The organism is Bradyrhizobium yuanmingense (assembly GCF_029167105.1).
Taxonomy (GTDB): Bacteria; Pseudomonadota; Alphaproteobacteria; order Rhizobiales; family Xanthobacteraceae; genus Bradyrhizobium; species Bradyrhizobium yuanmingense_A.
On record NZ_JARFML010000019.1, the window covers coordinates 56,791 to 109,552 of the forward strand.

Annotated in this window: 64 protein-coding genes and 1 pseudogene (2 of these 65 running past the window's edge); 31 read left to right on the top strand and 34 right to left on the bottom strand. The window is 63.9% G+C overall.

Translation table 11 applies throughout. The features are described from left to right. Positions 1-148: the 5' portion of a TetR family transcriptional regulator gene (locus P0R31_RS23915; RefSeq protein WP_275516661.1), read on the bottom strand. It extends 485 nt beyond the left edge of the window; only the first 148 of its 633 coding nucleotides appear in the window; the start codon lies at positions 146-148; its stop codon lies beyond the left edge, outside the window. A 99-nt stretch (positions 149-247) separates the two neighbouring features. On the opposite strand from P0R31_RS23915, the pseudogene P0R31_RS23920 reads away from it, so the two are divergent. Both P0R31_RS23920 and P0R31_RS23925 read left to right on the top strand, forming a co-directional pair. After that, positions 248-903 (top strand): annotated as a pseudogene (locus P0R31_RS23920) (O-methyltransferase). Between the two features lie 169 nt (positions 904-1,072). Continuing rightward, on the top strand, positions 1,073-1,417 hold the full coding sequence (locus P0R31_RS23925) for a DMT family transporter (RefSeq protein WP_025035970.1): 345 nt from the start codon (positions 1,073-1,075) through the stop codon (positions 1,415-1,417). 42 nt (positions 1,418-1,459) lie between these two features. Here P0R31_RS23925 and P0R31_RS23930 read toward each other — a convergent pair whose 3' ends face one another. The 3 genes from P0R31_RS23930 to P0R31_RS23940 all read right to left on the bottom strand — a co-directional run bounded on the left by P0R31_RS23930 (position 1,460) and on the right by P0R31_RS23940 (position 4,224). Further along, positions 1,460-1,666 carry a hypothetical protein gene (locus P0R31_RS23930; RefSeq protein ID WP_036000235.1) on the bottom strand — a complete coding sequence of 69 codons (207 nt, stop codon included), beginning with the start codon at positions 1,664-1,666 and terminating at the stop codon, positions 1,460-1,462. Positions 1,667-1,795: 129 nt separating this feature from the next. Then, positions 1,796-2,077, bottom strand: coding sequence for a hypothetical protein (locus P0R31_RS23935; RefSeq protein WP_343299335.1), 282 nt, complete (start codon positions 2,075-2,077; stop codon positions 1,796-1,798). A gap of 224 nt (positions 2,078-2,301) precedes the next feature. Then, a complete protein-coding gene (locus tag P0R31_RS23940; protein ID WP_275516665.1) occupies positions 2,302-4,224 on the bottom strand; it encodes an FAD-binding monooxygenase in 1,923 nt (640 codons plus the stop codon). Positions 4,225-4,325: 101 nt separating this feature from the next. On the opposite strand from P0R31_RS23940, the gene P0R31_RS23945 reads away from it, so the two are divergent. Together P0R31_RS23945 and P0R31_RS23950 are read left to right on the top strand one after the other, a co-directional pair. Further along, positions 4,326-4,790, top strand: a complete 465-nt coding sequence (locus tag P0R31_RS23945; protein ID WP_275516666.1) for a MarR family winged helix-turn-helix transcriptional regulator — start codon at positions 4,326-4,328, stop codon at positions 4,788-4,790. A gap of 118 nt (positions 4,791-4,908) precedes the next feature. Then, on the top strand, positions 4,909-5,340 hold the full coding sequence (locus tag P0R31_RS23950) for a COG4315 family predicted lipoprotein (RefSeq protein WP_275516667.1): 432 nt from the start codon (positions 4,909-4,911) through the stop codon (positions 5,338-5,340). A gap of 42 nt (positions 5,341-5,382) precedes the next feature. Here P0R31_RS23950 and P0R31_RS23955 read toward each other — a convergent pair whose 3' ends face one another. Beyond that, on the bottom strand, positions 5,383-5,979 hold the full coding sequence (locus tag P0R31_RS23955) for a L,D-transpeptidase (RefSeq protein ID WP_275516668.1): 597 nt from the start codon (positions 5,977-5,979) through the stop codon (positions 5,383-5,385). 343 nt (positions 5,980-6,322) lie between these two features. Between P0R31_RS23955 and P0R31_RS23960 the strand changes: the two genes are divergently transcribed. Both P0R31_RS23960 and P0R31_RS23965 read left to right on the top strand, forming a co-directional pair. Continuing rightward, positions 6,323-7,396, top strand: a complete 1,074-nt coding sequence (locus P0R31_RS23960) for a hypothetical protein (RefSeq protein ID WP_275516669.1) — start codon at positions 6,323-6,325, stop codon at positions 7,394-7,396. Positions 7,397-7,885: 489 nt separating this feature from the next. Further along, entirely contained in the window at positions 7,886-8,116 is a 231-nt protein-coding gene (locus tag P0R31_RS23965) for a DUF6894 family protein (RefSeq protein ID WP_025035960.1), read from the top strand. On the opposite strand, the gene P0R31_RS23970 is transcribed toward P0R31_RS23965, so the two are convergent. Then, positions 8,113-8,895, bottom strand: a complete 783-nt coding sequence (locus P0R31_RS23970) for an SDR family NAD(P)-dependent oxidoreductase (protein WP_275516671.1) — start codon at positions 8,893-8,895, stop codon at positions 8,113-8,115. The genes P0R31_RS23965 and P0R31_RS23970 overlap by 4 nt on opposite strands. Before the next feature lie 127 nt (positions 8,896-9,022). Between P0R31_RS23970 and P0R31_RS23975 the strand changes: the two genes are divergently transcribed. Next, a complete protein-coding gene (locus P0R31_RS23975) occupies positions 9,023-9,415 on the top strand; it encodes a hypothetical protein (protein WP_275516672.1) in 393 nt (130 codons plus the stop codon). Positions 9,416-9,523: 108 nt separating this feature from the next. After that, positions 9,524-9,772 (top strand): hypothetical protein, encoded by a 249-nt coding sequence (locus tag P0R31_RS23980; RefSeq protein WP_275516673.1) that lies wholly within the window; start codon positions 9,524-9,526, stop codon positions 9,770-9,772. 21 nt (positions 9,773-9,793) lie between these two features. Here P0R31_RS23980 and P0R31_RS23985 read toward each other — a convergent pair whose 3' ends face one another. From P0R31_RS23985 to P0R31_RS24015, 7 genes are all read right to left on the bottom strand, one after another. Continuing rightward, entirely contained in the window at positions 9,794-9,979 is a 186-nt protein-coding gene (locus P0R31_RS23985) for a hypothetical protein (RefSeq protein ID WP_025035956.1), read from the bottom strand. 176 nt (positions 9,980-10,155) lie between these two features. Next, positions 10,156-10,437 (bottom strand): cell division topological specificity factor MinE, encoded by a 282-nt coding sequence (gene minE, locus P0R31_RS23990; protein WP_035703963.1) that lies wholly within the window; start codon positions 10,435-10,437, stop codon positions 10,156-10,158. Further along, on the bottom strand, positions 10,434-11,249 hold the full coding sequence (minD, locus tag P0R31_RS23995) for a septum site-determining protein MinD (RefSeq protein ID WP_275516676.1): 816 nt from the start codon (positions 11,247-11,249) through the stop codon (positions 10,434-10,436). The genes minE and minD overlap by 4 nt, the downstream gene beginning before the upstream one ends. Positions 11,250-11,268: 19 nt before the next feature. Beyond that, entirely contained in the window at positions 11,269-11,967 is a 699-nt protein-coding gene (gene minC, locus P0R31_RS24000) for a septum site-determining protein MinC (protein WP_275516677.1), read from the bottom strand. Between the two features lie 284 nt (positions 11,968-12,251). Continuing rightward, complete coding sequence (locus P0R31_RS24005; protein WP_275516679.1) at positions 12,252-13,343, bottom strand: TRAP transporter substrate-binding protein; 1,092 nt, start codon at positions 13,341-13,343, stop codon at positions 12,252-12,254. Positions 13,344-13,461: 118 nt separating this feature from the next. Beyond that, positions 13,462-13,719 carry a hypothetical protein gene (locus P0R31_RS24010; RefSeq protein WP_024338019.1) on the bottom strand — a complete coding sequence of 86 codons (258 nt, stop codon included), beginning with the start codon at positions 13,717-13,719 and terminating at the stop codon, positions 13,462-13,464. A 66-nt stretch (positions 13,720-13,785) separates the two neighbouring features. Further along, complete coding sequence (locus tag P0R31_RS24015) at positions 13,786-14,736, bottom strand: DUF2778 domain-containing protein (RefSeq protein WP_275516790.1); 951 nt, start codon at positions 14,734-14,736, stop codon at positions 13,786-13,788. A 206-nt stretch (positions 14,737-14,942) separates the two neighbouring features. On the opposite strand from P0R31_RS24015, the gene P0R31_RS24020 reads away from it, so the two are divergent. Then, positions 14,943-15,383, top strand: coding sequence for a DUF1810 domain-containing protein (locus P0R31_RS24020; protein ID WP_275516681.1), 441 nt, complete (start codon positions 14,943-14,945; stop codon positions 15,381-15,383). A 10-nt stretch (positions 15,384-15,393) separates the two neighbouring features. On the opposite strand, the gene P0R31_RS24025 is transcribed toward P0R31_RS24020, so the two are convergent. Beyond that, positions 15,394-16,170, bottom strand: a complete 777-nt coding sequence (locus P0R31_RS24025) for a crotonase/enoyl-CoA hydratase family protein (protein WP_275516683.1) — start codon at positions 16,168-16,170, stop codon at positions 15,394-15,396. A gap of 35 nt (positions 16,171-16,205) precedes the next feature. Next, entirely contained in the window at positions 16,206-16,688 is a 483-nt protein-coding gene (locus tag P0R31_RS24030; RefSeq protein WP_275516684.1) for a tautomerase family protein, read from the bottom strand. Between the two features lie 126 nt (positions 16,689-16,814). Here P0R31_RS24030 and P0R31_RS24035 point away from each other — a divergent pair, with 126 nt between their 5' ends. The 3 genes from P0R31_RS24035 (at position 16,815) to P0R31_RS24045 (ending at position 20,369) form a co-directional block, all read left to right on the top strand. After that, on the top strand, positions 16,815-17,402 hold the full coding sequence (locus P0R31_RS24035; RefSeq protein WP_275516685.1) for a TetR/AcrR family transcriptional regulator: 588 nt from the start codon (positions 16,815-16,817) through the stop codon (positions 17,400-17,402). A gap of 14 nt (positions 17,403-17,416) precedes the next feature. After that, the gene (locus tag P0R31_RS24040; protein WP_275516687.1) at positions 17,417-18,202 is read left to right on the top strand and encodes a 2-keto-4-pentenoate hydratase; all 786 of its coding nucleotides are present in this window, start codon (positions 17,417-17,419) and stop codon (positions 18,200-18,202) included. An 85-nt stretch (positions 18,203-18,287) separates the two neighbouring features. Further along, the gene (locus tag P0R31_RS24045; protein ID WP_275516688.1) at positions 18,288-20,369 is read left to right on the top strand and encodes a methyl-accepting chemotaxis protein; all 2,082 of its coding nucleotides are present in this window, start codon (positions 18,288-18,290) and stop codon (positions 20,367-20,369) included. A gap of 7 nt (positions 20,370-20,376) precedes the next feature. Here P0R31_RS24045 and P0R31_RS24050 read toward each other — a convergent pair whose 3' ends face one another. Both P0R31_RS24050 and P0R31_RS24055 read right to left on the bottom strand, forming a co-directional pair. Beyond that, on the bottom strand, positions 20,377-20,967 hold the full coding sequence (locus P0R31_RS24050; RefSeq protein WP_271546851.1) for an NADPH-dependent FMN reductase: 591 nt from the start codon (positions 20,965-20,967) through the stop codon (positions 20,377-20,379). A 50-nt stretch (positions 20,968-21,017) separates the two neighbouring features. Continuing rightward, positions 21,018-21,965: an AraC family transcriptional regulator gene (locus P0R31_RS24055; protein WP_275516689.1), complete on the bottom strand. Its 948-nt coding sequence runs from the start codon at positions 21,963-21,965 to the stop codon at positions 21,018-21,020. A 295-nt stretch (positions 21,966-22,260) separates the two neighbouring features. Between P0R31_RS24055 and P0R31_RS24060 the strand changes: the two genes are divergently transcribed. Genes P0R31_RS24060 through P0R31_RS24070 form a run of 3 tightly spaced genes read left to right on the top strand, consistent with a single transcriptional unit; the run spans position 22,261 to position 24,871 of the window. Next, positions 22,261-23,373, top strand: a complete 1,113-nt coding sequence (locus P0R31_RS24060; RefSeq protein ID WP_275516691.1) for a DUF2336 domain-containing protein — start codon at positions 22,261-22,263, stop codon at positions 23,371-23,373. Then, positions 23,370-23,702: a PilZ domain-containing protein gene (locus P0R31_RS24065; protein WP_275516692.1), complete on the top strand. Its 333-nt coding sequence runs from the start codon at positions 23,370-23,372 to the stop codon at positions 23,700-23,702. The genes P0R31_RS24060 and P0R31_RS24065 overlap by 4 nt, the downstream gene beginning before the upstream one ends. A gap of 50 nt (positions 23,703-23,752) precedes the next feature. Continuing rightward, complete coding sequence (locus P0R31_RS24070; protein ID WP_275516792.1) at positions 23,753-24,871, top strand: HD-GYP domain-containing protein; 1,119 nt, start codon at positions 23,753-23,755, stop codon at positions 24,869-24,871. Positions 24,872-25,234: 363 nt separating this feature from the next. Here the strand turns inward: P0R31_RS24070 and P0R31_RS24075 are convergent, their stop codons facing one another. Beyond that, positions 25,235-25,912, bottom strand: a complete 678-nt coding sequence (locus P0R31_RS24075) for a nitroreductase (RefSeq protein ID WP_275516694.1) — start codon at positions 25,910-25,912, stop codon at positions 25,235-25,237. 116 nt (positions 25,913-26,028) lie between these two features. On the opposite strand from P0R31_RS24075, the gene P0R31_RS24080 reads away from it, so the two are divergent. Continuing rightward, positions 26,029-26,991, top strand: a complete 963-nt coding sequence (locus P0R31_RS24080; RefSeq protein WP_275516695.1) for an alpha/beta hydrolase — start codon at positions 26,029-26,031, stop codon at positions 26,989-26,991. Positions 26,992-26,997: 6 nt separating this feature from the next. On the opposite strand, the gene P0R31_RS24085 is transcribed toward P0R31_RS24080, so the two are convergent. Then, the gene (locus P0R31_RS24085) at positions 26,998-27,459 is read right to left on the bottom strand and encodes a cupin domain-containing protein (protein ID WP_275516696.1); all 462 of its coding nucleotides are present in this window, start codon (positions 27,457-27,459) and stop codon (positions 26,998-27,000) included. Between the two features lie 203 nt (positions 27,460-27,662). Between P0R31_RS24085 and P0R31_RS24090 the strand changes: the two genes are divergently transcribed. Both P0R31_RS24090 and P0R31_RS24095 read left to right on the top strand, forming a co-directional pair. After that, positions 27,663-27,911: a hypothetical protein gene (locus tag P0R31_RS24090; RefSeq protein WP_271546860.1), complete on the top strand. Its 249-nt coding sequence runs from the start codon at positions 27,663-27,665 to the stop codon at positions 27,909-27,911. 255 nt (positions 27,912-28,166) lie between these two features. After that, entirely contained in the window at positions 28,167-29,258 is a 1,092-nt protein-coding gene (locus tag P0R31_RS24095) for a type II asparaginase (protein WP_275516699.1), read from the top strand. A gap of 2 nt (positions 29,259-29,260) precedes the next feature. Here the strand turns inward: P0R31_RS24095 and P0R31_RS24100 are convergent, their stop codons facing one another. Further along, entirely contained in the window at positions 29,261-30,136 is an 876-nt protein-coding gene (locus P0R31_RS24100) for an MBL fold metallo-hydrolase (RefSeq protein ID WP_275516701.1), read from the bottom strand. Positions 30,137-30,279: 143 nt separating this feature from the next. Here P0R31_RS24100 and P0R31_RS24105 point away from each other — a divergent pair, with 143 nt between their 5' ends. After that, entirely contained in the window at positions 30,280-31,263 is a 984-nt protein-coding gene (locus P0R31_RS24105; RefSeq protein ID WP_275516702.1) for a glycerophosphodiester phosphodiesterase family protein, read from the top strand. Here the strand turns inward: P0R31_RS24105 and P0R31_RS24110 are convergent. Together P0R31_RS24110 and P0R31_RS24115 are read right to left on the bottom strand one after the other, a co-directional pair. Further along, positions 31,260-32,882 carry an ABC-F family ATP-binding cassette domain-containing protein gene (locus tag P0R31_RS24110; RefSeq protein ID WP_275516703.1) on the bottom strand — a complete coding sequence of 541 codons (1,623 nt, stop codon included), beginning with the start codon at positions 32,880-32,882 and terminating at the stop codon, positions 31,260-31,262. The genes P0R31_RS24105 and P0R31_RS24110 overlap by 4 nt on opposite strands. Positions 32,883-33,069: 187 nt before the next feature. After that, positions 33,070-34,050 carry a Bug family tripartite tricarboxylate transporter substrate binding protein gene (locus P0R31_RS24115; RefSeq protein ID WP_275516705.1) on the bottom strand — a complete coding sequence of 327 codons (981 nt, stop codon included), beginning with the start codon at positions 34,048-34,050 and terminating at the stop codon, positions 33,070-33,072. Positions 34,051-34,204: 154 nt separating this feature from the next. Here P0R31_RS24115 and P0R31_RS24120 point away from each other — a divergent pair, with 154 nt between their 5' ends. The 6 genes from P0R31_RS24120 (at position 34,205) to P0R31_RS24145 (ending at position 40,274) form a co-directional block, all read left to right on the top strand. After that, the gene (locus tag P0R31_RS24120) at positions 34,205-35,155 is read left to right on the top strand and encodes a LysR family transcriptional regulator (protein ID WP_275516706.1); all 951 of its coding nucleotides are present in this window, start codon (positions 34,205-34,207) and stop codon (positions 35,153-35,155) included. A 327-nt stretch (positions 35,156-35,482) separates the two neighbouring features. Beyond that, the gene (locus P0R31_RS24125; RefSeq protein WP_275516707.1) at positions 35,483-36,610 is read left to right on the top strand and encodes a TRAP transporter substrate-binding protein; all 1,128 of its coding nucleotides are present in this window, start codon (positions 35,483-35,485) and stop codon (positions 36,608-36,610) included. Positions 36,611-36,726: 116 nt separating this feature from the next. After that, positions 36,727-37,329 carry a TRAP transporter small permease subunit gene (locus P0R31_RS24130; RefSeq protein ID WP_025035930.1) on the top strand — a complete coding sequence of 201 codons (603 nt, stop codon included), beginning with the start codon at positions 36,727-36,729 and terminating at the stop codon, positions 37,327-37,329. Continuing rightward, entirely contained in the window at positions 37,326-38,675 is a 1,350-nt protein-coding gene (locus P0R31_RS24135; RefSeq protein WP_275516708.1) for a TRAP transporter large permease, read from the top strand. The genes P0R31_RS24130 and P0R31_RS24135 overlap by 4 nt, the downstream gene beginning before the upstream one ends. Before the next feature lie 31 nt (positions 38,676-38,706). Beyond that, positions 38,707-40,107 carry an amidase gene (locus P0R31_RS24140; protein ID WP_275516710.1) on the top strand — a complete coding sequence of 467 codons (1,401 nt, stop codon included), beginning with the start codon at positions 38,707-38,709 and terminating at the stop codon, positions 40,105-40,107. Next, positions 40,104-40,274 (top strand): hypothetical protein, encoded by a 171-nt coding sequence (locus P0R31_RS24145; RefSeq protein WP_157284651.1) that lies wholly within the window; start codon positions 40,104-40,106, stop codon positions 40,272-40,274. Before P0R31_RS24140 ends, P0R31_RS24145 begins: the two co-directional genes overlap by 4 nt. A 74-nt stretch (positions 40,275-40,348) precedes the next feature. On the opposite strand, the gene P0R31_RS24150 is transcribed toward P0R31_RS24145, so the two are convergent. Next, positions 40,349-40,807: an Rrf2 family transcriptional regulator gene (locus tag P0R31_RS24150; protein ID WP_036000430.1), complete on the bottom strand. Its 459-nt coding sequence runs from the start codon at positions 40,805-40,807 to the stop codon at positions 40,349-40,351. Positions 40,808-40,894: 87 nt separating this feature from the next. Between P0R31_RS24150 and P0R31_RS24155 the strand changes: the two genes are divergently transcribed. After that, entirely contained in the window at positions 40,895-41,674 is a 780-nt protein-coding gene (locus P0R31_RS24155) for a class I SAM-dependent methyltransferase (protein WP_275516713.1), read from the top strand. A gap of 47 nt (positions 41,675-41,721) precedes the next feature. Here P0R31_RS24155 and P0R31_RS24160 read toward each other — a convergent pair whose 3' ends face one another. Next, on the bottom strand, positions 41,722-42,075 hold the full coding sequence (locus P0R31_RS24160) for a hypothetical protein (protein ID WP_275516714.1): 354 nt from the start codon (positions 42,073-42,075) through the stop codon (positions 41,722-41,724). A 55-nt stretch (positions 42,076-42,130) separates the two neighbouring features. After that, positions 42,131-42,385 (bottom strand): hypothetical protein, encoded by a 255-nt coding sequence (locus tag P0R31_RS24165; protein WP_157284648.1) that lies wholly within the window; start codon positions 42,383-42,385, stop codon positions 42,131-42,133. Positions 42,386-42,549: 164 nt separating this feature from the next. On the opposite strand from P0R31_RS24165, the gene P0R31_RS24170 reads away from it, so the two are divergent. Beyond that, the gene (locus P0R31_RS24170; RefSeq protein ID WP_275516794.1) at positions 42,550-43,281 is read left to right on the top strand and encodes a DUF3750 domain-containing protein; all 732 of its coding nucleotides are present in this window, start codon (positions 42,550-42,552) and stop codon (positions 43,279-43,281) included. Between the two features lie 325 nt (positions 43,282-43,606). On the opposite strand, the gene P0R31_RS24175 is transcribed toward P0R31_RS24170, so the two are convergent. From P0R31_RS24175 to P0R31_RS24185, 3 genes are all read right to left on the bottom strand, one after another. Next, a complete protein-coding gene (locus P0R31_RS24175) occupies positions 43,607-43,789 on the bottom strand; it encodes a hypothetical protein (RefSeq protein ID WP_275516716.1) in 183 nt (60 codons plus the stop codon). Between the two features lie 153 nt (positions 43,790-43,942). After that, positions 43,943-44,257 carry a hypothetical protein gene (locus P0R31_RS24180; protein ID WP_275516717.1) on the bottom strand — a complete coding sequence of 105 codons (315 nt, stop codon included), beginning with the start codon at positions 44,255-44,257 and terminating at the stop codon, positions 43,943-43,945. A gap of 67 nt (positions 44,258-44,324) precedes the next feature. Further along, on the bottom strand, positions 44,325-44,540 hold the full coding sequence (locus P0R31_RS24185; RefSeq protein ID WP_275516718.1) for a dodecin family protein: 216 nt from the start codon (positions 44,538-44,540) through the stop codon (positions 44,325-44,327). 259 nt (positions 44,541-44,799) lie between these two features. On the opposite strand from P0R31_RS24185, the gene P0R31_RS24190 reads away from it, so the two are divergent. Then, entirely contained in the window at positions 44,800-45,462 is a 663-nt protein-coding gene (locus P0R31_RS24190) for a phytochelatin synthase family protein (RefSeq protein WP_275516719.1), read from the top strand. 627 nt (positions 45,463-46,089) lie between these two features. Next, complete coding sequence (locus P0R31_RS24195; protein WP_275516720.1) at positions 46,090-46,839, top strand: metallophosphoesterase family protein; 750 nt, start codon at positions 46,090-46,092, stop codon at positions 46,837-46,839. Positions 46,840-47,190: 351 nt separating this feature from the next. On the opposite strand, the gene P0R31_RS24200 is transcribed toward P0R31_RS24195, so the two are convergent. Together P0R31_RS24200 and P0R31_RS24205 are read right to left on the bottom strand one after the other, a co-directional pair. Beyond that, positions 47,191-47,577 (bottom strand): nuclear transport factor 2 family protein, encoded by a 387-nt coding sequence (locus P0R31_RS24200; RefSeq protein ID WP_275516722.1) that lies wholly within the window; start codon positions 47,575-47,577, stop codon positions 47,191-47,193. 178 nt (positions 47,578-47,755) lie between these two features. After that, positions 47,756-48,460, bottom strand: a complete 705-nt coding sequence (locus P0R31_RS24205; RefSeq protein ID WP_275516723.1) for a GrlR family regulatory protein — start codon at positions 48,458-48,460, stop codon at positions 47,756-47,758. Between the two features lie 305 nt (positions 48,461-48,765). Here P0R31_RS24205 and P0R31_RS24210 point away from each other — a divergent pair, with 305 nt between their 5' ends. Further along, complete coding sequence (locus tag P0R31_RS24210) at positions 48,766-49,218, top strand: hypothetical protein (protein WP_275516724.1); 453 nt, start codon at positions 48,766-48,768, stop codon at positions 49,216-49,218. Position 49,219: 1 nt separating this feature from the next. On the opposite strand, the gene P0R31_RS24215 is transcribed toward P0R31_RS24210, so the two are convergent. The 4 genes from P0R31_RS24215 to P0R31_RS24230 form a co-directional block, all read right to left on the bottom strand. Further along, positions 49,220-50,041, bottom strand: a complete 822-nt coding sequence (locus P0R31_RS24215; protein ID WP_275516726.1) for a tetratricopeptide repeat protein — start codon at positions 50,039-50,041, stop codon at positions 49,220-49,222. A gap of 69 nt (positions 50,042-50,110) precedes the next feature. After that, positions 50,111-50,812 carry a GrlR family regulatory protein gene (locus P0R31_RS24220; protein ID WP_275516795.1) on the bottom strand — a complete coding sequence of 234 codons (702 nt, stop codon included), beginning with the start codon at positions 50,810-50,812 and terminating at the stop codon, positions 50,111-50,113. Positions 50,813-51,006: 194 nt separating this feature from the next. Continuing rightward, positions 51,007-52,041 (bottom strand): glutamine synthetase beta-grasp domain-containing protein, encoded by a 1,035-nt coding sequence (locus tag P0R31_RS24225; protein WP_275516727.1) that lies wholly within the window; start codon positions 52,039-52,041, stop codon positions 51,007-51,009. A 242-nt stretch (positions 52,042-52,283) separates the two neighbouring features. Further along, the gene (locus P0R31_RS24230; protein ID WP_275516728.1) at positions 52,284-52,592 is read right to left on the bottom strand and encodes a hypothetical protein; all 309 of its coding nucleotides are present in this window, start codon (positions 52,590-52,592) and stop codon (positions 52,284-52,286) included. Here P0R31_RS24230 and P0R31_RS24235 point away from each other — a divergent pair. Beyond that, positions 52,582-52,762 carry the 5' portion of a DUF2735 domain-containing protein gene (locus P0R31_RS24235; protein ID WP_036022780.1) on the top strand. Its footprint extends 23 nt past the window's final position, so the window shows 181 of its 204 coding nt (coding positions 1-181); it begins with the start codon at positions 52,582-52,584; the stop codon falls past the right edge of the window. The genes P0R31_RS24230 and P0R31_RS24235 overlap by 11 nt on opposite strands.

Below are 52,762 nucleotides of genomic sequence, written 5' to 3' on the forward strand. Positions count from 1 at the left end.
CAGCCACCCGCGCCGTGGTGAAACGCTGCGCGCCCTCCTTCGCCAGAACCTGAACAGCAGCATCCAGAATGGCCGCCACCAGCTCCGTCGAGCGGGCTTGTTGCGGCTGTTTTCGTGAGGAAATTGAACGGCTTCGACGGTCGGCCATGGCTCGCTTCGGCAATGCGAATAGGAAATGCGACGAATTAGTCGTATTTCAATCGGCGCGCAAGGACGCGCTTCTTTCGCCAACTCTGGAGACCTTCGAATGACCACCCCGACCATCACGTCGCTTGCGCCGCTACTGGACCGCCTGTTCGGCGAAGCCGAGGCAGCAAGCGAGGCAACGGAAGCCGCAGTCGCAGATCTGTCCGACGCAGAGCGGGAGCGGATGATGCGGAGCAAGACCGAGTACCGCGATCTCTATGGACGCCTGAAGGACGCACCGCTTCCGGTCTCCCGCGAGACCGGAGCGCTGCTCTACATGCTGGCGCGCAGCTCCCGCGCCCGGTCCATTGTCGAGTTCGGCGCCTCGTTCGGTATCTCGACACTGCACCTCGCCGCGGGCCTGCGCGACAACGGCGGCGGGCGCCTCATCACCAGCGAGTTCGAGCCGTCCAAGGCGGCGCGCGCGCGAGACAACCTCTCGGCCGGCGGCTTGATCGATCTCGTCGACATTCGCGAAGGCGACGCTCAGCACCGATCTGCCCGATACGATCGATCTCGTACTGCTTGACGGTGCCAAAGCACTCTACCCCGAGATCCTGGATCTGGTCGAAGGCCGGCTCCGGCCGGGGGCGATCATCGTCGCCGACAACGCCGACGACAGCCCTGACTATCTGGCGCGGGTGCGCGCGCCCGGCAGCAGCTACATGTCCACGGCCTTTGCCGAAAGACGTCGAGCTCTCGGTGCGGATCAGTTAGGGCCGCATCAAAGCATCGAGGCATCTCGAGCCGCCGTACGAGCGTCGCGCGGCGGCTTCGCGTTGGCTCGAGCCGAAGTCACCGGGTCCCGTCGGCAATGTCGCAGGTTCGTCATTCGCACGTGATATTCGCGACAACCGCGCGGTATCTTCATCATGCCGAGAGGCCCATGACCTCCGCCTTCAACGCCTATACGGCTCTCGCCCTCGCCATCGTGTTCGAGGTCACCGCGTCGGCGTTCCTGCAGCAGTCCGCGCAGTTCACCCGTCCCTGGCCGACGCTGGCGATGGTGCTGTTCTACGTCGCCTCGTTCTACGCGCTCTCGGTGGCGATCCGGGTGATCCCGTTGAGCATCGCCTATGCGATCTGGGGCGGGGTCGGCATCATCCTGACCGCCACCGTCTCATTCGTGCTGTTCCGCCAGATCCTGGACGCCGCAGCCTTCGTCGGCATCGCGCTGATCGTATCAGGGGTGGTGATCATCAACCTGTTCTCGGAGACCACCGTGCGTTGATGCGCGCGGTGCCGACTCTGAGCAAGAGGTCGCGCCCCACCATCACGCTGCGGACAGCTGATCGAGCTCGGACGGCGCGTAGGCCTTGCCATCCTGGTCGGTGACGACCACCCGCCACCCCTCGCTCGCCCACACTTTCGCCTTCGCCACGATGAGCAACCGGCTCTCGCGGGCGAAACTGTACTTTTCGTTGTCGCGTTCTGCGACCATCTTGTAGGCCAATTCGCATCCCCTTGCGTCGCCCTGCACCCGGCCTTTTCGTGGCAGCGGGCTTTGGCGGCAATTCGCCGGGAGCGTGGCAATTTGGTGCCATCCACGAGGCCTGTGGCTGGCCCCGTGCCGTCGCAACAGAGCCGATCTCGTTGCCTCGGATCGGCGCTAGTGCACGCGGATAATATGCGGGCGGCCGAGATTGATCAGGCCCTGCACCGCCGAAAGGCGGTCATTGAGGGCTGCGATGGTGAGCAGCAGATTGTTGCGACGCTCATCGAGTATTCCCATTTCTGCGCCCGACAGCTTGGTGCCCGCCCGCTCCTTGTGGATCTCCTCGAGGGATTCGCGCAGTCCGGCAATCAGGCCGGCCAGCTGCTTGGCCTCCTTGGTCATCGACCGCTTCGCGACATTTTGCTGACGGCGCGTCTCCGCTTGGTTCTGTCTCATCGTCATCCTCCGGTGCCCCGCTGCCCCGAGTGGATGCTTACAGCTTTGGATAGACATATTACGATCGATGAAATCTGCCCGCGAAGAACTTTCTTAAATTGTACGCGCACGGAACCCGATCGCGCGGGAGCGGAAAGCCCGGCACCAAGGCCGGGCTTTCGTTGCGGCTAGCCAGAGCTCGGCTGCGGAAACGCGGGCGGAACGGCGCGCGCGCGCTTTCGGCGTCAGCTCACCGGCAGCATGAAGGCGTCGAAGAACGAGGCCAGCCCGGCAAAATCGTCGAGCGGCAGAACGGTCGCGACATACTGGTCGGGCCGCACCACGACCATGCAGCCGGCTGTCCGATCGATGCCGCGCATCGTGAAGACGTCGTGGCCGCTCTTGAGATCCGGGCAGAACATCTTCTCGTAGTCGTACAAGCCGTAACGGCCTTTGCTCGGGAGCAACATCGGCGGCATTGCCTCGATGGCGAGCTCGCGATGGTCCTGCTGAAACACCGCGCGCAGATCGATCACGCTGTCGATGTCAGCTCCAACAGGCGTATATCGACGGATAGGCGACTTCCGGGACTCCGCGAGGAAATTGCACAAGGCACGAATGGCCGAGCCCGACGCTGCGGGGTTCTCAGCGGGCGAGAACGCGTAGATGCGGAAGCGGCCATCGGCCCGTGCGGCATGGCCGAGATGCACCGGCTTGGCATCCGCCAGCCGGATCACCGGTGCGGAATGGAAGCGCGTGCCGATAATGAGGCCCTGCGCGAGGTGCTGATGCGTGGCCGCGCCGGTGAGCATCGACGGCCTGTAATGCGTTGCCGTGCCCGCGGTAAAACGTCCGTGCCGGACGAAATAGTCCTGCGTTTTGGCGGCATCGGCGCCGCCGGCCTTGGCGGCGGTGGCGAGGATACTCGCCCATTCGCGATCGAAATCGATCAGCTCCTTCGCGACTGCATGGCGCTCGGCCGAATAGGAATGCAACAGGCTTGGCGCACATTGCCTCCTCAGCACGGCAGCGAGCTTCCAGCCGAGATTGAAGGCATCCTGCATCGAAACGTTCATGCCCTGCCCGGCCTTCGGGCTGTGGGTGTGGCAGGCATCGCCGGCGATGAAGATGCGCGGCTGGCGCGTCTCGACCTCGCCCTCCGGCACGTCGTCGAACTTGTCGGTGAGGCGCTGGCCGATTTCGTAGACCGACCACCAGGCGATCTCCTTCACCTCGAGCCGATGCGGCTTCAGGACCCGCTGCGCTTTCGCAATCACGTCGGCGGCGGTGATGTTGCGATTGGCGACGCGTTCGCCGACATCGAGCTTGGCGAGCTCGACATAGATGCGGACCATGTAGCCGCCTTCGCGCGGGATGATCAGCAGGCTGCCGTCCTTGGCCGACTGGATCAGCGACTTGAAGCGGATGTCCGGAAAATCGGTCACGGCCAGCACGTCCATCACGCCCCAGGCGTGGTTGGCGGAATCACCGTGCAGCTCGCGCCCGATCGATTTGCGCACCGTGCTGCGGGCGCCGTCGCAACCGACGACATAGCGGGCCTTGATCGTCTCGACCTTGCCCTCGTTCGCGGCATCGACGCGTTCGAGGCGCACGGTCACGGCATGATCGTCGGCACCGGCGGCCGGATCGACATTCACATCGAGCACGCGCCGGCTGTAATACGGCGCGAGCTTCGCCGGCGACTTGCGCATGACGTCGAGAAAGCAATCATGGACGCGCGCCTGGTTCAGGATGAGGTGCGGGAATTCCGACAGCCCGTCCTCGACGTCCTGCACCCGGCCGCTGCGGACGATCTTCTCGGGCGCCGCTTCATCCGGCTTCCAGAACGTGGTCTCGTTGACCCAACAGGCCTCCTTCAGCACACGCTCGCTGAAGCCATAGGCGTGGAACATCTCCATGGTGCGGCAGGCGATGCCGTCGGCCTGACCGACCAGCAGGCGGTCCGGCTTCTGCTCGACGATGCACGTCCTGATGTCGGGGAATTGCGCGAGCTGGGCGGCGAGCGTCAGGCCGGCCGGCCCGCAGCCGACGATGAGGACATCGACCTTGCCAGGCACGGCGCCCGCCGCTCCCGATGCCTGAACGCGCGCGGCGGGATCGGCGATTTCAGGGTCGCCCGGCTGAAATCCATTGAGATGGAACTGCATGAGCACCTCTCCCGCCAAATTCTGCTTGGTTATTGCTCAGTATGCTGATTATCAGTATACTTGTCAATGATCCGCACCGCTCTGCCCCGGAGGAGATTTCGGTGAAAGACAACAACGACATGCCCGGACATCTGGCGCGCCGCTTCCACCAGATCTCGGTCGCGGTGTTCCTGGCCGAGGTCGAGGACGCCGGCTTCGATCTCACGCCGGTGCAATACGCCGCGCTTGCGACCATAAAGGCCAATCCGGGGCTCGATCAGGTGACGCTCGCCGGATTGATCGCCTACGATCGCACCACCATCACCGGCGTGATCGATCGCCTCGTCCAGAAGGGCCTCGCGGAGCGGCGCCCCTCCAGCCGCGACCGCCGCGCGCGTGAGCTCGAGATCACCGACGAGGGCCGCCGCACGCTGCGCAAGATCACCCCGGCCGTCGAATCCGCGCAGCGCATCATGCTGCGCGGCCTCAGCGCGAAAGAGGGTGAGGAGCTGATGCGGCTGCTGCGCAAGGCCATCGCCGCCGGCAACGAGCTCAGCCGCGCGCCGCTGCGCGATGCGCAGCTCTGATCTCGGACCATGTTCGTAATTGTCGCAGCGCACGAAACCAGGAACTAACCTTCGGCTGCTAACGTCGGCCGCATTGGGGCGCTTAACGCGCGATTAACTTTGCGGGGCGGAGTTTCGGATGTTCAGGTTCCTCGTTGTGGCCGCGGCCGTCGCGCTCTCGACCGTTCAGGCGGTCGCAGGGGGCCATGGCGGCGGCGATCCTCCTCCGCCGAAGGTCGAGGCGCCAACGGCTCCCGCGAAGGTGATCCTGACCAAACAGGGGCCCAAGCTCGTCGATCTCAACGGCATGACGCTCTACTATTACGAGCGCGACACCACGGGAAAGACGTCGAACTGCAACGGCAAGTGCATCGAGAGCTGGGTGCCGCTCGCCGCAACGGCCGACTCCAGGGCCGTCGGCGACTTCACCGTGATCAGCCGCAACGACGGCAGCAAGATGTGGGCCTATCGTTATCGTCCGCTCTACACCTCGCCCGCCGACAAGGCGCCCGGCGACGCCAACGGCAACGCCACGACGCTGCAATGGCGGGTCGCCCGGCCTGAGAACTAGAGCGTGACAACGCACCAAGACTCGAACTGACCGGCGCGGACCTCAGCCGCGCCAGCGTCCACCCGCCTCGGCCTGCGCGCTCTGCCCCGGCGGCAGCACCACGACCATCGAATTGAGCTTCACCCGGTCGTAGAGATCGATGACGTCCTCGTTGCGCATCCGGATGCAGCCGGACGAGATCGCCTGCCCGATATATTCGGGCTGGTTAGTGCCGTGGATGCGGTAGAGCGTGTCCTTGTTGCCGACATAGAGATAGATGCCCCGCGCGCCCAGCGGATTGGCGGGCCCGCCTGGAACGCGCGCGGGATAGGGACCGAGCCGCGCCTGGATATCCGCGGTGGGGACCCAGTCCGGCCATTCCGCCAATCGGCCGACCCGCGCGACGCCGGAGAACGCCATGGCTTCCTCGCCGACCGCAACGCCGTAGCGGATCGCCTTGCCCTCGGGCAGCACGTAATAGAGGTAGCGCGCGTCGGTATCGACCAGGATCGTGCCCGGCTGCTCCTTGCGGTGGTAATCGACGATGTGACGCAGATATTGCTCGGGTACGTTCGCCTTGGCGTAAGGCGCGTGCGCGAGCAACTGACGGTCGCGCGGCGTCATGCTCGCATCCGTCGATGGCGAAAGTGTCGTCTGCATGCAGCCGCCGAGCGGCAACAGGGCTGCGACGAACAAAACGAGTAGAGATCTTGGCACCGCCGGCCCCCCGATAGCGGAATAACAACGCCCCCGCCGTCGCCAGATATTGCCAAAATCGTGCTGAAAACAAGGCGGTGCAGGAACACATGCGCGTGTTCGGCAAATCGGGTTCCATCACCACAAAGGGCGGAAGAGTGTCGCATCATCTCCATCCCCTCGCCTTGCTTTGGCCAAACCCGGCTGGACTCGTGCGGCATGGGGACCGGGGATGGGCTCACCTCGGATCAGCCCCGCGCCAATGCGGATGCCTTAACCTCGAACACTGGGCTTCAAAGGAGCTGCGATGCTCGCGACGCTGAACGCCAAGCAAATCGTCGATGAGATCGTCAAGGACACGGTCAAGGACAACGATCCTCACGACGCGGTCCAGATCTCGCCTGAGATCGTGCGGGCCTCGCGCCCCGCCAGCGTGTCGCCTGCGCTGGCGCCGGAGATCGCGCCGCGTCCGGAGCCCAGGATTGCCCCGGAACCCAAGTTTGCCCCGCAGCCCAAGGTCACGCCGAAGTTCAGTCTGGAGCCGGCGCGCGCGCCCGAGCCCACCATCAGCGTCGTCTACGGAAAGTCTGCCGCCGCACCGTCAATCGACACCGCTGTCCGCGTCACGTCCAGCGATGGTCCCGTGATGAAGAAGCGGTCCTCGGTCGGCAAGTGGCTGCGCGGGGCGTTCGTCACGTTCCTGCTTGCCGGCGCCAGCGTGGCCGCCAGCATCGCCTGGGAGAAGCACGGCGACACAGCAAAGCAGTTGCTGGCCGAATGGACGCCGGCGCTGACCTCGCTGCTGCCGACGACCTCGTTGCTGTCTGCGACACCGCAGCAAAGCGCGCCGGTCGCCGCCGCCCAGGCTGGGCCGACCACAGCGGAAGCCGCGTCCAACCAAACGGCAGATCAAGCTGCTGCGCCGCCCGCAGCTCAGCTTGCTGCGGCTGCGCCCGCGGCACCACAGTCGATCGACGCGGCGCAGTCGGTGCAATCGATGACACGCGATCTCGCCGCCATGGCGCAGCAGATCGAGCAGCTCAAGGCCAACATCGCCGAGTTGAAGGCCGGACAGGAGCAGATGGCGCGCGAGATGGCGAGGCCTCCCGCAGCGAAGCCGGTCACCGAGGCGAGGCCGCCGGTCGATCCGCGCGCACGCGCAGCCGCCCTCCCGCCGCAGCCTGCGGCGCCGCCGGTTCGCAAGCCCAAGCCGCCTGTAACGCGGACCTACATGCCGGCCTCTTCGCCCGCGCCGCTCGCGCCTCCGCCGCCGCTATCGCAGGCCGCCGCCGCCACGCCGCCGGCTGCGCCGACCACGACGACGCAGGCCGTTGCCGATGACGACGGACCTATCGTGCGTCCGCCGATGCCGCTGCGCTAGAGCACGATCCGAACCCGAGGGGCCGCGTCAGCGCAAAGTGCGCAGCGGTCTTCCGAAAAGATCATGCTCAAACAACATCAACCTGCAGCGCGATGACGATTCATCCTGATCGCATCGCGCTTTAGAGCAACGATGCAGCCTTGCTGTCACGCGCTCACGCACGCTGTCCGAGTCGATGTGAATCGTTAACTCCGGGCGATTACGGTGAGCGACGTCTCGCTCAAGAGAAAAGGCCGTCGGGATCTATGCCGGCGGCCTTCTCTTGCAGCTGCCGGTTCCCGGAGCCCGGTTCTGCTGCAATTCCATGCCTAATGATCACGCGGGCATATTTAATAAACTCTTAACGAGCCCGCACGTTGCACATCATTTCTGCGCCATAAGCCCAGAGATTGCGCGCTCTGTTCATTCGATAGATGTCGACTCAGTGATACCATCCGACATGTGTTGAGACTTGCACTGAAGCTCAGATCGTCACACCGGGGAATTCGGATGCCCTACTATTATTTCGATCTCGTGGTTGGTGAAGAGTTCAAGAACCAGGGTGGGATCATCCTCGAGGACATCGAGGTTGCCTCCGATCGCGCCGATCAATTGGCTTGCGAGCTGTCGCAGGTGAAGCCGGAGCTGCAGCAGAAGGGTTGCGCGGTGCGCGTCACCGATCGCGATCACAACGAGCTCTATCGCACGCCGCTCGATCCAGTGCCGGCCTGGCAGCGCTAATCCAGCACCGGTGCCTCGAACCAGTTCGTCAGCGACAATCCGCCGTCGACGACGAAGGCTGCGCCGGTGACGTAAGCGGACAGCTTGTTCGACAGCACCGTGAGCGCCATCGGTGCGAGGTCCTTGGCCTCGCCGAGACGCCCAAGCGGAATGTGCCGCGCCAGCGCGGGATCGGCGACGAACCCGCCGGCTGCGACCGCGCCGGGAACTAGAGCGTTGACGCGGATGTCGTAACGCCCGAGCGTCTTTGCGAGCTCCTTCACCAGCATCGCCATGGCGGCCTTGGCCGTCGAGTAATGCGCGAGGTTGCGCGGCGTGCCCGCATGGAGCGAGGTCAAGAATAGGAACGAGCCCGGCCGCTTCGCCGCGATCAGCCGTTTGGCGAGCCCGCGCGCCAGGTGAAAGCCGGCATCGAGATTGACGGCATGCATCTCCTGCCAGGTGTTGCGATCGACAGCGAGCAAGTGATCCGCCTCGCGCCGCGGCGGCGAGGCGCTGTGGACGAAATGCGTGACCTCGCCCAGCGCCGAATGTGCTGATGACAGCAGCTCATCGCAGGCCTCGAGGCTGGCGAGATTGCCGACCCAGGGCACGGCGAGACCTGGCCTCTCGCTCGCGCCGATCGCGGCACGCACCCGCTCGGCGCTGACATCCGCGAACACGGTGCGGATGCCCTCGCCGACCAGGCCGAGCGCGATCGCGCGGCCGATGCCGTTGCCCGCGCCGGTGACGAGCGCGGTGTCGCGGGTGGGATCGAACGGCGTGCTGAACAGGCTCATGTCGCGCTCCGATGTTGGGGAGCGCAGGTTAGCCCACAGGGCCGAGCGGCGACAATTGTGTCCCGGTCCCATTGCCGAGCGGCGCGCCGGACGCTAGCCTCTCGATAAAATGGAGGAGGTCCCAGGGATGCGCACCGGTTTTCTGATGACGGGCCTGTTGCTGTTGGCCGCGCCGGCCCTCGCGGGCGAGGCGCCGCCGCGATCGACCTATGTGACGATGGTCTTGCAAGCCTTCGCCGCCAAGGTCGAGTGCCCCAACACCGATCTCGCCTATCAGGACCTCGTGCAGAGAGCGCAGCAGATGCACCTGCCCGACGGCACCACCGAGAAGGTGCGCAAGGCGATCGCCTGGATGCATACCGGCGGCAAGATGGGCGAGAAGCAGGACGATGATCTGATGGCGGAGGTCGCGATCGCGACCAAGGCGACCGACATGGACCAGCGCCGGCTCGGCATGTCCGGCTGGTGCGAAGCCCAGAAGACCAATCTCGCCGGCCTGATCCGCAGCAAGGGCGGCTAACGCGCCGCTCCCGTTAAGCACGCCGCGACGGAACCTCTGCCGCGGCCAAAAATCGTCATAATTTTTCACAGCATGCGGCCTCTTTCCGAATTCGAACAGGAGGTCCTCATGCGGAGTTTCCATTTCGTTTTCGCCGGCGCGATTGCAGCCGCCGCGGTGCTGACTGCGCCCGCACTGGCGAGAAATTCCGACGCCCAGAAGGGCGGGGAAAAGTCCACCTCGCCGTCCTGCAGTGCCTATCAGCAGGCGCCGGACGGCTCGTGGGAACCGCTGCCCTGCAGGGAATCGGGCGAGCGCGCGCAGCCGCAGACACAGAATCGCACGTCGTCGCAAGGCGCCGATCGCGGCGAGCGTTGAGGACGCTCGCGCCTTCCGATGTCAGCCTTGATGCGGGCCGCGCATGATCTTCATGGCGTCCACGATGTGGCGCCATTCCCTGGCCTCATCGGCCTCGCCGCGGCCCTCGCAGGCCTGGGCCTGCTCAGCGGCCTTCGCGATCGCAGCAAAGCCGTGCTGTTCGAGCATCTGCCGGGCAAGTGTATGGACCTGGACCTCGGACATCATGGGCGCTCTCCCGTCTGATCAGCCGCGGTGCAACGCTGCCGCGGGTGGTTCACAACGGTCGAGGCGCGGGGCGCGTTCCGTCCAAACGATCTGAGCGGCAAGACAAAGGCGGCCCGCCATGCCCGGCGGACCGCCTTCTCACCCACCCCAAATCGGGAGTCTGCGGGCCGCGTCCCCTACGCGACCGCCACCTTCTTGCGCTCGAAATCGTTGGGCACCTCGATGTCGACCTCGAGGGTCGAGACCTCGTCGCCGCGTTCGAGCCGGACGATGACCTTGGTCGGGTCCAGCGTCACATGCTTGGACACGACCGCGAGAATTTCCTCACGCAGCACGCCGAGCAGATCGGGCTGGCCGCGCATTCCACGTTCATGGGCAAGCAGGATCTGCAGCCGTTCGCGAGCGACGGGTGCCGAGGCCTTCTTGCCGCGGAGAAGTCGAAGCAGACCCATGCTCATGCAGCCCTCCGTCGCAGCAGGCGGTCCATAAATCCTCTGCGCTCGGCAGGAACGTGCATCGTCACGTTCTCGCCGCAGAGGCGCTTGGCCGCGTCCATATAGGCTCGTGCCGGCGCTCCATCGGCATTCGACAGAGTCACAGGCGTTCCGACGTTGGAGGCCTTCAACACGTCCTGGCTCTCGGGGATGATGCCGAGCAAGGGCGTGGCAAGGATCTCCAGGATGTCATCGATGGTCAGCATCTCGCCGCGCGCGGCGCGGGAGGCATCGTAGCGGGTGATGAGAATGTGCTTCTCGACGCGCTCGCCCTTCTCGGCCCGCACCGTCTTGGAATCGAGCATGCCGATGATGCGGTCGGAATCGCGCACCGAGGAGACTTCCGGATTGGTGACAATCACGGCCTCGTCGGCAAAGCGCATCGCCATGGAGGCGCCGCGCTCGATGCCGGCCGGGCTGTCGCAGATCACCCAGTCGAACCGGCTGCGCAAATCGGCGATGACCTTGCCGACGCCCTCTTCGGTCAGCGCGTCCTTGTCGCGGGTTTGGGACGCCGGCAGCAGCCACAAATTCTCCAGCCGCTTGTCCTTGATCAGCGCCTGCGGGAGTTTGGCGACGCCCTGCACCACGTTGATGAGATCGAACACGACGCGGCGCTCGGCGCCCATCACGAGGTCGAGGTTGCGCAGGCCGACGTCGAAATCGACGACGACGACCTTGTCGCCGCGCTGTGCGAGCGCCGCTCCCAGCGCGGCCGTGGTCGTGGTCTTGCCGACCCCGCCCTTGCCTGATGTCACGACCAGTACCTTGGCCATCTCGATTATCTCCTTCTGGTCAGTTCAGCGCTGTAATTCGCATGGTGTTGCCTTGCAGGAAGGCCTGGGCCGGCCGGCCGCGCAAAGCTTCGTCGATGTCCTCGGCGGTCTGATAAAATCCGTCGATTGCAAGCAGTTCGGCCTCGATCTTCTGGCAATAGATGCGCGCGCTGGTGTGACCGTTGACGCCCGCCATGGCGCGGCCGCGCAGCGCGCCGTAGACGTGGATGGAGCCGCCGGCGACGACCTCGGCGCCGGAGCCGACCGAGCCGAGAATGGTGACGTCGCCTTCCGGGAAGATCACGGTCTGGCCCGAGCGCACGGGGGTTTCGAGCAGCAGCGACGTCGGCTTGGTCTCGACCTTCACCTCGGCCTTCTTCGGCGCGCTCGGCTCGACCACGCAGCTGCGTCCGCCCGACAGCAGCGGCGGCATCATCGGCGTCAGCCTTCCCTCCTCCACACCCTCGATGCCGAGCACGCGGATGTTGCGGTCCTGCAGGCTGGTGAGCAGATGGCCGATGCCGGCCTGGCTGAGATCGACCGAGGACAGGTCGATTACCACCGGCCGGCCGGCGAAAAAGCCGGGCGAGCGCGCAATCGTGGCGTCGATCTCGTGCAGCCAGTCCTGGACCGGAACCGTCGGCGTGAACACGAAAGCCACATAGGAGCGCCCGCGCAGGCGCACCATCTGACGTTGGACCTTTGCTGCAGCCTCCATGGTGGCCGACTCGTTCCCTGTTATTGAATGGTTAACGATGCGGCCGATATGGTTAATGGCTGGTTAATGTCTCCGTGGGGTTACGTAAGATGGGCCCCTCGCCCCGGCGTGTCCCGGACAAGCAGCAGCGCATAAGCGTTGCTGCGCCGAGCCGGGACCAGAGGGGACACGGAACGGCGCCATGGGTGGGCCCCGGCTCAGCAGCGCACCGTCGCACCGGACGATGCTTCGCATCGCCGGGGAGACGCTGCGCTGCGTCCGGGCACGAGAGTGAAAGACGTCGCTCAGCTCTTGTTGCGCATCTTGCCGAGCAGATAATTGTCGTAAAAATTCTCCGCGATCTGCGTGTAGAACAACAGCTCCTTCATATAAGCGTCGTGGCTCTCCTTGGTCCGCTTGAACAGATCGCTCTTGGCGGCGAGTTCGTTCAGATGGTCCTGGGTCGCGTTGTAGCAGGCCTCCAGCACCGGTTGCGGGAACGCCTTCAGCTCCGCGCCGCCTGCGATCAGGCGCTTGAGCGCCGCCGGATTGACGCTGTCGTATTTTTCCAGCATCCAGGCGCCGGCCGCCGCGCCAGCCTGGTTGACGATCGCCTGATATTGCTTGGGCAGCGAAGCCCATTTCTCGTCGTTGACGATCATGTGCAACATGGCGCCGCCTTCCCACCAGCCGGGGAAGTAATAGTACTTGGCGACTTTCTGGAAACCGAGCTTCTCGTCGTCATAGGGACCGACGAACTCGGCGGCATCGATCGTGCCCTTCTCGAGGGCTGGATACACGTCGCCACCGGCGATCTGCTGCGGCACCACGCCGAGCCTTGCCAGCACATGGCCGCCCATGCCTGCGATGCGGAATTTGAGTCCCTTGAGGTCGTCGACGGTCTTGATCTCCTTGCGGAACCAGCCGCCCATCTGGGTGCCGGAATTGCCGCAGAGGATGGCGTGCGCCTTGAACGGCTTGAGCGCCTCGTTGGTGAGGTCTGCGCCGCCGCCGAAATGCCACCACGATTCCTGGTGGCGATGGTTCATGCCGAACGGCGCGCCGGTGGCATAGGCCAGCGCCGGCTCCTTGCCGATGTAGAAATAGAGCGGGGTCTGCGCCATTTCGACCGATGCGGTGCTGACCGCATCGAGCGCCTGCAGGCCCGGAACGATCTCGCCGGCCGCAAACGTCTGGATCTGGAATTTGTTGTCGGTGGCCTCGGCAACATATTTCGCAAAGGTCTGCGCCGTGCCGAAGATGGTGTCGAGCGATTTCGGGAAGCTCGAGGTCAGGCGCCATTTGATCTCGGGCGCGCTCTGCGCGATCGCAGGTGCAGCAACCAACGTGGTCGCGCCGGCGACCACGCCACCTTGCAGGAATGTACGCCGTTTCATGATGAGGATTCTCCCTGGAAGCAGGTTTGAAAAGTATGGCTGTGCGGCGACGGTCTTTGCGGACCGTTTGCCCCTTCCCACGGTGGAGTTCAAGATGCGAGAAGGCCTGTAGCCCGCTTCACAGCAGCTTGGCGCTGACGAACAGCGCGCGCACGGCGTTGGTTGCCTGCACCGCCAGCATGGCGTTACCGGCGGCGCCTTCCAGGGCCGCGACGGCGTCCTCGTGCAGCGAGCGAAATTCCATCCACTCGACCGATTTGAAGTTGGTCAGGAATTGATAGGCCTGACCGACGGTCGCGATCGCCAGCGTGTCGCCGTTCAGCTTGATCTTGAACGTCGTGCGCAGCGGGGTTTCGGAACTGGATGGATCACTCATGGGCTGCTTCTGGACGAGGACGGCTTAACGAAGGGGAAACGGCAGCCCCGCCGTCGCAGGCGAATATCAGGAATCGGTGCTCGCGCGCTGCGAGGCGGTCGCCGCTCCGCGCAGGCTCGGCACCACGACCAGGCGATTGAACTCGCCATTGTCGTAGGCCTTGATGAACCGATCATAGTCCTTGATCGAGACGCAGCCGTTGGAATCGCCGCGCGGCCCGAGCAGGTAATTGTGCGTGAGCAGCCCGACGCGGCCGAGCGCGCTGGTGCCTTCGACCGGGGTCATGCGCAGCGCACGGACGCCGTGGAACGGCTTTTCGCGCGGCTTCAGGTCATAGGTCGCCGGCGGCGTCGCGCCGACCATCCGCCGGTCGACATGATCAGGATTGTCCATCAGCGCGCCTAGGCCGGAATGGGCTTCCAGCGCCACGCCGCTCGGCAGGTAGACCGCCTTGGCCGAGATGTCATAGACCGCAGTGCGCGAATCGTAGCCGAGAGCGGCGAGGTCCGGCCCCCTGCCGAGCAGGCCGTCGCCGGGCGTCAGCGAGGCCAGCTTGATCTTGTCGGTGAATTTTTCGAAGAAATTGCGGTTGTCGACCCTGAGATTGGTATCCGCATAGGCCTGGCTGGAGGCGATCTGAGCGGAGAAGTCCGCCTGGACCGGACGCGCGCGCGGCATGGGGATGGCATCGGCGCGCTGCGAGCGCCTCGCCTCCTCGGTCATGTACCGGTCGTCCTCGCTCAGGATCGAGCGCCAGTCGTCGCCCTGGAGCTTCTGGGCCAGCATCGCCTTGGCATCCCGCAGCTTGAGCTGGGCCGCATTCACCGCGGAGCGCTCCAGCACCCGCAGGCCTAGCTCGCGCGGCGACGGGCCGGCCGAGGCCGAGGCGAAACGGTCCTCGAATGAGGGGGCATTGGCCGGCGGCAACGCCGCGGAAGCCAGCGGGGTCGAATCGCTGATATCGGCGACCCACGCGGCGGCGCCGAGCGCGAGCGCCATCGCGGCCACAGACAGCAGAATCGCTTCTGCCCGCCCGACACGGCGGCGCGACAACAGCCTCTCGGCGTGTGCTGCGTCGGAAACCATCAGATCCCCAAATCGACCCCCGGGGGCGTACCCACCCCCACCCGGAGAGACTCTATACCAGCTACCACATTGGGAGCCAAAAGTTAGGCATAATCGGGGCCGCCAAGGCCCTCCAAAGGTATCCCCTAAGGTATCCAATGACCGATCCGTTCGATCTAGATCGCTTTGTCCGGGCCCAGGATCCGGTCTACGGCGACATCTTGGGCGAGCTGACCGGGGGCCGGAAGCAGACTCACTGGATGTGGTTCATCTTCCCCCAGGTCGCAGGTCTCGGGTTCAGCGCCATGTCGCAGCGCTATGCCATCGGCTCCCGCGCGGAGGCTGAGGCTTATCTCGCCCACCCCATCCTGGGCGGCCGGCTGATCGAATGCACCAAGCTGGTGCTCGCGGTCGAGGGCCGGACCATCAACGCGATCCTCGGCGCGCCGGATGATGCCAAATTCCGCTCGTCGATGACGCTGTTCGGCACAGTGTCCGACGAGCCCGTCTTCGATCAGGCGCTCGCCCGATATTTCGCAGGCGAACGCGACGGCGCCACGCTGGAGATCCTCGAAAAGCTCGATCGGGCTCGGCATTAGCAGACGCCGATCAGCGTCCTTGGAAGACGGCCGCGCGACGCTCGATGAAGGACTGGATGCCCTCCTTGGCGTCGGCACTGCCGAGCACGCGATCGCGAATTCTCGGGATGTAGGCAATCGCAGCCGCTTCGCCAGCTTCGACATAGTTCGCCGCCGCTTCCTTGGTCATCTGGATGCCGAATGGCGCATTGCGCGCGATCATGGCGGCGAGCGTCATCGCCCGCTCGATCTGCTCGCCTGCAGGCACGACCTCCTGGACGAGGCCGATCGTATGCGCGCGCTGCGCCGAAAACTCGTCGCAGAGGAACAGATGATACATCGCATCGCCCCAGCCGGCCCGCGACAGGAAGCGGAAGTGCGCGCCGCCCAGCGGTGCAATGCCGCGCCTCGCCTCCATCTGGCAGAAGCGTGAATCATCGGCCGCAACCACGATGTCACCGGCGAGCATCAGCTCGATGCCGATGGTGTAGACGACACCCTGCACGGCCGTCACGATCGGCTTGCGGCAGCGCTTGTTGAGCCCGAACGGGTCGACATTGCCGTCCTTGATGTTGCGCTTCTCCGCGGTGGGACCGAAGAATTTGGGCATATCTAGACCTGCAGTGAAATCCCCGCCCTCGGCGCAGATCACGCCGACGCGATAGGCCTCGTTGTTGTGCAGTTCGGTGAGTGCATCGGACAATTGCTCCATCATCGCAGGCGTGAATGCGTTCTTCTTCGCGGCGTTGGCGATGATGATCTTGAGGACGTGGCCGTGCACCTCGGTGCGGATCTGACCTTCGCTCATGTGCTCGTCTCCCGATTGGTGGTGTTGGCAGCAAGTCAGGCCGGCTGCTGAAGCGCCGCGCGGATCGCCTCGATCCGGGCCGGCGTGAACACGCCGGAATCCAACAGCTGAAGGATCGAGAGCACCCCGCCGCGCGATCCCCAGCTTCCCTCATTGATGATCTCGAAATTGACCCACCAGGTCGGCGACGGCGCCGGCATGCCGCAGGCCTCCGCAAGCCGCGCCAGCACGTTGCGGATCACCTCGGCGCGCACCTCCGCCGGCCAGGCCGCGTTCATGACGGCGATGTTGACGGTGATGATGTCGCGCGGCTTGTCCTGATCGCACAGCAACCGGCCGCCGATCGCCATGCTGTCGGGCGGCAGGTCGTGGAAATGCACCTGGAACCCCATCCGGGCCGCCGGCGCCCTCTGGCCGACCTCCGGCTCGAGCACAGCGTCGGTCAGGCTTTCAGCAAGCTGCCGGCGCTGCGGCAGGCCGAGCCGTCCGGCCGGTGCGGTGACGGTGATGATGGTCAAATTGGCACCTCTCCACGAATATGACACTCGTCATATCTCAACACGACTTGCCTATGTCAAGTGTCATAGTCTAGATGGAGATGGCCAATTGCAGGATTCCCGATGACTGCCACCACACGCGACAGGATGATCGCCGGCGCCGCCGACCTGATGAGCCGCCGCGGCGTCAACGCCACCAGCATGCGCGACGTGGTCCGCCACACAGCGACGCCGCGCGGCTCGATCAGCCACCACTTCCCCGACGGCAAGCCGCAATTGATCGCCGAAGCCGTGACCTTCGCCGGCCGGCAGGTATCCATTCCTCTGGAGAAAGCCATGAACGAACGCGGCGTGCTCGGCGGCCTCAAGGCTTTTGTCGCATCGTGGCGCCGTCAGTTGGAGGCAACCGGCTTCGAGGCCGGCTGCCCCGTGCTCGCCGTGGCGGTCGATCGCTATGTCGGTGAGCCCAGTGACAAGGTCGATGCGGCCGCGCAGCAGCGCCTGCTCGACCTCGCCGACGGCGTATTCGCGGATTGGCGGCGGATCATGCAAGCAGCCTTGTTGCGCGAAGGACTGACTGCCGAGCGCGCTGAGCGGCTTGCAACGCTCGTCGTCGCCTCGATCGAAGGCACGGTCGCGATGTGCCGCGCCAGCCGCAGCGCCGACGCGCTCGATCAGGTTCAGGAGGAACTGGAGATCGTCCTCGCAACCGCCCTCGCCTGCACAAAAAAATAGATTGGAGACGCGCAATGGACTTATCCCGGCAACGCGAACTCGCCCGTCAGCTCGCCGATTTGCGTCGCGAGGGCCGGCAACAGAGCGGCCTCGACGAACGGCTGGTCCCACCGGATGCGGACACGGCGTACCAAGTCGCGCGGATGGTCGAAGAAGAACTCGGCTGGGATGTGGTCGGCTGGAAGATCGCGGGCATGAAGTCCGGGCTCCAGCGTCAGCTTCGCATCTCCGCGCCGATCTATGGGCGGGTGTTCGCGCCCCTGATCAAGAGTTCGCCCGCCAGCGTCGAGCATGCCAGACAATGCAGCCCGATCCCCGAAGTCGAGTTCCAGGCGCGTCTCGGCGCTGATCTGCCGCCGCGCGCAAAGCCCTATACGGTGGACGAAGTCGGCGACGCCGTCGCCTCGTTGCATCCCGGGATCGAGCTCGCGGAGTGCCGCTTCATTCACGATGCGGCGTTTCCACCGATGCCGGCGATCATGGCCGACGGTTCCGGATCAGGAACGATCGTGCTCGGGGAGCCCATCGCCGACTGGCGCAGCCGCGACGTCGCCACTCAGGATGTCGTCCTCAATTGCAACGGCATCGAACGGCGCCGCGGCTCCGCTGCAGAGGCGATTGACCATCCGCTGGTGCCTCTGGCCTGGCTTGCCAACGAGCTGTCGCGGACCGGCATCGGTCTCAAGGCCGGCCAGACGATCAGCACGGGAACGCTGACCGGTATGCTCCGGCCCAAGGCTGGCGAAACCTACGTTGCCGATTTTGGCCCGCTGGGATCGGTCAGCGCGACCTACAGCTGAGACGGCCAAAGAGCGTAAACCGCAGATTAACATGGCCGCCCTATCGTCCGGGCGAAATAATTCTCCGTTATTTGCCGGACAGATCATGAAAATCGGTACGCTCCTGACCAGCGCCATCGTCTCGCTCTCGACCGTCGGCGGCGGCCTCGCCGTCTACGTCGCCGCGACGAAATACGAGACCATGGAACGGATCACTGAAGCGCAGGGGCGGCTCGCAATCGTCCGTGCGGTCAGCGACATCCCGCGCTATCTCAATCCGGAGCGCGGCTTTTCCACCAACATCCTGTACGGACCCGCGGCCATCGACCCGGCGCTACTGGCCGAGCAGGACAAGCTGCGCAAGCAGACCGACCGCGCCCGCGACAAGATGAATGCACTGCGCAAGGAGCTGCCCGGCTCCTTCGACGACGGCACCACGATCGGCAGCAACATCGACGGCCTCAACGCGAAGTTCACTGGCCTGCGCGAGGCCATCGACAAGGCGCTGGCGGGTCCCGCCGATGCACGTAAGGACGCCGCCAAGAAGATCGTCGCCGAGAATGCCGTGCTCAACGGCGGCGTGACCGCGCTGCTCAACGAGCAGGTCCGCCGCATGGCGATCCTGAACGGTGACGCCTACCGGCAGGCCAGCTACGCCAACGTCGCGATGACGCTGCGCGACGTCGGCGGCTTCAACTCCAGCCTGCACAAGAATCTCCTCGGCGGAAAGAAGCCGGCGACCGAAGCCGAGAAGGCCGACATTGCCCGCTCGCAGGGCCGCAACGATCAGATCGTGATGGCGCTGCAGGAATTGCGCGGCAATCCAACAACGCCGGCGAACGTCGCCGCGGCGCTGGAGAAGTTCAATTCGATCTATGTCGAGGAGTTCGGCCGCGAGCTCAAGCTGGTGAAGGACGGCGCCGTCACCGGCAAGTACGAGCACGACATGGACACCTATTATGCCGCCACGCAGCGCGGCCTCGGCACCATCATCGAGGTCCGCGACGCCCTCTACGGCAACGCGGAGCAGATCCTCGCCGGCGCGTCCTCCGGTGCCCGCACCAGCTTCACGATCGCGCTCGCCGGCCTTGTCGCAGTGCTGATTGCCAGCGCCGGCCTCATCGTGACGGTTCGCCGCCGCGTCTGCGGGCCGATCGTCGGCCTGACGACACGCATGTCGCGGCTCGCCGACGGCGAGGTTGCGGAGAGCATTCCGGGCGCCGAGCGCTCCGACGAGATCGGCGCGATGGCCGCGGCCGTTCAGGTGTTCAAGGACAACATGATCCGGGCCGATCGGCTCGCGGCCGAGAAGCAGGCCGAGAACGACGGCAAGATGCGCCGCGCCCAGGCGCTCGACGATCTCACCCGCGCCTTCGAGGCCAAGGTGACCGAGCTGGTCGGCGGCCTGTCGCGGGCCTCTGCTGCAATGGAAAGCACCGCGCAGTCGATGACCTCGACGTCGGCGCAGACCAACAGCCAGGCCGCCGTGGTCGCCGCCGCCTCCGAACAGACCTCGACCAACGTGCAGACGGTCGCGAGCGCCACCGAAGAGCTGACCTCCTCGATCGCGGAGATCGGGCGTCAGGTCGCCCAAAGCACCGAGATCGCGGCACGTGCCGTCGACAATGCCCGCCGCACCGGCGACACGGCGCGCACGCTCGCCGAAGGCGCCCAGAAGATCGGCGACGTCGTGACGCTGATCCAGAGCATCGCCGAGCAGACCAACCTGCTTGCGCTGAATGCAACCATCGAAGCCGCCCGTGCCGGCGAGGCCGGCCGCGGCTTTGCCGTGGTCGCCTCCGAAGTGAAGTCGCTGGCCGGCCAGACCGCCAAGGCCACGACGGAGATCTCCGAGCAGATCACCGCGATCCAGACCGCGAGCGACGAGACGGTGGCGGCGATCCGCAACGTCGCCGACGTCATCGCCGAGATCGACCAGATCGGCACCGCGATCGCGGCGGCGATCGAGGAGCAGGGCTCGGCGACCAAGGAGATCGCCCGCAGCGTTCAGGAGGCCGCCCGCGGCACCCAGGAGGTCAACAGCAACATCTCCGGCGTGCAGCGCGCCGCCGACGACACCGGCGCCGCGGCAAGAGAGGTGCTGGGCGCGGCCGAGCAGCTCTCGACCCAGTCGCGCGATCTCGCCGGCCAGTTCGAGCGCTTCCTTGGCGAGGTCCGAGCGGCGTAGCGCGACGTCAATACGGCGGCGCCTTGCGCGCGCGCTGCGCTTTCGCCGCCTCGATCCACCACGTCAGATCGTCGGCGAAGCGCGGAAACGAGCGCTCCAGAGCCTTGCCGCCATCGCCGATCGGCTCGCCGGCTTCCGACAGCGTCTGCGCGATCGGGCCGACACCGATGGTGCTCGATACCACCACCATGCCCATCTCCGAGAGCGTGCCGTGCCAGGCGGTCGCCGCGCGTGCTCCGGACAGCCGGCCGGCCGAATAGCTCACGATCGCGGCCGGGCGCCAGAACCATTCCTCCAGGAAATGGTCGGTGAGGTTCTTCAGCCCGGGCTGCATGCCCCAATTATACTCGCCGGTGACGAAGACGAATCCGTCGGCCCCGCGGATCTGCCCGGCCAGCTTCTCCAGCGCCTCCGGCGCCGAGCCCTTGGGATGTTCCTTGTACATGCGGTCCAGCATCGGCAGCCCGATCGCCTTGGCGTCGATGAATTCGACGTCCTCGCCGCGGCCGCGCAGCCGGTTGATGACGAAATTCGCAAGGCGGATGCCCATGCGGTCGGAACGGTAAGAACCGTAGAGAACGAGAATGCGATTGCTCATGGCTCGACGGTAGCACGAAACCGGCGCCCAGCCCTACTCGATTTGTCGCATTACCGTCCGCGACCATGCTCCAGCGTTTGCGACGGCGTCTCGCCGAACTGGTCGCGGTAGCTTCTGGAGAAATCGCTGAGGTGCCAGAAGCCGTACGCCAGGGCCACCGCCTTGACGCTATCGGCCCCGGCGAGAAGGCGCCGTCGCACCAGCCACAGCCGGTGCAGACGCAAATATCGGTGCAGGCTCATGCCGCGATAGCGGCGCACGACGTCGTGCATGGTGCGAACCGACAGCCCGAGCCTGCGCGCGATCTGATCGCTATAAATCGGCTCCGACAGGTCGTCGGAGAGCAGCGCGCGGATGTCCTGGAATGTCCTGAAATTCCGTCCGTCGTTAGGTCCGAGGGTCCAACGGGCCGAAACGATCGCTGCAAAGGCCTCGTCGACGGCTCCGAGCAGGGACTCCTTCATCGCCGCGCCCTTTAACAAGAGCTCCGGCGCCGGCATCGGCCCGGCCGCCTCGGCCAGCACCTCCCGAACCACGCCGCGCAACCGCTGCAAGCCGGCCGTGGAGACTTCAAAAATCTTGAAGCTCAAGAGCGTCGACGGCCAGCCACGATCCCTCACCTCCGGCCGGAAAACCACCGAGGCGATTTGCCGCTGCACCTCCTCGATGGTGGTGTAGGCCGCCCCGCCGTTGCCAATGACCACAACGGGCCGCGCACGTTGCGAGCCGTTGAAGCGAATTGGCACGTTGAGATCGTCCATCGTGAAGCCGATCGCAGTGCAATTCTCCACGAGTTGTGCGTCAACCACCCTCGGAAATGAGCGCGTAAAATTCACGTCGCAGCCCGGTAAGGCGAGGATCGCCTGCTCAGCCGAAATCTTCCGCACAAGAGGGGTGAATTCGAAATTCAGCCCGCGTATGGCGCTTCGAAATTCGTCAACGTCTGAAAAACGAAATGTTTTGAGTGCCGAGCTCGGCACATCGTCAATGCTGTTCATGGAAATAAGAGAATGCCGCGCCACTCTGGATGTGCGTCCGGCCGCGGAATGCCGGTTCGCTTCCTCCCTCAATTATTTCGCTAGAATCGATTCTGTCGTGTCCTGATTAAATGGAGCGGGGCCGGTTGAAAGAACAATCCGGGACAACCCTGCCTCGCCGAATTTCGATAGCGTTTCCCACAAGGCCGGCGGTGCTGAAATACCCCAGCCTTCGACAATTAAAATTCAAATTAACGCCTTTGCGGCGGAATGACCGTTGTTTGATCGTCAATTCATTTCATTTCAGGCTCCTGCCATGACGGCAAATTCGCCTGCTGATAATCTGGCCGAATTGGAGAGAGCGGTCGCTACGTGTCCGCTGGAGCGGTGCGCTCGCATTCTCTTCGGCCTCCTGCAACTGCTCACAAGCAGCCGCGGTCAGTCCCTGGAATTGCTCGCCGATGTGCTCGACGGCGTCCTGCTGCGACTGATCGAGCGGGTTGATGCCAGCACGCTGATCGATGTCAGCGCGGCTCTCGCAGAGCTCAAAGTGGCTCCGCCGAACACCGTCCGACGTCTCGCCTCGCACCGCGATCCGGAAGTCGCCTGCCCCGTCTTGCTCCGCTCGCAGTCACTGTCCACGGCCGATCTCACATTGATCGCAGCCGCGAGCGGCGTACGGCAGCAATGTGCCATCGCCGGCCGCGCGCCGATCGATCCACGGGTGACGGAGACGCTGATCAAGGGTGGCACTTCCAGCGTTTGTCTTGCGCTGATCGGCAACAGCGAGGCAAGATTCTCCGAAGCCGCTTACGTTGCGCTGGTTGAGAAGTGCCTGGTGGATGACGAACTCACCAAGGCACTGGCGCTCAGGCCCGACACGCCCGACACGGTCATGCGGAAGCTGCTGTCGGCCTCACGGGCGCCGAAACCCGGCATTGCGCCGAACGCCGCCGTCTCGCTTCGATCCGCAACGGCCGCACCAATCGCGGCCGAGCTACCGACCGCGGCCGCCTATGCAAGCGCGCGGCCAGAGATCGTAGCACTCAGCCGCATCGGCAAGCTCAACGATTCCACCGTGAATCGCTTCGCCATCCGCGGCGAGACCGCCAACCTCATGACCGCGCTGTCGGTGCTTTCAGGCGCTCCCATCGAGATCGTCGAGCATGTCATGACCGACGAGGATTGCGAGGGCCTCGTCATGGCCTGCCGCGCCTCGCGGCTGAACTGGCAGACCACGCTCGCCATCCTGAGCAACCGCAGCGGCACACGGCTTTCTTTCGCCGAGCGCGAACGCGCGCAGCACATTTTCGAGACGCTGCTTCTGTCAACCAGCCAGTGGACCGTGCGGTGGGGCGAAATTGCCGCAAACGCCAAGGAGTGCGGCCGGGGACATCGCGACACAAAAAAGATGGGGGTTAGCCGATGAAGTTCGACGGTCGCAAAGCCTTTCGCGTGAAGATGGACCACAGGCAGCCGGTCAACCTCATGGGATCCGACGGCACCTGGCGGCGCAGCTGCGTCCTGCTCGACGTCTCGCAGACGGGCGCGAAGGTCGAGGTCGAGGGCACGCTGGACGTGCTCCAGGCCAAGGAATTCTTCATGCTGCTGTCGTCGACGGGCCTCGCCTACCGGCGCTGCGAGCTGGTCTGGATTGACGGCACCACGGCCGGCATCCACTTCGTCACCTCGCAAAGCAAGAAGAAGCAGGCGAGTACGCCGGCTGCCGCAACGCAGGCCGCCGCTCAGGCCAAGTAGACGAGAATTCGACCCCTCGATGGGAGCCCGCGATATTCCGGGTCATGTCCGTGCAGAACGCGCAAACCACACTCAAACCCACCAGCCTCGACGGCACCGCCGTCGCTGGAGCGCCGCGCCCGTTCGTGCATGTGCTGGCCGACACGTCCGACAAGCTGGCCGGTGTGTGCTCGATCCTCGAGCAACGCTTTGCCGTCGCGGGCGAGCGGCTGGACGCCGAGGCCAAGCTGTCAGAGGTGCCGTCCGCCATCGTCATTCGCGCCGAACTTCGCGATGTCGACAACATTGCGGCGATCAAGAAGCGGGCGGGCAAGCTCGCTAAAGCGAAGAAACGGATTTTCCTGCTGGAGCACACCTCCCATGTCGCCGTTTCGCAGGCCTATGCGCTTGGAGCGACACTGGTCCTGCCGGGCACGATCAACCGGGCGAGGTTGCTGGCGGCGCTGTCTGATCCGGCTGATCCGCTCTCCCCTCTGTCGCGTCCGACCGTGCAGTCCGACAACGCCGTCGAGACCGCGGCGACCGCGATCGCATCCATGTTCAACTCCGTCACCCTGGGCCAGCCGCTCGACGTCAACGGCACCAGGGAAGCCGGTCGCCAGATCGCCGAGCGCATCATCCGGCATGGCCTGACGGAATGGCTCACCACGGTGCGGCGGCACCACGAAGGAACCTATCAGCACTGCCTGCTGGTGACCGGTGTCGCCGTCGACTTCGGGCTGAGCCTCGGCGTCGGCAGGACCGACCTCGAGCGTCTCTACTCGGCGGCCATGTTCCACGACATCGGCAAGGCGCAGATTCCGCTCGCCATCCTCGACAAGCCGGGCCGGCTCGATGCCGCCGAGCGCGCCCTGATCGAAACGCATCCCGCCGCCGGCTACGCATTTCTCAAGGACCATGACGGCATCTCGCGGGAGATTCTCGATGCCGTTCGCCATCATCACGAGTATCTCGACGGGAGCGGCTATCCCGATGCGCTCTGCGCCGAGAGCATTGGCGATATCGTCAGGATCCTGACGATCTCCGACATCTTTGCCGCGCTGATCGAGCACCGGCACTACAAGCCGACCATGCCGCGCGCGGAGGCCTACGACGTTCTGTGCGGGATGACAGGCAAGCTGGAGAAGGCGCTGGTCCGCTCGTTCAAGCAGGTCGCGCTCACGCGGTGAGCGCTGTGACCCGTATCGAGCGCAGCCTAGTGCGTCGCACGATGACTGGCGCGGCGCGGGATGGAGCGGCAGGCCAGTCCGTCGGCCAGCAGCTTCATGTCCTCGTGCCGGCCGCTGCGAATCAGCCGGCCGAACTCTTCGGGTGTGAAAGGAAGACTTGGATCATCATCGATCTTAGGCCGCAGTCGCGGACCGAAGAACCGCCGAACCAGGCTAGCCAGCCGCCGCATATCGATTCCCTCGCGCCAGCAACAAACCTCTCAGTCCGCATATTGTTCCTCCCGCGACTTCGAGATTGCAAGAGGCCACGCGCGACACCGCACCAAAAAATTTTCCGCCAGAGAATAATCTCCTCTGCTCGTGCTAATCGGCAAAACCCACGTAATGCACGAACTGGTGGTTGTGCTCGCGGTCCGAGCGCACGGCGTTCGCGGCAAAACCGTCGTCGGGATAGCCCAGCGCGACACAGGTCATGATGACCTCGTCCTCCGGAATCTCGGCGACCTCGCGCACGATGTCGGAGCGCATGATGCCCTGCCCGTTGATGACCGAGCCGAGTCCGCGGTCCCACGCCGCGAGCACGATGCCGTAGCAGAGCGCACCGAGATCGAAGTGGCAGACCGCGCCGGGATCGAGCACGCGGTCATAGGTCAGCACCAGCGAGACCGGCGCGTCGAACTGGCGGAAGCCGCGCAGCACCCAGTCCTGCCGCATCGGCTTGTCGTCGCGTGCGATTCCCATCGCGCCGAACAGCTTCTTGGCGATGTCGACCTGCCGGGTGCGATGCACGCCCTGGTATTCGCCATGGCTGACGATGTCGCGCTTGACCTTGGCGCCGCCGGCCATCTCCGCCATGTTGCGGCGACGCACCTCCTCCAGCGGATGACCCGTGAGCACATGGACATGCCAAGGCTGGGTGTTCATCGACGAGGGCGCGCGCTTGGCGCTCTCGATGATCGCCTCGATCACCGCGCGCGGCACCGGCTCGTTCTTGAAGCCACGCACGCTGCGGCGCGACTGGACCAACGTCTCGAATTCCACCTCGTGAATCTCCCTGCCCGTTCGTCCGGCCGTGCGACGCACGCCGGTTGCCGATGCGGCCCCGCAAAACCTATGCTAATGACCAAGCAAGACCAAGAACCCTGTGAGGAAAGCCCATGGCCGCACCGCTCGATCCCGTCATCGCCCAGATCATTCCGCTCATGCCGATGCGCGATCCCACGGCCATGACGCCACAGAGCGCCCGCGATTCCTTGCGCGCACTCGCTGCCTCGCGTGCCGCCATTCCGCCGCCGCCGGTCGATAGCGTCGAGGATATCAGGGTGAAGGGCGGCGCCAGTCTGCTTCCCGCACGGGTCTATCGGGTCGGCCCCGCGCCGGCACCGACGGTGGTGTTCTTCCACGGCGGCGGCTGGGTTGCGGGCGATCTCGAAACCCACGACCGGCAGGCGCGCAACCTTGCGATCGAGACCGGCGCGGTCGTCGTCTCCGTCGACTATCGCCGCCCGCCCGAGACGCGCTTTCCCGGCGCCTTCGAGGATGCTTTCGCCGCGGTCAGCGACGTGTTTGGCCGCGTCGCGGAATTTGGCAATGACGCAACGCGTTTCGGCGTTGCCGGCGACAGCGCCGGCGGCAATCTCGCAGCGACGAGCGCGATCGCCTGCCGGGAGGCCGGCATCAAGCTCGCCGCGCAACTGCTGGTCTATCCGGTCACCGACGTCGTCGGCGCTTATGCCGATGCGCGCGAGAACGCGCGCTATCCCTCGCGCGCGGAGAACGCCGAGGGCTACTTCCTCACACGGGCGACGATGGAATGGTTCTGCGGCCATTATCTCGCCGATCCCGCGCACGCCGGCGACTGGCGCGTCTCGCCGCTGCGGGCTGCCTCCTTGGCCGGCGTCGCGCCCGCGATCGTGACCACCGCCTGGTTCGATCCCCTGCGCGACGAAGGCGCCGCCTATGCGCGGGCCCTGGAGGCCGCCGGCGTGAAGGTCAAGCACCATGAGGGCCCCGGCCTGATCCATGGCTATTTCGGCATGGGCGACGCCTCCGACGTCGCGCGCGCTGAGGCGCAGCGCGCGCGGGCCGACTTCAAGGCGCTGCTGATGCGCGGCGCGTGAAGGCGATCAGGCGCTCTGCGGCCGCTGCGCCGCGGTGTGCCCCCAGGTCTCGTCCCAGTCCTGACCGGCGGCATCGACCACGCGGCCGTCGGCTTCGAAGAACTTGTTCGGCACCTGGAAGATCGCCAGGATCAACGCGCCGTCCGGACACCAGGCGGCGTGCCGGCTGCCCGCCTCGCGCCAGATGAATTCGCCGGCCTTGCAGGCAATGCCCTTGGCCGGCCCCTCCTTGTCGACGAGCGCACCTTCGATGACCCAGCTCTGCTCGATGCCGACATGCTCGTGATCGGGCAGCACCGATCCTGGCGCAAAACGCATCAAGGCGGTCATCAGCCCCGTACGCCGATCGAACAGCAGCGTCTTGGCCTCGCAGCCCGGAAAGCGCGTCTTCTGCCAATCCATGTCTTGGGGGCGAACCAGGTGGGAATGCCGATCGGCTGCCTGGTCGTGCGGGATCGCGGCGTCCATCACGATGCTTCCTCTCCATCTCAAGGGACCAACGCTAGCAGGATCGCCCGATGCGGTCAGCGAGCACTGCAACAGAGGCGACATCTCCCGCGCTTGAAGCGCAAAAATCAGCGGGCGACCGGGCGGCCCAGTGCTCATCCTGCTTGATTGCGCCACGATTCCCGGCTCCAATCTGCCGGCCATTTCTGGTTCAGGAGACCCCCATGATGAAGCGGATTTTCGTCGCTGCGATCGTTGCCACCTTCGCAGCGGGTTCGGCCCTTGCGCAAGAAACCTGCGAGAGCAAGGCCGTCGGCAAGGACGGCAAGCCGCTGGCCGGCGCCGCCAAGACCTCGTTCCTGAAGAAATGCAAGGAAGACGCCTGCGCGCCCAAGGCAGTCAGCGCCGACGGCAAGCCGCTCGCCGGCGCCGCCAAGAACAGCTTCATGAAGAAGTGCGAGACCAGCGCGTAAGGCGCAGTGCGTTCCGGGCCTTTTCAGCAAGCCATCACAAACGAAATGCCGTCATGGCCGGGCAGATGCGCGTCTTCGCGCCAGATGTCCCGGCCATCGGCTTCTTGTGCCCCACCCCGCCGCCAGTTTCCGACACGCGCCGAGCGCGTAAAGCAAACACGCCGCGACCCTAGACAGAACGCAGCGGCTGACGGATGATGCAGCGCTGAGCGAACCGGGGCGCATCGACGAGGCTTCCAGCAAAGGATGGGCGAGATGTTGCAGTTCCGCGTGCGTGATCACATCACGGCGATAATGAGCGTGCTCTTTACGCTGCTCATGATCGTTGACGTTGCCAACGCGAGAGGCCCCGGCCTGCCCAACGTCATGGTTCTCGCAACCGGCGGCACGATCGCCGGCAGCGGGGCGAGCAGCACCACCGTCATCGGGTATACCGCAGCCACGGTGGGCATCGAGACCCTCTTGAATGCCGTCCCCGAGTTGAAAACGGTGGCCAACGTCAAGGGCGAGCAGGTCTTCCAGATCGCCAGCGAGAATATGAACAATGATTATTGGCTGAAGCTCGCCAAGCGCGTCAATACGCTCCTCGCGCAGGACGACGTGGACGGGATCGTGATCACGCACGGAACCGATACGATCGAGGAAACCAGCTATTTCCTGAATCTGGTCGTCAAGAGCAAGAAGCCTGTGGTCGTCGTCGGTGCGATGCGTCCATCGACCGCGATCAGCGCGGACGGCCCGATCAACCTCTTCAATGCGGTGATCCTCGCAGGCAGTGAAGAAGCCGTCGGCAAGGGCGTGCTCGTCGCCCTCAACGATCAGATCAACGCCGCACGCGACGTCACCAAGAACAACACGTCCACGGCAGACACCTTTCGCACGCCCGAACTCGGCTTTCTCGGCTACATGCAGGGCAACAAGCCGTATTTCTATCGCCAAACGACCCGCCGGCACACGGCGGATTCCGAATTTGACGTGTCCAAGCTCGATGTCCTGCCGCAGGTCGACATCGTCTACGGCTACGCCAACATGAACCGGGTCGCGATCGACGCCTTTGTCGCTGCCGGCGCCAAGGGGGTCGTGCATGCCGGCGTGGGTGACGGCAGCCTGGCCCGCCCGGCGGTCGAGCCGGCGCTCGACGATGCCCGCAAGAAAGGCGTGGTGATCGTTCGCAGCAGCCGTGTCGGCAACGGCATCGTCGCGCGCAATGGCGAGGCCAAGGACGATGAGCACGACTTCGTCGTCTCGGATACGCTCAATCCCCAGAAGGCGCGCATTTTGCTGATGCTGGCGTTGACCAAGACGAGCGACACCAAGGACATTCAGCGGATGTTCTACGCATATTAGAGCTAATCGCGCTTGAACCGGTAATCGAACGCGGCGCCGAACGGCTTGATCAGCCCGGCCGTCGGCGCCGGAAAATGGATCGGCAGGATCAGCGTGTCCGTGTCGGCAACAGAGGCGAAGAACTTTAGTCGCGACATCGCGGACTGCTTCGCATCCCAATCCGGCTTCGCCGACCAGTCCGGCTCGCGACACTGGATCTGGTGGTGCATGAGGTCGCCCGCGACCACGGCGCGCTGGCCTTTCGAAAAGATATTCACGCAGCAATGACAGGGCGAATGCCCCGGCGTCGGGGTCAGCGTCACGGTATCGTCGAGCGCGTAATCGTCCTCGACCAGCAGCGCCTGCCCGGCCTCGACGATCGGCAGGCAATTGTCGCGAAACACGGTGCCCGGCGGATTGCTGCCTTTGGCGTTCTCCGCCTCCCAAGCCGCGTATTCCCCCTTGTGGAAGACGTACTTCGCGTTGGGAAACGTCGGCACCCAGCGTCCGTCGCGCAAGGTCGTGTTCCAGCCGGTATGGTCGATGTGCAGATGCGTGCAGAACACGTAATCGATCTGCTCGAAGCCGATGCCGAGCGCGAACAATTCGTTGCGCCAGCGCGCCTTACCGGGAAAATCGAACGGCGGCGGATGGCCCTTGTCCTCACCGGTACAGGTGTCGACCAGGATGGTGTAGCGCGGCGTGCGCACCACAAACGTCTGATAGGTGATCACCATCATGCCGCGCGCGGCGTCGAACACCTCCGGCTCCATCGTCGGTAGATGGCGCTTGAACACGTCTTCGTCATAGGCCGGGAAGAAATCCTGCGGCCGGCGCCACGGCCCCTCCCGCTCGATCACCGCATCGATGGTGATGTCGCCGATCCGGACTGGCTTCATGGGTGTTCGCTCCCTTTTTGACGAAAGCGTAGCGAACGGAATCAGGGCATTCAAGGCACCAAACCCGGGAGCCTCCCATGCGCCCCGTGCCGCAAATCAACCTCAAACGCCGGAGAAGATGATCGCGGAATGAGGAATGTCCGGTGGGCAGGAAACTGAGAGTGACCACGGCGATCGTGATCGCCGTCGCAGCTGCAATCTACGTCAACAACACAAGCCTTCTGGCGCCGCATCGGGACGGCAAGCCGGTGCTGCTCGCCCATCGCGGCATGGCGCAACGATTTGACGAGCGCGAGCTGAAGAACGACACCTGCACCGCCGCGCGGATGCTGCCGCCGGCGCACGACTACCTCGAAAACACCCTGCGCTCGATGCGCGCGAGCTTCGAGGCCGGTGCCGACGTGGTCGAGCTCGACGTGCACCCGACCAGTGACGGCGAGTTCGCCGTCTTCCATGACTGGACACTCGACTGCCGGACCGACGGCCTCGGCGTCACCCGCGCGCAGAGCGTGGCAAAGCTGAAGACGCTCGATATCGGCTACGGCTACACCGCCGACGGCGGCAAGACCTTCCCGTTCCGCGGCAAGGGCGTCGGCATGATGCCGACCTTGTCGGAGGTGTTCGCCGCCTTCCCCGACAAGCAGTTGCTCATCAACGTGAAGAGCCGGGACCCGGACGAAGGCGAGAAACTTGCCGGCGTGCTGACCACGTTGTCGGCCGGGCGGCGTAGCACCATCATGGTCTATGGCGGCGACGAGCCCATCGACGTGATCCGTCGCCTCGCCCCGGATGTCCGCACGATCTCGCGGAAGTCTATCAAAAGCTGCCTGGCACGCTATATCGGATTCGGCTGGACCGGTCTCGTCCCAGAGGCCTGCCGCAACGCGATAGTGCTGGTGCCAATCAACGTCGCCCCCTGGCTATGGGGCTGGCCCGATCGCTTTCTCGCGCGCATGAACGCCGTCAACAGCGCTGTGTTCGCGCTCGGCCCCTACAGCGGCGGCGAGTTCTCCACCGGCATCGATACGCCGGAATTGCTTGCGCGGCTGCCGCAAAGCTATTCCGGCGGCATCTGGACCAACGAGATCGAGGCGATCGCCAGGCTCACCGGCAACAGCAGAGATTAGCTCCGCAGCCCCGGCGCCTCCTGTCCGGTGCGCGCGACATACTCGGTGTAGCCGCCGCCATATTGGTGGACGCCTTCGGGCGTCAGCTCCAACACGCGGTTCGACAGCGTCGCCAAGAAATGCCGGTCGTGCGAGACGAACAGCATGGTGCCCTCGAAATCCGACAGCGCATTGATCAGCATTTCCTTGGTGGCGAGGTCGAGATGGTTGGTGGGCTCGTCCAGCACCAGGAAGTTCGGCGGGTCGAACAGCATCTTGGCCATCACGAGGCGCGCCTTCTCGCCGCCCGAGAGCACGCGGCAGCGCTTCTCGACGTCGTCGCCGGAGAAGCCGAAGCAGCCGGCGAGCGCACGCAAGGAGCCCTGCCCCGCGGTCGGAAACGCGTCCTCCAGCGACTGGAACACGGTGCGCTCGCCGTCGAGCAGATCCATCGCGTGCTGGGCGAAATAGCCCATCTTGACGCTGCCTCCGAGCGCCACGGTGCCCTCGTCCGGCTCGCTCGCACCGGCAACCAGCTTGAGCAGCGTCGATTTGCCGGCGCCGTTGACGCCCATCACGCACCAGCGCTCCCGACGGCGGATCATGAAATCCAGCCCGTCATAGATGCGCTTTGAGCCATAGCCCTTGTGCACGTTCTTGAGTGCGACGACGTCCTCGCCCGAGCGCGGCGCCGGCAGGAAGTCGAACGCCACGCTCTGCCGGCGCCGCGGCGGCTCGACGCGCTCGATCTTGTCGAGCTTCTTGACCCGGCTCTGCACCTGGGCCGCGTGAGAGGCACGCGCCTTGAAGCGCTCGATGAACTTGATCTCCTTGGCGAGCATCGCCTGCTGGCGCTCGAACTGCGCCTGCTGCTGCTTCTCGTTCTGCGCCCGCTGCTGCTCGTAGAACTCGTAATTTCCGGTGTAGGTGGTGAGCGAGCCGCTGTCGATCTCGATCACCTTGGAGATCACGCGGTTGATGAACTCGCGGTCATGCGAGGTCATCAGCAGCGTGCCCTCGTAATCGTGCAGGAATTTTTCCAGCCAGATCAGGCTTTCGAGATCGAGATGGTTGCTCGGCTCGTCGAGCAGCATCACGTCGGGCCGCATCAGGAGAATACGCGCCAGCGCCACGCGCATCTTCCAGCCGCCGGAGAGTTTTCCGACGTCGCCGTCCATCATCTCCTGGCTGAAGCCGAGGCCGGAGAGCGCCTCGCGCGCGCGGCCGTCGAGCGCATAGCCGTCGAGCTCCTCGAACCGGTGCTGCACCTCGCCGTAGCGGGCGATGATCTCGTCCATCTGGTCGGCCTTGTCGGGGTCGGCCATGGCGGCCTCGAGCTCGCGCAATTCGGCAGCGACCTCGCTGACGGGACCGGCGCCATCCATCACCTCGGCCACCGCGCTGCGGCCACTCATCTCGCCGACGTCCTGGTTGAAATAGCCGATGGTGATGCCGCGATCGATCGAGACCTGACCCTCGTCGGGCAGTTCCTCACCGGCGATCATCCGGAACAGCGTGCTCTTTCCGGCGCCGTTCGGCCCGACGAGACCGATCTTCTCCCCCTTGTTGAGGGCCGCGGAGGCTTCGATGAACAGGATCTGGTGGCCGGCTTGCTTGCTGACGTTGTCGAGGCGGATCATGAGGTCATTTTTCGGGGGATTTTTGCGTTGCAGCGTCATAGGCCATGCCGGCCGCCAGGGGAAGCCCGGCGGGACGCGGAATCGCCTCATTGGCCAATCCCTGCCCAATCAGAGCCGCATGAACCGAGCGGTTTCTAAGACCGCAGCCGGGCGGCCCGAGGTCTGCTCTGGTTCAAAGGTGCCCTCCTCAATCCTGCGGGCTGAACTCTGTTGCTTGCACGATCCCTCTCCATCGTGCTGATTCCGATGCGAGTAGCTGCGCGAATCCGTCCATTTCGATGGAGTCGATCTCGACCGACAATTTTGCGAGGCTGGTCCCCATCTGACTTGTTCGCAGCGCCGCCTGAATAGCTCCGTTAAGGCCTTCAATGATATCCGACGGAGTCTTCGCCGGAACAAAGAACCCGAACCATGTGACATCCTTGAGCATGGGATAACCGGATTCCATCATCGTCGGCACATCGGGAAGGAAAGGACTGCGAGCTGAACCAGTGGTCGCCAGCGCGCGCAGTTGGCCAGATTGAACAAGACCTAAGGAGCTGTCGATCGGCATGATGGCTGATGCAATCTCGCCCTTGAGGAGATCCTGGATTGCCGCCCGACCTTGATATGGCACGTGGAGAAACTCGAAGCCTGCCGAGCGTCCCAAGGCTGCGCCAATCAAGTGCAAACTGGTTCCAACTCCCGGTGTGCCATAGGTCGCGTCCCCAGCGTTGGCGCGGCACCACGAGACGAAATCGGCAAGCGTCCTTGCCTCTCCTGGCACGCGCGGCCCGACCGTCAATACTGCGGCGAACGACGCAACAGTCGATACCGGGACAAAGTCCTGCGGCTCGTATCGCAGTCTCCTATGGGTGTGAGGAAAGAGCGTGAGGAAACCTGTCGGCGCGAACAGAATGACAGATCCGTCCGGGGGAGCGGCTTTCACGGCTTCCACGGCGACACGACCGCTCGCGCCCGGTCGGGGTTCGACGACAATCGACGTCGCATAAGTCTTCATCTGGTCCGCAAGGAGCCGCGCGACAGCATCGGGCAGCCCCGCCGTGAACCCTGTCAGGATATGAGCCGTTTTGACGCGCGGTTCAGCTACGATCTGCGACATGGGACCCGCAACGGAGAAAGCGACGCCGGCCGCCGACACTGCGAGAAAGTCACGACGCGTCCGCATGGGCCACCTCCGTGTTTCACCCAATTCCGTAACGTGTTCTCGGCCATGCCGATGGGACCGCCGACGTCTCGTCAACCAAAGCGTGCGCCGCGAAGACATATCTGTCCAATTCTGATATGTGATGGCTCGATAACCGATTTGACAGGTTCAAGTCATGCAGTGGGCCGATCGCATTGGACGCCGCCTGAAGCTGCGCGATCTTCACATTCTCCTGACCGTCGTAGAGCGCGGTAGCATGGCAAAGGCCGCGGCGGAGCTGGCGATCTCGCAGCCCGCCGTATCGAAGGCAATCACCGATTTGGAATACATGTTCGGTCTTCGTTTGCTCGACCGTGGCCGAGGCGGGATCGAACCGACGGCGTACGGCCACGCTCTGGTCGCGCGAGGCCGAGTGATATTCGATGAACTCAAGCAGGGTATCGACGAAGTCGCATTTCTGGCCGACCCGTCTGCAGCAGAGTTGCACATCGGCAGTACTGAGAGTATCGCGGCCGGCTTCTTGCCCGCAGTCATCAAGGACTTCTCGCAAGAGCAGCCGCGAGTGCGCTTGAACGTCGCACAAGCCGTCATCAGCAAGCTGCATTATCGTGAGCTGCGCGAGCGCAGCATCGATCTCATGCTGGGCCGTATTCCGACGCCATTCAAGGAAGCCGATCTAAAGGCGGAGGTGGTGTATGACGATCAGGTCGTCGTCGTGGCGGGCCGCCGAAGCAAATGGGCGCGAGCGCGCAAGCTCGAGCTCGCCGATCTCTCTGGCGAGCGCTGGATTCTGCCTCCAGCGGACACCATGCACGGGTCACTCACGACTGAGTTGTTCGGCGCGAGTGGCACAGACCTGCCACGTGCTCCCGTCACGACGCTCTCGATTCATCTGTGCTGCCAATTAGTTGCCACCACACGATTTGTGACGATGCTTCCGGCGTCCATCATTCGCCATGGCAACCATGATCGGTCCCTCAAGGTACTTCCAATTCGGCTTCCCGCGCAGCCACGGCCTGTCGCAATCGTAACGCTCAAGAATCGCGCTCTCAGCCCCGCCGCAAAGCTCTTTATCGAGTCCGTTCGGCGAACTGCGAGACTCGATGGCAAGGGCTCAATACCCTGAGTGCGATGCGACATGCATCCTGTGGGTGGCCTGGAAGAAGCCGATCCCGACCGCAAGGCTGCAGACCAGGATGCGTCGGACAAACTGGACGCCGCGCGACTGGCAGAAGTCCGGCGGCATCTTTGCTGCGCCGCGACATGCGCGTGAATATCGGGCTGCTTGGAGTCGAACGTCTAAGACCAATAATGCGACACCGGGGCTTGTCGGATGCCGGCAATGCGTCCAAACTGTGATCAAAGTCGCTGGAATGCGGCATACCTCCAGCGGTTGACAACGGCAAGCGCACTGAAGCGCGTTCGAAAAACCAGGCCGCCAGGGAGGACGTCAATGACTGCAAAGTCTGAAAAGACCAGAACAACTCGTCGCAAATTCCTGCTGACCGCCGGCGCGGCCGGCGCCGCCACCATCGCCATGCCGCAAATCAGCCGGGCGCAGACAGCGACCCTGAAGATGCAGGGCTCGTGGGGCAAGGCCGATGTCTTCAACGAGATGGCCGAAGATTATGTGAAACGCGTCAACGAGATGGCCGGAGGCCGGCTGCGCATCGACTATCTGGTCGGCGGCTCGGTCGTGCATCCGTTCCAGGTGTTCGACGGCGTTCATGGCGGCCAGATCGACGCGGCACACACGGTGACGGTCTACTGGTACGGCAAGCACAAGGCCGCCTCGCTGTTCGGCACCGGCCCGGTGTTCGGCTTCAACGCCAACGAAGGCCTCGGCTGGATCCACAACGGCGGCGGCAAGGAGCTGTTCGAGGAGCTCCAGACCAAGATCATGAACGTCAACATCAAGAGCTTCTTCGCGATGCCGATGCCGACCCAGCCGCTCGGCTGGTTCAAGAAGCCGATCACCAGCGACGCCGATCTCAAGGGCTTGAAGTATCGCACGGTGGGTCTGGCCGCCGATCTCTTCCAGGCGATGGGCGCATCCGTTGCGCAGCTGCCCGGCGGCGAGATCGTGCCCGCGATGGAACGCGGGGTGATCGACGGATTCGAGTTCAACAATCCGACCTCGGACCGGCGCTTCGGCGCGCAGGATGTCGCCAAGAACTACATGATGGGCAGCCATCATCAGGCGACGGAATATTTCGAGATCATGTTCAACCGGACGAAATTCAACGCGCTGCCGAAGGAACAGCAAGCGATCCTGCAATATGCCGCCGAAGCCGTGTCCTCCGCCAACGAATGGAAGGCCATGGATTATTATTCGAAGGACCTGCAGGAGCTGATCAACAAGGACAAGGTCAACGTCCAGCGCACACCGAAGTCTGTGTTCGACGCGCAGATCAAGGCGTGGGACGGTCTGATCGCCCAGCTCGGCTCGGATCCGTTCATGAAGAAGGTCATGGACTCGCAGAAGGAATGGGTGCGCCGGGTGGTCTACTACAACATGAACAACGCGACGGACTACCGCGGCGCCTTCGACCATCACTTCCCGGGTGTGCTTAAGGCCTGACGCCGTCGCGGCGCATCGCGTCAGGCCGTATCGCGAGGGGCGGCGCAAATTGAAGCGCCGCCCACGAATTGGGAGGGGGACATCCGGATGCACTGCTCGCAGCGAGTTCAGCTCGCATGACGAAATTCCTGTTCTTCATCGATGAGCTCAGCACGTGGGTGGGCAAGGCGTTCGCCTGGCTGATCCTCGTCCTCACCCTGGGAGTCAGCTACGAGGTGTTCGTGCGCTACGTGCTGCGTGCGCCGACCACCTGGGCTTTCGACATCAGCTACATCACCTATGGCGCGATGTTCCTGATGGCCGGCGCGTACACGCTCTCGCGCAACGGCCATGTCCGCGCCGACGTGGTCTACCGCCTCTGGTCGCCGCGCACCCAGGCGACGATGGACCTCGTCCTGTATATCCTGTTCTTCCTGCCGGCGATCGCGGCGCTGATGTATTCGGGCTGGAACTACGCCCAGATGTCGGTGCGCTTCCGCGAAGTCAGCATCTTCAGTCCGGCCGGCGTGCCGGTGTTTCCGCTGAAGGCGCTGATCCCGCTCACCGGCTTCCTTCTGTTCCTGCAAGGGGTCGCCGAAATCATCCGCTGTGTGCTGTGCATCCGCACCGGCCGATGGCCGCAACGCCTGCACGACGTGGAGGAGACCGAGAGCCTCGTCATCCGCGAACATCAGCAGCACGCGGCTGAGCCGCAGAGCGAGAAGGGACCAGGCGCATGACCGATCCTCAACTCGGCATGCTGATGCTGGGCCTCTTCATCTTCATCATCATGCTGGGCTTCCCGATCGCCTTCACGCTGATGGCGATGGGCGTCTCGTTCGGCTACTATGCCTACTACACCCCCGGTCAGGACTTCTTCCAGAACCGCATCTTCACGCTTCTGGTGCAGAAGACGTTCGAGGTCACATCCAGCGACGTGCTGGTGGCGGTTCCGCTATTCCTGTTCATGGGTTATTTGATCGAGCGCGCAAACATCCTCGACCGCCTGTTCTACTCGCTGCAATTGTCGATGAAGAACGTGCCGGGCGCGCTTGCCGTGGCCACGCTGATCACCTGCGCGATGTTCGCGACCGCCACCGGCATCGTCGGTGCCGTCGTCACGCTGATGGGGCTGCTGGCATTGCCGGCGATGCTGCGAGCCGGCTATGACGCCAAGCTGTCGGCGGGCGTCGTCTGCGCCGGTGGCTGCCTCGGCATCCTGATTCCGCCGAGCATTCTCCTGATCGTCTATGCGGCGACCGCCGGCGTCTCGGCGGTCAAGCTTTACGCGGCCGCGTTCTTTCCCGGGTTCATGCTGGCCGGCTTGTACGTCCTCTATGCAATGACGCGCGCGATCATCAATCCCGCGCTCGCGCCGAAGCTGCCCCGCGAGCAGACCGACGTGCCGACCTCAAAGGTCATCTGGGCGCTTGCCACGTCATTCCTGCCGCTCGCATTGCTGATCGTTTCGGTGCTCGGCGCGATCCTATTTGGACTGGCGACGCCTTCTGAAGCGGCCGCGATAGGAGCCCTTATGAGCATCGTGCTGGCGGCCGCCTATCGTTCGCTCAACTACGAGATGATACGCGAATCCGTGTATCTGACCGTGCGCGCCACCGCGATGGTCTGCTACCTCTTCATCGGATCCTGGACGTTCTCGGCGGTCTTTGCCGTCCTTGGCGGACAGTCGGTGGTCGAGCAGTTCTTCACCTCGATGAACCTTTCGCCGATCCAGTTCCTGCTGCTGACCCAAGTGATCATCTTTCTGCTCGGCTGGCCGCTGGAATGGACCGAGATCATCATCATCTTTGTGCCGATCTTCCTGCCGCTGCTTCCGCAATACGGCATCGATCCGATCTTCTTCGGCATTCTGGTGGCACTGAACACGCAGACGGCGTTCAACACGCCGCCAGTTGCGATGGCCGCCTTCTATCTGAAGGGCGTGGCGCCGCCCGAGGTCAAGCTGACCGACATCTTCTCCGGCGCGCTTCCGTTCGTCGGCCTGGTCTTCCTCACCATGGCACTGGTCTACATCTTCCCGGGGATCGCATTGTGGCTGCCGAGCTATCTCTATGGATCGCGATGAGCGGACCCGGCAAACCGACGAGAGGCTGCGCATGAGTCTCAACGCCCTCGGCCTCACGGAGGCTGCGGCCGGCATCCGCGACGGCCGGCTCAGCTCGGTGGAGCTCGTCGGCGACTGCCTCAGGCGCATCGATGAGGTCGATCGCGATATCCAGGCGTGGGCGTTTCTCGATCGCGACCACGCGATGCGGCAGGCCGAGGCGGCCGACGATCATCGCAAGCACGGCAAGGCCACAGGCCCGCTGCATGGCGTGCCCGTGGGCATCAAGGATATCTTCGACACCGGCGACATGCCGACGGAATTCGGATCGGAGCTGTGGGCCGGACGCACGCCGCGGCGCGATGCGGCGGCCGTGGCGCGTCTGCGGGCGGCTGGAGCCGTGATCCTCGGCAAGACGGTGACCACGGAGTACGCGTACTACAATCCGGGCAAGACCCGAAATCCGCACAACCCAAATCACACCCCCGGCGGATCGTCCTCGGGGTCCGCCGCGGCGGTCGCGGCGCTGATGGTGCCGGGTGCCATCGGCTCGCAGACCAACGGCTCGGTGATCCGTCCTGCCGCCTTCTGCGGCGTGGTCGGCTTCAAGCCCACGCATGGCCTCATTCCACGCAGCGGCGCGCTCCAATTGTCGCGCACGCTCGATCATGTCGGCGTGTTCGGGCGTAGCGTCGAGGATGCGGCCCTGCTGGCAGAGGTCATGGTCGACTTCGAGCCGGAGGATCCGGACACCCGGCCTGTTGCGCGCCCGCCATTCTCTGCGGTCGCGGCGAGCGAGCCGCCGTTGCCGCCGCGATTTGCCTTCGTGCGCTCTCCGGTCTGGGATCAGGCCGAGCCGGAGACGCGTGAAGCGTTTGCCGAGCTCGTCGACGCTTTGGGCGAAGCGTGCAGCGAAGTCGAGCTCGGGCCGAGCTTCGACGGGGCCGTCGACATGCACCGCATCATCATGGAAGTTGATATGGCGCACAATCTGCGGCGCGATGACCACCGAGGCGGCGACAGACTGAGCACGCGTCTACGCCAGGCGATCGAGCGCGGCCGCGCGCATCTTGCGATCGATTATTGCAACGCTCTGGCCGGGATTGCGCCGCTCAACCAGGCCCTGGACCACCTTTTCGATGAATACGACGCCATCCTGACGCCCGCGGCACCGGGCGCGGCGCCCGGAATCGAAACGACGGGCAACCCGGTCTTCTGCTCGCTCTGGACGTATCTCGGCGTGCCCGCGATCAGCCTGCCCTTGATGCGTTCAGAAACGGGCCTTCCGCTGGGCGTCCAGCTCGTCGGCCGCCGCGGCAACGATGCCCGCCTCTTGCGCACGGCCAACTGGCTGATCAAGACCATCGGGCGCACGCGTGGCGGCGGTCGGCGCAACGCCCCGAGCGCCGGATCGAACTCGGCTGCCGGCGCGGAGGAGAGGAAAGTGCGATGACCAATCTGATCACCGGACTCATCGGCCTCGCGCTCATGATCGCATTTCTTGGAATCCTGCTGGTCTGGATCAAGGCCATTCCGCTCATCATCATCGTTGTCTGCGTCGTGGTGCTGGCCGTGATCGATTTCGTGCGATCCCTGCGGACGAACGGCGCGCCTCGCTGAATGCTCCATGGCAAGAAGACACTTCACTTCTCGGCATTGGCCGGAGCAGCCGGAATTACGACAAGAAGAGAGCTTTAGCGGCCAACCCGTTCGAGCTGCCACCTGGGATCGCCTGCGCAGCGCGCGTCGAGACCTTTGCTCAGGTCTGCGAGGCTCACCGCGCCCAGCCGCTCGACCAGCAATGCTTCGGCATCGCGAAGGACATCGTCCACCGCTGCGTTGACGAGTTGCTCGATCGCACAGTCTGGATTGGAATGCTCGTTCCCGATCGCAAATAGCCGGGGACCACCAACCGCACGATAGACATCGAGAAGTGACACGCGCTCGAGGTCGCACGCGATGACCCAGCCGCCGCCATGCCCTTTGTCCGACCGGACATAGCCCGCATCGCGCAGTCCCGCCAATGTGCGGCGAACGACGACCGGATTGGTCCCCAGCATCGTGCCGATCGCCTCCGAGGTCATGGGGCCGTCATGTCGCGCCATGTGGAGCAGCACATGCAGCATTCGGGAAAGGCGGCTGTCGTTTCGCATCGGCTGATCTTTCGCATGCATCCCATCATTGGCAAGGGCACGCAGTCATGATACATATAAAGTTACATGACTCGTGAGGTATCCGACGTGCGACAGTTTGAGGATCCAGACCACTGGGACAGCGCAGCCAGGCATTATCGAGAGACCGCGCACCCTTTCACCGCCCTGTTTGCGGAGGCGGCGCTGGCGCGCGTAAGCCTGACGCCTCATAGTCATGTTCTCGACGTGGCAGCCGGCACCGGCGCGCTCGCCCTGGCAGCCGCTCGCACCGGCGCACGAGTCCTGGCGACCGACTTCTCGCCCGGCATGGTGGGATGCATCGCAGCTGCTGATCTGCCCAATGTGGAGGCGCGGGTCATGGACGGACAGGCGCTCGATTTGCCTGACGCGCATTTCGATGCCGTCTTTTCGATCTTCGGTGTCATCATGTTCCCCGATTGGCGCAAGGGATTGGCCGAGATGCGACGGGTGACACGGCAAGGCGGGCATGGCGTGGTCGCGACCTGGCGGAAACGGGGCGCGGCGACCTTCCTCCTGTTGGGCGAAGTGCGGGAAAAGCTGTTCCCTGATCTGCCAGGCATGGCAATGCCTGAAGCCGTTCAGGCCATGAGCGATCCGGACGATTTCGCCCGCGCCCTCGTCACGGCCGGCTATCGCAATCCCCGGATCGACGCGGTGACTCATGATTATCTGCTCGACGTGGCGGCGCTCGACGCGCCTGACACGCTCTTTGGCATGTCGCCCGACTGGACCAGCCTGGACGACATCGAAAAGGCCGCGGTGGTGGCCGAGGTGCGGCGCAGGGCCGATGGTCGCCCGGTGCTGCCGATAACCTCGACCGCACTCATTGGCGTCGCTGAACGATGAACACCAACCGCACGGGTGCGAGCGATTCCACGCGGCGTTGATCGTCGTTATTTCCTGAGGATACCCGTGTTGGTGTTTCCAAGCTGCTGGACGGCGGCGTCGGCGGCTGGCGTGTTGTAGGACGGTCGAGATCCGCCACCCTCCTGACCGGACGGGGTCACGCCGAGTCGCTGGCCCGTCGTTCCCTGGCCTTTTGCATTAAGCGTGTTGGGCCCCGGCGAACCGCCCGTTCCGCTCAGCGTCGTCCCGTTTGAGAGCGTCGAGCCAGCCGTGCCGCCCGAACCGGTCGCGCCCGCCCCTCCAGCGGATGAAGCACCTCCTGAACCGCCTCCTGAGCTTTGCGCCATGGAAAACGAAACGGTGCCCAGAAGGACAGTCGCGGCCAAGACCAGAAGTTTCATCGTCCACCCTTTCCTATGCCTATGCCTGAAACCGCTTGCTTCCTTGTCACAGTTCCTAGCGGCGGCGAGCGATCCATGCTCCGGCCAGGAAAGCGACGAGCAAAGACCGCAACGGCGCCCTCACCGTCACCTCGCGCAACTGGTCGGCCCATCGCTTCGCCGGCTCTGGCGACGGCGTGCGGGCCTGCGGAGCAAAAGCTCCTCCTTGCTCTCCGGAACCCGGCCGCGGGCCCGAAGTCCGCTCTATGCCGCCCTGATCGTCCGTCAGCCCGGAGGCTTCCGTCATTGCCGCGGCTTCCTTCATGTCCATGCGTGCGCTCCCGAGGACGGTTGCGGAACAACTCAACTGATCTGGTGCCCGTCCGACCGAGGTCACAGGCTCGTTCGACGACCGGGGGCGGCTATGGCGTCGGCATCGATGCGAACTATATGCTTGTCGAAGATCCCCGCCGTACCGCTCCCTTGAAAAAGCCGTTGCTCATCTTTCTGTTCCTCGTCTTCGCACCGCTTGCCGCATCGGCGGCGAGATATTTTTGGCTGGATGATGGCCGCCAGAACTGGCAAACGGCCGATCGCTCCAGCGCGGGCCTGTTGGCCTCCGCGGCCGATCACCGTGAGGCCGTTATCCGGGTGTTCGGAGCAAGAACGGTGAGATGGCGCGGCATCTTCGCGATTCACACCTGGATCGTGGTCAAGGAGAAAGATGCGCCGACCTACACAAGGTACGACTACACGGCCTGGGGCGAGCCGATCCGCACCAACGGCTTCGCTCCGGACGGGCGGTGGTTCGGCGCTGTGCCGGAAATCGTCGTGGCCGTCGATGGCGAGCGCGCGGAGGCGCTCATCCCGAAGATCAGGCATGTGGTCGAAAACTACAGGTTTCGATCCTATGGTGATTACAGCGTCTGGCCTGGGCCCAATTCGAACACCTTCGTGCAGGCCGCGCTCGATGCCGTCCCTGAGCTCCGGGTCGTCCTGCCGCCGACCGCGATCGGCAAGGACTTCCCGTACACCGGCAAATGGTTCGGCGTAACGGCGTCCGGCACGGGCATCTATGTTTCGCTTGCCGGATATGTCGGGGTGACGATTGGCTGGGTCGAAGGCCTGGAGATCAATTTCTTTGGCGCCGTTCTGGGCGTCGACATCCGGCGCCCGGCGATAAAGCTCCCCGGTCTCGGCCGCTTTGGAATGACGCCGAGCCTGTAAGAGCCGCCGATTGAAGACTCCCAAGGCTGGTTGAAGATACCTTCTGGCTGGCTGCTGCCTAGCTCGACGCTCGCTCGAGCGTCGGTCGACCGCACGGGCGCACTCAAGTCACTGCCGGTCTTCAGCCCCACCTCCATGGCTGACCTCGACCCGAGGGCCGCTTCGGAGAGCAGAACTGACCAAGGTCATTCTGGGCTGCGAGGGCAACCTTGGACCCCAGGCAGACGAACTCGGGAAGGTGCACCACAGCCGACCGCGCTCGGTCCTGCGGACCAGAGCAGCCGATGGGGCATATTATAGCGCCGACTGCCGAACAAGCGCCGATCTAGTCTTCGTCTGGCTCGCGCACGACCGCTGGTTCGTCATCGCCATCTTCCCCTTCGTCATCGTCTTCTTCGTCCTCCTCATCCTCTTCATCAGGATCTCTTGGCGGCATCGCGGTGCCCATAACCACGAGCGGTGTCCAGCAGATCGCTGTGATAGAAGATGCTAAGGCGTGTTGCTTCATGGCGTTGCTGCTCCTCGAAAAGAACCCGCTGTCGACGCTTCCTGACGGGCGGCACGCGCAGGTCCAGGGTGCGATCGTTGGAAACGCGAGGTGACACCAGCTCGATGACACGAGCAAGGACCGCACCCGCCACGCAACTCGCGGCGCTTGGAGCTACCTTATGCCCGACGACGCATTAGAAGACTCCATGTCCACCAAAAGTTCGCCGCTGGTAACTTCGGGAGCCCCGAGATCGAGGTCATGCAGGCTCGCCTCAACAAACGCCAGTATCTTGGCGTTCGCTGCGTTGGCGCTCTCGCGGTCATCAAATATCATCACGGCGATACCGACACCGCCGCCCGCATCCAGCACATGGTAAGATCTAAATCCCTGCGATTGCCTCAGGATCTCACCGACACCGCTCTTGGCGCGACGAGCGGCGTCCGCGACCGAACGAACATTCGTGTACTTGCGAATGACCATGTACATGGGGCCACCAGCTGTCATACGCGCGCAAATGAGCCATCCTCGCCCGCAGGGGGCGAGGTGCTGAGGCTCAGGTGCCCTCGAACTTGAACGACACGTTGAGCTTGGCGCGATAGGCCTCGACTTTTCCCTTCTCGTCCAGTTGCATATCGAGCTTGACGACCTCTGCGATGCGAAGATCTCGGAGAGATTTAGCGGCTTGCTCGACCGCGTTGGCGGCCGCCTTCTCCCACGAGTCTTTACTGGTACCGACTAGTTCGATGACCTTGTAGACACTCTCGGGCATGTCGTCCTCCTATCCGGTAGGGCCAGGAAATCTAGCATCTGAATCTCGACGCCGATACGTATCCGCGGATGGTGCGGAAAAGGTTCGTTTGGCTGTCATTTTTTGTGTTCGACCCAGGAAAGAAACTCGGGAACCCGTCGGGAGATGCGATCGCGTTTTCAGCCCGAACGAACCCGCATATGGAATGGCCTTTCCGTCAGTTGGTTTCTTAATATGGTTCTGCAGCCCGATGTCGTCATTGCCGCTGAGGTTCTGACCCATGAAGCGATGGCACCCCGTCAGCATCAGCAGCATCGTTATCGCCGTGGGTCTGGTGTGTGCCGGGGCCCTGGTGGTCAGTCGATCACACGTTCCATTGGAAGCCATAGCTTCATCGGTAACACGTACTCCTGAGCTTATGGAGCGTGCGTGGCGCCTACCGGTGGCAGCAACATTTCAAAGACATGTTGATTGGCAGTCAAATGGCTCTCGCTGCGGACCCGCTGCTGTTGCGAATGCGTACCGGTCCCTTGGCGAGGCGGCAAGGACGGAGGGCGAGGTGTTGGCCGGCACGTGGAGCTGCTGGACAGGGATATGCATAATGGGTCTCACGCTTGACGAACTGGCCAAAGTCGCCCAGTCGCACACCAGCCGAAACGTTATAGTCTTACGCGATCTCAGCGAGAACGAGTTTCTGGAGCATCTCCGCCGATCCAACGATCCGGGGCGACGCTACATCGTGAATTTCGATCGCGCTCAAATTTTTGGCGCTGGTAGCGGCCACCATTCCCCAATCGGGGGGTATTTCGAAGCCGAGGACCTCGTTTTCGTGCTCGATGTCAATGTTGATTTCCAGCCATGGCTCGTCGAGCGGGGGCGGCTGTTCGACGCTGTAAATACGTTCGACGGCGATAAAAAGCGGGGACTGCTATTCATACAGTAAATTATCCCGCATGCCGCTTGTTGGCCCGTCGCGGCGTCTAGAAGGGTGCTAAGCTGAGCGATCTGCCGGTCGAGCAGACGACTCGTTTTCAAGTTGCCAATGCACTCGGCCTACAGACCCCACCATCGCTACTAATTGGCGCTGACGAAATCATTGAGGTCGGCATCTTGGCCGGCGGCCTCGCCTGACCATCCAACGACCGCCTGCGTTCAGGATTAGGGCCGCGACCTCTCTTCACTTCAGCATTGTGACCCAACGCAGAAATGCAGCGAAGGGCTGAGCATGCTGCCTCGTCAGAGCGCGTAGGATGGGTTGAGCCCTTGCGAAACCCATCATGCTTCGTCGTAGATGGAGGGAGCAATGGGTTTCGCTGGCGCTCTACCCATTCTACGAGCTGAATGCCGGATGGACCGGAAGCGCTCACAGGCATCATGGATTACTGATTTGGAGCCAAACCCGACTTCATGGCCATCGCTTGATTGCGCCGCGTTCGCTGTGTAAAGCTTTCACCAGCGCCGATTTGATACTCAGCTTGCGGGCGCTTCTAAAAATGCAGCTAAAGAGAACCGCCATCCCTGCATCGTCCGCATTGCCTAAGCCGTCGGCCATCTCGAATGGGAGGGTCAAATGAAATTTGCTGCAATCGCTGATGTGCACGGCAATCGTTCAGCGCTCGAGGCCGTACTTGCCGATATTGCCGCCTTCGGCATCACCGAGGTCGTCAATCTCGGTGATCACGTCAGCGGCCCGTTGGAGGCGGCCGGAACTGCGAACCTCCTGATTGAGCGAGGCTTTCCGTCAGTGCGGGGCGATCAGGATCGAATCCTCGTCGAGCTCTGGCAGGCTGGCACATCGGTTCGCAGCGATTTCCGACAGCTTGAACGTCGGCATTTCGATTGGTTGGCGAGCATGCCACCGACGCTGGTGTACAGAGACCATGTGTTCTTATGCCATGCGAAGCCAAGAAACGATGCTGCCTTCTGGCTGGACTACATAAGCAGCGACGGTGATGTGCGCGCCAGTCCAATCGAGGCCATCGAGCCGGAAGCGGACGGGATCGACGCCCAGCTTATCCTGTGCGGACACACTCACATACCCAGGATTGTTCGTTTGAGAGATGGACGCCTCGTTGTGAACCCCGGCAGCGTTGGATTGCCCGGTTACGACGGGAAGACGCCCGTTCCTTACGTGGTTGAGGTCGGCACGCCGCATGCTTGCTACGCGATTTTGGAGTGCGCCGGAAAAGAGTGGCTCTCGACCATCCGGTACGTGCCTTACGATAACGCGCCTATGGTTGAACTCGCCCTCAGCAAAGGAATGCGCACTTGGGCGGATGCGATTGCAACTGGTTGGATCCAACGGAGAGCCAGCATTTGAGAGCTTTTCGCTGCGGCCATCCTTCGAGACGCCCGCGTGAGGCGGGCTCCTTAGGATGAGAGGGAGTGCGTGGCTGCAGTTTCAAAAGGCGCCGACGCTGATGTGCCTCATCCTGAGGAGGCGCGTCAGCGCCGTCTCGAAGGACGAGGCGTGCGCACCGGCCGCCGCCATCCGAATCTTTGAAGGAGAGCCATCGAATACTTCCCGAACCGACCCGCGTGCCGAGGAAGGTCGGCTCTGAACGAAAAGCTCAACACGAGCAATTCGCGTCCGCTAGTCCCGACGAAGCAGGCCTCAAACCGGCGAGCCGCGACTTCGCTGATGGGCGACCACGTTCGGACATGTGCGTCGTTAGGCTGACGATGGTCCTTCAACAATCTTCCAATACGAATCCTTGCGGATCACCTCGTCCGCGCGAAAAGTGTAAAAGTCACATCCTCGGACCTCGATCTTTTTTCCTTCGCGTGTAGTGCCCGTTAGCGTCCATTTTGAAATGCCCGTGTTTGCCATCGTATCCACAAAATGCTCGACGTCGCCGTAGTGAACATCCGGCAAGCCTTCAAAGCGCGTCGCGAGCCCGTCTCGTACGTTGCGTTTGCCCTCGAAGCGGGAGCCCCAAGGCTTGCTTCCCCTCGGCATCTCCAAGACACAATCGTCAGCAAAGAACTCCATGATGGAATCCAAGTCGTGCGCGTTGAACGCTTCACACAGCGCCGTCAATTTCGATCGAATGTCCATCCTTCCCTCCATCGAGTTCTCGGAAGGGATACAATAACATCAGGGCACACAGGTGAGTTGAAGGGCCAATTAGACGTCTGGTCGATGTCGCCTTCGGGGCACTTGCTGTCGGCTGGAGCGACGCGTGAGGTCTGCTTCAGCTCACGAAGCGGACACCTCATTCCAATGAGTGTGCGCCCTACGCCCGTCGCATCAGCTTGAGCGAGGCCGCAAGCCGCAGGCTTCGCTTCCCCGCGAGCGCGATGCCTTCGAGCTCGCCGCTGTCTTCGGTGCAGGTGCCGGAGAAGCCGATGCCGACCTCGAGGCCGCCGAACACGGGGTTCTCGCCTTTTGCCGGCGTGTGCTCCTGGTTCAGCATCTCGCCCTTCCAGCGGCCGTCCGCCGAGGAATAGGCGCCGAGATAGTAGAAGAACGCATCGCCGCCGAGGATGCGCCCGTCGATCAGCAGCATCACGCCGGACAGTCCGGCGTCGACGCCGTCGAGCGCGCTCAGCTTCATCCCGTAGAGCCCGTTGGCGATGCCGCCCGGTCCGACCGTCCCGCTCGGCGGCAACCCCTCGTCGTCGAGGCGCGTGAGATTGGCCCAGAACCTGGCGCCCGGCATGGTGTCCGCGCCGCCCTCGAGACGGATCTGGTTGCCGTAGAGCCGGCCGCGCGCTCCGATCGAGGCGACGTCGGCGCCCATCATCGGCTTGTAGCTGGGGTCGAGGTTGTGCCGCTCGGTGATGACCTGGGCGATGATCTCGCCGTCGCGCTCGACATAGGTGCCGAGATGCGCAAAGCCCGAATTGCCGCCCAGCATCCTGCCGTCGTGCAGGCACATGATGCTGCAGCCGAACGCATCGTTGACGCCGTATTCAACCTTGTAGAGCCCGTCCAGCAACGTCTTGAACCTGCAAAATCGGAAATGAATTGCCGGCTACCTAGCATCGTCGCTCCAGCGAGGCCACCGGCTTTTGCGCGCATCGCCGCCCCGGCACCTCCGCCCGCGATGATGCCATTATGCCCCTGTTTTGCCCGACGGGTCAAAACTCCACTTCGTAAAACCCGCAGTCAATGATTTCAGGGACTTGGCTACGGTGCATGGGGTTGTTTTTCGACGTTTGTTTGCCGGCCCCCGAAAAAAGCTCCCTCAGCCGATCGGCGCCAGGCTCGAACCTGCCCCCACGGACGCACGACCAATCGCGCATGGACACGCAATCAGCCGAGGACGAACTCAGCGCGATCATCGCCGGCGCCGCGAAGCAGCCGCTGCTCGATGCCGCCTACGCACTCTGGCGCCGACGCTACCGCCTGGAGACCATCGCGGGCCGCCCTACCGCCGAAGAGGTCCGCGTCAATCGAGCCTTCTCGCCGGAGCAGTTCATCATCCAGTACCGCCATGAACGCGCCCATGCCCATGAAGGGCCGATGTTCGGCTATGTGAAGCGCGCTCATCCGCGCGCCGACGATCAGGCGATCCGGCAAGCCATCATCACGGCGGTCAAATTCGAAGACGCCTACAACAAGCACTTCGACTGGAACGGCGATTTCGATGATTGCGTGGCGCGCGCGGTGAAACAGGCCGCGCGGAAATATCCGCATTATCTCGAGACCACCTATCGCGATGCCCGCGGCGAGCTCGCCTATTACATGAAGTGAACTAGAAGCACAGCGTGGTGACCAGCCTGCCCTGCTTGTCCTTGATCGCATAGGGACAGCGAATGCGCTCCAGCGCCTTCTTGGCATCCTCGTCGCCGAGCGCGGCGGCGCGCTCGTAATAGGCTTTTGCCGCGTCCTTGTCCTTCGCACCGCCGCGGCCTTCCCGCGCAAATGCGCCCATCCGCTCCAGCGCGCCGGGATGGTTTTGCGCCGCCGCCTTCTCGAACAGCGCGCGCGCCGCGACATCGTCCTTTGCGCCGCCATCGCCTTCAGACAACATCAGGCCGAGCTGGTACTGCGCTTCCGCATTGGTCTCGGCGGCCTTGCCGAGCAGCGCACGGGCCTGGGCGGGATCGGCCGGCGCGGCGCCACCTGCGCCACCGAGCGCGGCAAGATTGCTGACGCCGCGCGGGTTGCCGGCCTGCGCCGCCCTCTCGAACAGCTTTCGCGCCTGCGTCTCGTCCTTGGCGACGCCGGCGCCGGTGCCGTAGAGCACGCCGAGTTCGACCATGGCCGCGCTCGATCCCTTGTCGGCCGCCTTGCGCCAGGCCGCGATCGCCTCCGCGGTCTGCCGGTTCGCCGCGTAAGCGCGCCCGAGCTCGAACATCGCGCGGCGCGAGGCGTTTGCCGCCTGCTTGCAGAACTTGACCGCGGTCGCAATGTCGGCGGAAGCGATCTCCGCGACGCCCTTCACGTCGGCCGGCTTGTCGGGATCGCTGGGATCGGCGGCCAGACGGTCGCACAACACGAGGTCGGCCGATTGCGCCTGCGCCGTCAGGGGCGCGGCGAGCGCAAAGAGCATGGCAAGGAGGAAAGTCCGCATGATCGTCACGTTGCGTCTGTGGCTCGGCAAATTCAAGGCTCAAGTCGGTTCGCGCTTGCGATGGGTGGCTCAGGCGCGCTGCATCAGCTTGAGCGCTGCGGTCAGGCGCAAGCTCCGCTTGCCGGCCAGCGCGGTTGCCTCCAGCACCGCCTGCTCCGCGTCGTAGCTGCCGGAGAAGCCGATGCCGACCTCGTGCCCGCCGAAGACCGGATCGTCCTTGGCCGGCGTGTGCTCCTGGTTGAGGATCTGGCCCTTCCAGCGGCCCTTCGCGGCGGTGTAGGTGCCAAGGTAGTAGAAAGCCGCATCGCCGCCGAGGATGCGGCCCTGGTTGAGCAGCATCACCCCGGTGAGTCCGCCGTCGAGGCCGTCGAGCATGCGCAAATGGATGGAGTAGAGACCGTCGCTGATGCCGGCTTCGCCGACGCCGCCGGCGATCGGCACCTCCTCATCCGTGATCGGCGTCATCAGCGACTGAAACGGCACGCCTGGCAGCTCCTTGAGCTCGCCCTTGAAGCGATAGAGATCGCCGTCGGCCCAGCCCTTCGCGATCAGGGTCGCATCGTCGGTGCCCGCCATGGCGCGGTAGCTCGGATCCGGATTGTGGCGGACGGTCTTGATGACGATGTCGACGCCGCTGCCCGTCTTCTCGTAGCTGCCGATATGGGCGAAGGCCGAATTGCCGCCGAGCATCTTGCCGTCGCCGGCATACATCACGCTGCGGCCGACGACGTCGCCGAGCTGAAATCTCACCTTGTAGAAGCCTTCAAACACCAGCCGTGTCCCCGGCCCTGCGCGCATCCGGATGCACTCTATCCCGCTTTCGGCGGCGATGGACAAGTTTCGCGGCGCCCGGGTCGGCAGGCACAGGAACGGTTGTCATCAAAATGCAAAAATCCGCCGGAGCCTTCGCTCCGGCGGATTGAATGCCAACCCGGGCCAGCCCCCCAGCCCGGGCCGGGAGGATCTTAGGCCGCGGCCTTCTTGTCGGTCGGCACGGACGAGATCGTCTTCAGGATCTGCGAAGCGATCTGGTAGGGGTCGCCTTGCGAGTTCGGACGGCGGTCTTCCAGATAGCCCTTGTAGCCGTTGTTGACGAAGGAGTGCGGAACGCGGATCGAAGCGCCGCGGTCGGCAACGCCGTAGCTGAACTTGTTCCACGGCGCGGTCTCGTGCTTGCCGGTCAGACGCTTGTCGTTGTCCGGGCCGTAGACGGCGATGTGGTCCATCAGGTTCTTCTCGAAGGCGGCCATCAGCGCCTCGAAATACTCCTTGCCGCCGACTTCACGCATATAGGCGGTCGAGAAGTTGGCGTGCATGCCCGAGCCGTTCCAGTCGGTGTCGCCGAGCGGCTTGCAGTGGAATTCGATGTCGATGCCGTACTTCTCGGTCAGGCGCAGCATCAGGTAGCGGGCCATCCACATCTGGTCGGCAGCGGTCTTGGAGCCCTTGCCGAAGATCTGGAATTCCCACTGGCCCTTGGCGACTTCCGCGTTGATGCCTTCATGGTTGATGCCGGCAGCAAGGCAAAGGTCGAGATGCTCTTCGACGATCTTGCGAGCGACGTCGCCGACGTTCGAGTAGCCGACGCCGGTGTAGTAAGGACCCTGCGGAGCCGGATAGCCGGCCTCGGGGAAGCCGAGGGGACGGCCGTTCTTGTAGAAGAAGTATTCCTGCTCGAAGCCGAACCAGGCGCCGGAATCGTCCAGGATGGTGGCGCGCTTGTTGGACGGATGCGGGGTCTTGCCATCGGGCATCATGACTTCGCACATCACCAGCACGCCGTTGGTGCGCGCACCGTCCGGGAACACCGCGACCGGCTTCAGCACGCAATCGGAGCTGTGGCCTTCGGCCTGCTGGGTGGAGGAGCCGTCGAAGCCCCAGAGCGGAAGCTGCTCGAGCGTCGGGAACGACGCGAATTCCTTGATCTGAGTTTTGCCGCGCAAATTCGGAGTCGGCGTATATCCGTCGAGCCAGATGTACTCGAGCTTGTACTTAGTCATTGAGCCTCTCTGTAGATGATGCGAAAGGTTGGGGGCCCGGGAGGGCCCCCGCACGTTTGTACCCGGCCATCATCGGCCAGCCTTTCCCAAGCATTTCGCGTGCCAAAAGGCCGCAGTACGGGCGGTTTTCCACCGCTTCCGGCTCCTCCTCACCGCGGACGCGCCCTCCACGGCACCGTGCGTCATAGCCGCGCACCTTGACGCGAAGCTGCGTTGCAAAAATCCCGCAGAAAACGCCCGATTCAGAAGCAGCGGACACCGCCCTGCGCGTTGCCGATGAAACGCGCATCAACGTCCGGTAACTTTCGCAAACTCCCCCACCCCTTCCCAGCAACCTTCGGAATGGCCCACACGTTGGTCAGCGGCAGCGTGCCTTGGAGGATGCAGAAGGCTGCCTGCCTATAAATTAAGCGGAAACTGATTTCCTTTTCAGCACTTCCCAATCGGGGATGAGCGGCCGATATGGGGATTCCAGTAACCACAATCGAACGAGTCGGGCGCACCATGGAGGCCAAGGCGCTTCGACCAAGGAGAATCGCAATGATGAACAATGGTCTGAGTCACGGATCTGCAAAGATCTACCAATTCCCCGTCGGCGGCCGTGCGGCCCTCGCCGGACGCCGCTATGGCGAGACCCGCCTTCCCGCCGATCAGGCTTCGCTGCCCGCGAACGTCTCGATCTGCAGCGACAGCTGGTATCACCAGGATGCGGTCGACGAAG

What these genes read in the sequence shown, in the direction of transcription:
- minC (WP_275516677.1), bottom strand. Translation starts at nt 11,967, where the DNA reads ATGGAGGCTGCAGCAAAGGTCCAACGTCAGATGGTGCGCCTGCGCGGG.
- P0R31_RS24035 (WP_275516685.1), top strand. Translation starts at nt 16,815, where the DNA reads ATGATCGCCGGCGCCGCCGACCTGATGAGCCGCCGCGGCGTCAACGCC.
- P0R31_RS24180 (WP_275516717.1), bottom strand. Translation starts at nt 44,257, where the DNA reads ATGTACATGGTCATTCGCAAGTACACGAATGTTCGTTCGGTCGCGGAC.
- P0R31_RS24055 (WP_275516689.1), bottom strand. Translation starts at nt 21,965, where the DNA reads ATGAACAGCATTGACGATGTGCCGAGCTCGGCACTCAAAACATTTCGT.
- P0R31_RS24175 (WP_275516716.1), bottom strand. Translation starts at nt 43,789, where the DNA reads ATGAAGCAACACGCCTTAGCATCTTCTATCACAGCGATCTGCTGGACA.
- P0R31_RS24005 (WP_275516679.1), bottom strand. Translation starts at nt 13,343, where the DNA reads ATGAAACGGCGTACATTCCTGCAAGGTGGCGTGGTCGCCGGCGCGACC.
- P0R31_RS23950 (WP_275516667.1), top strand. Translation starts at nt 4,909, where the DNA reads ATGTTCAGGTTCCTCGTTGTGGCCGCGGCCGTCGCGCTCTCGACCGTT.
- P0R31_RS24140 (WP_275516710.1), top strand. Translation starts at nt 38,707, where the DNA reads ATGAGTCTCAACGCCCTCGGCCTCACGGAGGCTGCGGCCGGCATCCGC.
- P0R31_RS24085 (WP_275516696.1), bottom strand. Translation starts at nt 27,459, where the DNA reads ATGGACGCCGCGATCCCGCACGACCAGGCAGCCGATCGGCATTCCCAC.
- P0R31_RS24050 (WP_271546851.1), bottom strand. Translation starts at nt 20,967, where the DNA reads ATGAGCAATCGCATTCTCGTTCTCTACGGTTCTTACCGTTCCGACCGC.
- P0R31_RS24135 (WP_275516708.1), top strand. Translation starts at nt 37,326, where the DNA reads ATGACCGATCCTCAACTCGGCATGCTGATGCTGGGCCTCTTCATCTTC.
- P0R31_RS24115 (WP_275516705.1), bottom strand. Translation starts at nt 34,050, where the DNA reads ATGCGGACGCGTCGTGACTTTCTCGCAGTGTCGGCGGCCGGCGTCGCT.
- P0R31_RS24160 (WP_275516714.1), bottom strand. Translation starts at nt 42,075, where the DNA reads ATGAAACTTCTGGTCTTGGCCGCGACTGTCCTTCTGGGCACCGTTTCG.
- P0R31_RS24020 (WP_275516681.1), top strand. Translation starts at nt 14,943, where the DNA reads ATGACCGATCCGTTCGATCTAGATCGCTTTGTCCGGGCCCAGGATCCG.
- P0R31_RS24040 (WP_275516687.1), top strand. Translation starts at nt 17,417, where the DNA reads ATGGACTTATCCCGGCAACGCGAACTCGCCCGTCAGCTCGCCGATTTG.
- P0R31_RS24210 (WP_275516724.1), top strand. Translation starts at nt 48,766, where the DNA reads ATGGACACGCAATCAGCCGAGGACGAACTCAGCGCGATCATCGCCGGC.
- P0R31_RS24095 (WP_275516699.1), top strand. Translation starts at nt 28,167, where the DNA reads ATGTTGCAGTTCCGCGTGCGTGATCACATCACGGCGATAATGAGCGTG.
- minD (WP_275516676.1), bottom strand. Translation starts at nt 11,249, where the DNA reads ATGGCCAAGGTACTGGTCGTGACATCAGGCAAGGGCGGGGTCGGCAAG.
- P0R31_RS23960 (WP_275516669.1), top strand. Translation starts at nt 6,323, where the DNA reads ATGCTCGCGACGCTGAACGCCAAGCAAATCGTCGATGAGATCGTCAAG.
- P0R31_RS24130 (WP_025035930.1), top strand. Translation starts at nt 36,727, where the DNA reads ATGACGAAATTCCTGTTCTTCATCGATGAGCTCAGCACGTGGGTGGGC.
- P0R31_RS23935 (WP_343299335.1), bottom strand. Translation starts at nt 2,077, where the DNA reads ATGAGACAGAACCAAGCGGAGACGCGCCGTCAGCAAAATGTCGCGAAG.
- P0R31_RS24225 (WP_275516727.1), bottom strand. Translation starts at nt 52,041, where the DNA reads ATGACTAAGTACAAGCTCGAGTACATCTGGCTCGACGGATATACGCCG.
- P0R31_RS23940 (WP_275516665.1), bottom strand. Translation starts at nt 4,224, where the DNA reads ATGCAGTTCCATCTCAATGGATTTCAGCCGGGCGACCCTGAAATCGCC.
- P0R31_RS23980 (WP_275516673.1), top strand. Translation starts at nt 9,524, where the DNA reads ATGCGGAGTTTCCATTTCGTTTTCGCCGGCGCGATTGCAGCCGCCGCG.
- P0R31_RS23955 (WP_275516668.1), bottom strand. Translation starts at nt 5,979, where the DNA reads ATGCAGACGACACTTTCGCCATCGACGGATGCGAGCATGACGCCGCGC.
- P0R31_RS24190 (WP_275516719.1), top strand. Translation starts at nt 44,800, where the DNA reads ATGAAGCGATGGCACCCCGTCAGCATCAGCAGCATCGTTATCGCCGTG.
- P0R31_RS24150 (WP_036000430.1), bottom strand. Translation starts at nt 40,807, where the DNA reads ATGCGAAACGACAGCCGCCTTTCCCGAATGCTGCATGTGCTGCTCCAC.
- P0R31_RS24060 (WP_275516691.1), top strand. Translation starts at nt 22,261, where the DNA reads ATGACGGCAAATTCGCCTGCTGATAATCTGGCCGAATTGGAGAGAGCG.
- P0R31_RS24065 (WP_275516692.1), top strand. Translation starts at nt 23,370, where the DNA reads ATGAAGTTCGACGGTCGCAAAGCCTTTCGCGTGAAGATGGACCACAGG.
- P0R31_RS24080 (WP_275516695.1), top strand. Translation starts at nt 26,029, where the DNA reads ATGGCCGCACCGCTCGATCCCGTCATCGCCCAGATCATTCCGCTCATG.
- P0R31_RS23965 (WP_025035960.1), top strand. Translation starts at nt 7,886, where the DNA reads ATGCCCTACTATTATTTCGATCTCGTGGTTGGTGAAGAGTTCAAGAAC.
- P0R31_RS23985 (WP_025035956.1), bottom strand. Translation starts at nt 9,979, where the DNA reads ATGATGTCCGAGGTCCAGGTCCATACACTTGCCCGGCAGATGCTCGAA.
- P0R31_RS24120 (WP_275516706.1), top strand. Translation starts at nt 34,205, where the DNA reads ATGCAGTGGGCCGATCGCATTGGACGCCGCCTGAAGCTGCGCGATCTT.
- P0R31_RS23925 (WP_025035970.1), top strand. Translation starts at nt 1,073, where the DNA reads ATGACCTCCGCCTTCAACGCCTATACGGCTCTCGCCCTCGCCATCGTG.
- P0R31_RS23975 (WP_275516672.1), top strand. Translation starts at nt 9,023, where the DNA reads ATGCGCACCGGTTTTCTGATGACGGGCCTGTTGCTGTTGGCCGCGCCG.
- P0R31_RS24145 (WP_157284651.1), top strand. Translation starts at nt 40,104, where the DNA reads ATGACCAATCTGATCACCGGACTCATCGGCCTCGCGCTCATGATCGCA.
- P0R31_RS24110 (WP_275516703.1), bottom strand. Translation starts at nt 32,882, where the DNA reads ATGATCCGCCTCGACAACGTCAGCAAGCAAGCCGGCCACCAGATCCTG.
- P0R31_RS24185 (WP_275516718.1), bottom strand. Translation starts at nt 44,540, where the DNA reads ATGCCCGAGAGTGTCTACAAGGTCATCGAACTAGTCGGTACCAGTAAA.
- P0R31_RS24045 (WP_275516688.1), top strand. Translation starts at nt 18,288, where the DNA reads ATGAAAATCGGTACGCTCCTGACCAGCGCCATCGTCTCGCTCTCGACC.
- P0R31_RS24215 (WP_275516726.1), bottom strand. Translation starts at nt 50,041, where the DNA reads ATGCGGACTTTCCTCCTTGCCATGCTCTTTGCGCTCGCCGCGCCCCTG.
- minE (WP_035703963.1), bottom strand. Translation starts at nt 10,437, where the DNA reads ATGAGCATGGGTCTGCTTCGACTTCTCCGCGGCAAGAAGGCCTCGGCA.
- P0R31_RS24125 (WP_275516707.1), top strand. Translation starts at nt 35,483, where the DNA reads ATGACTGCAAAGTCTGAAAAGACCAGAACAACTCGTCGCAAATTCCTG.
- P0R31_RS24100 (WP_275516701.1), bottom strand. Translation starts at nt 30,136, where the DNA reads ATGAAGCCAGTCCGGATCGGCGACATCACCATCGATGCGGTGATCGAG.
- P0R31_RS23970 (WP_275516671.1), bottom strand. Translation starts at nt 8,895, where the DNA reads ATGAGCCTGTTCAGCACGCCGTTCGATCCCACCCGCGACACCGCGCTC.
- P0R31_RS24010 (WP_024338019.1), bottom strand. Translation starts at nt 13,719, where the DNA reads ATGAGTGATCCATCCAGTTCCGAAACCCCGCTGCGCACGACGTTCAAG.
- P0R31_RS24090 (WP_271546860.1), top strand. Translation starts at nt 27,663, where the DNA reads ATGATGAAGCGGATTTTCGTCGCTGCGATCGTTGCCACCTTCGCAGCG.
- P0R31_RS24200 (WP_275516722.1), bottom strand. Translation starts at nt 47,577, where the DNA reads ATGGACATTCGATCGAAATTGACGGCGCTGTGTGAAGCGTTCAACGCG.
- P0R31_RS24195 (WP_275516720.1), top strand. Translation starts at nt 46,090, where the DNA reads ATGAAATTTGCTGCAATCGCTGATGTGCACGGCAATCGTTCAGCGCTC.
- P0R31_RS24025 (WP_275516683.1), bottom strand. Translation starts at nt 16,170, where the DNA reads ATGAGCGAAGGTCAGATCCGCACCGAGGTGCACGGCCACGTCCTCAAG.
- P0R31_RS24165 (WP_157284648.1), bottom strand. Translation starts at nt 42,385, where the DNA reads ATGGACATGAAGGAAGCCGCGGCAATGACGGAAGCCTCCGGGCTGACG.